Below are 55473 nucleotides of genomic sequence, written 5' to 3'. Positions count from 1 at the left end.
AATCCCGGCATGGTGCTGGATCTGGGTGTTCTGGAATCGATGCGCAGCGTCAACCGCTCGGCGCTGGAGCGGCGGGTCGGCACGCTGACCAAGCGTCGCTCGATCAAGGCCGACAACCAGGCGGCTTGGCTGCTGCGGTCGATTTCGCTGATGGATCTGACGACGCTCAACTCCAACGACACTGACGAGCGTGTGCGCCGGCTCTGCGCCAAGGCGCTGAACCCGCTGCGCCGCGACCTGACCGAGGCGCTGGGACTGGGTGAGGTGCTGCTCCGGCCGGCGGCGGTCTGCGTCTATCATCCGTTCGTGGCCACCGCCGTGGAAGTGGTGAAGGGGTCGGGTATCCATGTCGCTGCGGTGTCGACGGCCTTTCCGCATGGCCTGGCACCCCTGTCGACACGCCTTGCCGAGATCGAGGCGTCGGTATCGGACGGCGCCGACGAGATCGATGTCGTCATTCCGCGCGGACTGGTATTCGGTGCGAAGTGGCAGGAGCTCTATGACGAGATCAGGCAGATGCGTGCTGCCTGCGGCGAGGCGCATCTGAAGGTCATCCTGGGCACCGGCGATCTGGCGACTTTGCGCAATGTCACGCTGGCCTCGATGGTGGCGATGATGGCGGGTGCCGACTTCATCAAGACCTCGACCGGCAAGGAAAGCGTCAATGCGACGCTGCCCGTCGGCCTCGCCATGGTCAGGGCCATCCGCGCCTATCACGAGCAGACCGGCTACTTCATCGGCTTCAAGCCGGCCGGCGGCATCTCGACGGCAAAAGTCTCGCTCGACTGGCTGGTGCTGATGAAGGAAGAACTTGGCCGGCCCTGGCTCGAACCGGAGCTGTTCCGCTTCGGCGCCTCGAGCCTTTTGACCGACATCGAACGCCAGCTCGAACACCACATCAGCGGCCGCTACTCGGCCAACCACCGCCACGCCATGGCGTGAGACGATGGGCGCGAAAGCAATCGCCGTGGAGCTTCTTCGCACCCCCCTCTGGCCTGCCGGCCATCTCCGCCGCAAGGGGGGAGATTGGCAGCTTCGCCGCTCACACCTTTCCTCCAACCTCGATGATTGGCGGCGACGTCAGCGCAGGCTGATCTCCCCCCTTGCGGGGGAGATGGCCGCCCCTTTGACAAATATGGGGCCAGAGGGGGGTGCGAAGGATCGCCGACCTCGCAACGAATTGCTGGGAACATTCCAATGAACATTCTCGAACGATACCACGCCATGGATTATGCCCCAGCCCCCGAGGCCCGCTCAGAAGCCGATGCCTGGCTTGGGGCCCGCGATTTCTCGAAGGCGCTGTTCATCGCAGGCGACTGGCGCGCCGGCATTGACGGCAAGAGCTTCGACACATCCGATCCCTCAACCGGCAAGCTTCTGGCCAAGGTGTCGGACGCCTCTGCCGCCGACATCGAGACGGCGGTGGCCGCAGCCCGCAAGGCGCTGCCGAAGTGGAGTGCTGCCTCGGGTTATGAGCGCGCAAAAGTGCTTTATGCCATCGGCCGCGCCATGCAGCGCCACCAGCGCCTGTTTGCGGTGCTGGAAAGCCTCGACAACGGCAAGCCGATCCGCGAGAGCCGCGACATCGACGTGCCGCTGGCGATCCGCCACTTCATCCACCATGCCGGCTGGGCCCAGTCGCTGGACCGGGAATTCCCAGGCCGCAAGCCAGCCGGTGTCGTCGGCCAGATCATCCCGTGGAATTTTCCGCTGCTGATGCTGGCCTGGAAGATCGCACCGGCCCTTGCCACCGGCTGCACCGTTGTCCTGAAGCCGGCCGAGTTCACGCCGCTGACGGCAATCTTGTTTGCCGAGATCTGCGAACGCGCCGGTGTGCCCAAGGGCGTGGTCAATATCGTCCAGGGCGGACCCGAGGCAGGGGTGGCGATCGTCAACCATCCCGGCATCGACAAGATCGCGTTTACCGGCTCCTCGGAGGTCGGCAAGATCATCCGCAAGGCAACTGCGGGCTCTGGCAAGAAGCTGTCGCTGGAACTCGGCGGCAAGTCGGCCTTCATCGTCTTCGAAGACGCCGATCTCGACAGCGCCGTCGAGGGACTTGTCGACGGCATCTGGTTCAACCAGGGCCAGGTCTGCTGTGCCGGCTCGCGGCTTCTGGTGCAGGAGAGCGTAGCCGAAGCCTTCATCGCCAAGGTCAAGACACGGATGAGCCGGCTGCGGGTCGGATCTCCGCTCGACAAGAACACCGACATCGGCCCGCTGGTCGACAAGACCCAGCTCGACCGCGTCAGGCGCCTTGTCGAGGAAGGTGCAAGACAGGGTGCCGTCTGCTGGCAGCCCGACCAGGATGTGCCATCATCAGGCTATTATCACCTGCCGACGCTGGCGACGGGTGTTGCGCCCGCCAACATCCTTGCCCAGGAGGAGGTGTTCGGTCCGGTGCTCGCCACCATGAGCTTCCGCAACACCGAAGAGGCGGTCGAACTCGCCAACAACACCCGTTATGGCCTTGCCGCCTCGGTGTGGAGCGAAAACGTCAATCTTGCCTTGCATGTCGCCCCGCAGCTCAAGGCCGGCGTGGTCTGGATCAACGGCACCAACATGTTCGATGCTGCCTGCGGCTTCGGCGGCTACCGCGAGAGTGGCTTTGGCCGCGAGGGCGGGCGCGAGGGGCTGGAGGAATATCTGGCGCCGGGCGAGCCGCATGGCCCGGTCATCAAGCCGTCGGTAGCACCGAAGCAGGCCGCCCGCGACACCAGCGAGAACCAGGCCATCGACCGCACGGCAAAGCTGTTCATCGCAGGCAAGCAGGTGCGCCCCGACGGCAACTATTCGCTGCCGATTCTGACCTCCAAGGGCAAGCTCGCGGGCGAGGTCGGCTTGGGCAGCCGCAAGGACATCCGCGATGCGGTCTCGGCGGCGCGCGCCTGCAAGGCCTGGCCCGAAGCGACCGCCTATAACAGGGCCCAGGTGCTCTACTACCTCGCCGAGAACCTGTCGGGCCGTACGGAAGAGTTTGCTGCCCGCATCGCCGAACTGACCGGTGCTGCCCACAAGGCTGCCAAGTCAGAAGTCGAGGCCTCGATCGAGCGGCTGTTCTATTATGCCGGCATGGCCGACAAGTTCGAGGGCAGGGTGCACCAGCCGCCGGCGCGCACCGTCACGCTTGCCCTGCACGAGCCTGTCGGCGTCATCGGCATCGTTGCCCCTGACGAGGCGCCGCTGCTCGGCCTGATCTCGCTGCTCGCCCCGGCACTTGCCATGGGCAACACCACGGTCGTGGTGCCCTCGGCCGCCGCCCCGCTCGTGGCCACCGACCTCTACCAGGTACTCGAGTATTCAGACGTCCCTGCCGGTGCGATCAACATCGTCACCGGGCATACGGCGGAACTCACAGCCGTGCTTGCCAAGCATGACGACGTCGACGGCCTCTGGGTCGTCGCCGAGGCCGAGATCTGCGCCAAAGCGGAGGCTGAATCGACTGGCAATCTCAAGCGCGTCTGGACCGGGCACGGCCGCAGCCTCGACTGGCCGACCGCCCAGGGCGAAGCCTTCCTCCGCCGCGCCGTCGAGATCAAGAACGTCTGGGTCCCATACGGGGACTGAGGGGAATAGGGGAATAGGGGTTATCGCCTTCCCTTACTCCCTTACTCCCTTACTCCCTTACTCCCTTACTCCCTTGCTCCCTTGCTCCCTTGCTCCCTTGCTCCCTTGCTCCCTTGGCCCTCAGCTTATCTTCGTCAGCAGCTGCAGCAGGGTCTCTGCGTCCTTCGCCGACAGCGGCGACAACGTCTCCTCGGTGATCGTCCGCGCCCGCGGCAGAAGCTCGACAATGAGGCGGTGGCCCTCGTCGGTCAGCTTGACCATCAGGCGCCTTTTGTCGACCTCATGTTTGGCCAGCTGCACCAGCCCGCGTGCCGCGAGCCGGTCGATGACGCCCTTCACGGTCGCCGCATCCATGGCGATCAGGCCGCCCAGCTGGTTCTGCGAGGTTTCGCCGACGTCGCGCAGCTTGGCGAGCGCGGCGAACTGCGGTGGCGTCAGGTCGGCAATATGCGTCGCGAAGATCGCGACGTGACGCTGGTTGGCCTTGCGCAGGACAAAACCGATCTGTCCCTGGACCTGGTAGGTACCTTCGGTGGTTTCGGGGCTCATCGCAAGCCATCCCAGGCCTTGATGTCGGAGGCCTTCAATCCACCCATGCGGTCGTGAATGCGCGGCCCCGAGGTCATGACCAATGCAAAGACGATCTCGTCCGGTCGCGGCCCGTCGGGCACCCCCACTTCCATGGCATCGAAATGGCTGCGCACATAGGCGGCGTTGACATGGCCGATCGGCACGTCGAGCCGCGCGCCGAAAGCACCCAGCTTCTTGGCCGAGGGCACGATCGCCTTGGCTTCGCCAAGCCGCTCGCGCATGGCGTAACCGCCGGGCACATGCCACAGCGCGCCGTGTTCCAGTTCGCCGGCCGAGCCGACAATGGCGCCTTTGCCATAACCGTCGATGGCCTTCGCATCGCCGCCCAGCGCCGCGATCAGCCGGTCGGACAGCATCAGCCCGAGCGGTTTCAGATCCTCCATCGCGCTCTCAAGCTCTTCGACATAGCGGTCGGCGAACGGGTTCTTCACCACCGCAAGCGCTGCCGCTCGTCGTCGGGGGATATGCGCGGGTGGCCCTCCGTCGTGCAGGATTTCCTCGATCGTTACAGCGATCTTCCGGATCGGAAAGTCAGGCATGGACAGGTTCCCCCCTTGTCACACCATCGGTTACGGCAAGCTCATGCGTGCCGCTTATGCGGGTTCGGCCTCCTAGGTATAGAGCTGCAGTCTGGATTGACCCTTGCCGCCGCAAGGATTCGGCCACGGAAAATCCGGCGTCGAGCGCCGCCTCGATGTCGGCGGGGGCAAGCGGCGCGACGTCTGTCGTCACCAGCCGGTCGCCAAGGTCGCTGTCGGGCGCCAGGTCGCATGCTGGCCTGCGGTGGATGGCTGTGTGGCCGGGCAGGTCGACAGCGTTGGCGATCAGCGTCGCCGCAGCATCGGCCGCGGCCGCGTTTACCGCGAGCACCGTTACAGCGTCGGCGATGCCGAGCGAAAAGCTGCGGCCGCGCCAGCCGCTGGTGGCGATGCCGCGCACTGCGTCCTGCCAGTGGATCGTCAGCCTGTCGGCCAGGCCGTGGCCCGTGCCGGCAATCGCCACCGAGAATTCCTGGCCACGGGCGATGTGCAGGGCGATGTCACCGCCATTGTTGACATAGGCGCGCTCGATTGAACGCCCGGCGATCATCGCGGCCATCATCTCGTCGGCGACAGAACCTGCGACGGCGGCCATCGGTGTGATGAACTGCCCAGCCAAAGGCGCGACGGCGGCTTCCATGCGCCGCGCCGTTGGTCCGTCAAAGTCGCGGGGCCTTGACGATGCCGGGCGGCGCAGTTGGGCAAGCTCCTCGACCAGCTCGTCCAGGATGGTCTGGAAGCGTTCCGCCGCCTGTTCGTAAGCGGCGCGCACCTCGCCGGTCTCGCCAAATGCCTCGACGATCAGGTCGATGGGGCCATGATTGAAATGCAGGCGGTGCTTGTCGGGCAGCCAGGAGATTTCGGGTCCATTCATCGCGACCCGCCCGGCGCCGTCAGGCGCAACTGCGCCAGCGGTGGCCAGGGGTTGTCGGTCCCGGCCGCTTCCGTCGCCCGCTCGTTGAGATACTCGCCGCCGCGCGCCAGCACGTCGTCGATGCTCCTGATCTCGCCGTCATAGCCGCCCAGTGCCAGATAGTCGTCGCGCCGCAAGGTGAATTCGATTGGCGCCACCAGGGCCGGTGTCGGCACATAACCGAAAGCGTTGTCGGGCACCCTGAGGACGTCGACCATCAGCGTGATGCCGCCGCCCGGCCAGACATAGACAGGCGCGCCGCCCACCGTCACGTAGGTTCTCAGGCCTTGCACCGAACGTGTCAGGTTGACCGGGTTTTCCGTCACCCCGGCGCGCAGGCTGCCGCCGGCGCCGCCGACGAACAGCACGGTACACAAAGCCGGCTCACAATTGTCCTCGATCAGCCCAACCGACTTGCGCAAGCGGTCCGGGAACGGCTTCTTGACCGGCATCAATTCGTCGTTGAGCTCGTAATAGGCGAACTGCTCGCCCGTCGTCGAAACCATCAGCAGCGACAGGCCGGGCCGCGCGCCTTTCTTGGCATTCCATTCGCCGAGGATCTCGAGCGGGTCGGAGATGCTGGTTCCACCCCAGCCGAGGCCGGGCTCCGACACCTTGAAATAACGCCCCGGCGTCGAGCGGCGGCCGAGGATCTTAATGCCGGTCTCCTCCCAGCCAAGCACCTTGCCGGCCTGGTGCTCGGAGACGACGCCAGTGATGTGGTCGTCGACGACAACCACCTCGTCAACGAGCCCGCGCCATTGCGTGGCGAACATGCCTATGGTCGCCGAGCCACAGCCGACGCGCATGCGGTGTTCGGTCGTGCCATCGATGACCGGCGGCTTGCCGGCCTCGACCACGATGGCGGCGCCGCCGTCGATGCTCAGCTCGACGGGCTTCTTGTTGCAGAGGTCGAGCAGCACCGCGCAGGTCACCCGGCCTTCGCTCTTCGAGCCGCCGGTCAAATGGTGGACGCCACCGAGCGACAGCATCTGCGAGCCGTATTCGCCCGTCGTCACATGGCCGATGGCCTCGCCCTGGGCACGCACCGTCGCCGTCTCGGGGCCGAGATGGCGGTCGGTGTCGATCTTCACCTTGACGCCGCAATAGGAGAAGATGCCCTCGGTGACAACGGTGACTAGATCGACGCCTGCGAGCTGCTGGCTGACGATGAACGGTGCCGGCTTGTAGTCGGGATAGGTGGTGCCGGCACCGATGGCGGTAACGAAGCGCCGCCCGGTGTTGACCAGTTCGCCATCCCACGCCTCGCCGCTGAAAGGCACCACGGAATTGCCGCTTTCGACCGCGAAATCGAGCACGCGGACTGGGTCGGCGCGCACGATCATGCCGCCGAAATTGCCATAGCGGTCGCAGGCGCCGGTGTGCCCTTCGGCGATGTAGCACATCACGGGGCAGGCATCGCAGCGCAGCTTTTCGCCCGCCTGCCTGTCGCCGGCCGGGTGTGTCTCGAAACGCTCGGAAAGCTCGTTCATCGACGTGCCTCCTCGATTGCGGCCAGGATTCGCGACGGCGTTGCCGGCACCTTGGTGATCGCCACGCCGATGGCGTGGCGGATGGCGTTGAGGATGGCGGGCGCCGTCGGGATCAGCACATGCTCGCCCAAACCCTTGGCGCCAAAGGGTCCTTCCGGGTCCGGAACTTCCACCAGTATGGTTTCTATCGGCGGCACGTCACCGATCGTCGGGATCAGGTAGTCGTGCAGGTTCTCGGTACGGCCGGGAATGTACTCTTCCATCAGCGCCATGCCGATGCCCTGGGCGATGCCGCCCTCGATCTGGCCTTCGGCAAGCAGCGGGTTGATCGCCCGGCCGACATCATGCGCCGCGGTGATCTTGATCAGCTTCACGGTGCCAAGCCTCATGTCGACCTCAAGCTCGGCGATCTGCGCGCCATAGCCGTAGACGGCATAAGGTTTGCCTTGGCCCTTGGCATCGAGCGTCGTCGTCGGCGGGTCGTAGCTTTCCTCGGCGGCGAAGACAAGGCCGTCCTTGTCCACTTCGAGCAACGTCAGATCGATGCGCCGCCGCTCGCCGCCCTCATGCACCAGGAGCAGTCCGCCCGGCAAAAGCTGCAGCGACGCTTTGGCCGAGACATTGGCAAAGCGCAGGATGCCGTCTCGCAAGGCTTTCGCGGACTTTTCCGCCGCTTTTCCCGAGACATAGGTCTGGCGCGACGCCGAGGTCTTGCCCGCATCGGGTGTAACAGCCGTATCGGCACTTCGAAGCACGAAATCGCCGAGCGGCAGGCCCAGCGCGTCGGCGGCGATCTGGGCGATGACGGTGTTGGCGCCCTGGCCGATGTCGACCGCGCCCTGGTGCAGCACGACCTTGCCTTCGGGTGAGATGCCCAGCTTGATTGTCGAGGGGTTGGGCAAAGACGTGTTGCCGCAGCCATACCAGCACGAGGCGATTCCGACGCCGCGCTTGATCTTGCCGTTGGCCGCGTTGAAAGCGTCGGCTTCGGCCAGCGCGCGTGTCCAGCGCAGGCTCAGCGCCTCGAGGCAGTCGCCGATGCCGACACCGGTGTCGAGCCGCTGCCCGGTCACCGTTTCGGAGCCGTTTCGAAGAGCATTTTTCAAGCGTATTTGCAACCGGTCGAGGCCAAGCTTGTCGGCCAGTTGGTCGAGCAGCGTCTCTTGCATCAGGGTAGCCTGCGGCACGCCGAAACCACGGAACGCGCCCGACACCGGGCCATTGGTGTGGATGGCGCGAGCGATGGCGCGGTAATGCGGCGTGGCATAGGGCCCGGAGGCATGCACCGGCACGCGATTGGCGACGGTCGGGCCGAAGCTGGCATAGGCACCGGTGTTGAACTCGCCATCGAACACCATGCCGCGAATGGTGCCGTCGGCATTGGCGCCGATTGTTGCCTTCATCGCGGCCGGATGGCGCTTCGTCGTCGAGGCCATCGATTCGGTGCGGCTATAGGCAAGGGCTGCCGGGCGCCCTGTCTTCAGTGCCACCAGCCCTATGAGCGGTTGCAGCGAAACGTCGATCTTGGAGCCAAAGCCGCCGCCGGTCGCCGTCGGCAGGATACGCACTTTTTCCACCGCGAGACCAAGGATACGCGCCGTGTCGTCGCGATCCAGATGCGGTGCCTGAGTGCAGGCGGCGATCGTCAGCGTATCGCTGTCCATCAATGCATAGCCGGCTTCGGGTTCGATGTAGGCGTGCTCGACATAGGAGGTCTGCATGCTGCTGGAGACCACGCATGCGGCCTGCGCCAGGGCACTTTCCGGCTCGCCGCGCTCGACAAGGCCGCGCACCAGCAGGTTGTCGGGTCGGTTGGCATGGACCAGCACTGCGCCTTGCGCCTGGGAAGTGGCCGGCTCCAGTGCTGCCGGCAACTCGCGCCAGGTGATGGGGAAAGACGTCACATCCAGGTCGCGCGCCGCCCAGCCTTCGCAAGCGACAAGCGCCACCGCCTCGCCACGGAAACGTGTCTCGCTCTCGGCCAGTGCCGGCTGGTCGGCAAAAGGCGGGATAACGCCGAAGCTGTTGATGCCGGGGATGTCGCCGGCGGTGAAAACCGCAACGATGCCCGCATTGCCTGCGACGTAGGCGTCGAGGTCGCCGAACGAGAATGCGGCTCGGTGATGCGGCGAGCGGATCACCAGCACCGACAACGCATCGGCGGGAAATGAATCGCCGCCGAATCTTTCGCTGCCAATCACCTTCGGGATGCCGTCGAGCCTGATGGGCGAGGCGCCTACGGCCGAACCAGCCGGGGGCATGCGAAAATCAAGGGATGGTGGCAGCATAAAGTGCCATGCCTCCATCACCGCCTCGACGATCTTGCGATAGCCGGTGCAGCGGCACAGGACCCCGCCGAGCGCGTCCTGGACCTGTTGTTCGCTTGGGCGCGGCTCCCGTTCCAGCAACGCAGTTGCCGTCACAAGCAGTCCGGGCGTGCAGAAACCGCATTGCGCGGCGCCATGTGCCAGGAACGACGCCTGCAGCGCCGAGAGGTCGCTGCCCCGCAGCCCTTCCACGGTGCGGATCGAAGCGCCTTCGACCGAGGCCATCGGCAGCAGGCAGGCGCAGACGGGCTCGCCGCCGAGCAGCACGGTGCAGGCGCCGCAATCGCCGGCATCGCAGCCGACCTTGGTGCCCGTCAGCCTGAGGTCGTCGCGCAGTACCGACGACAGGCGCCGCATCGGCGCAGCGGACACCGACACGGAGGCGCCGTTGACAGTGAAGCTGATCGGCGCCCGGTCGGTTTTCATGCCGCCGTCCGTCTCTGCGAGCCATGCGTTGCAAGCAGAAGCGCCCGCGCCACGATTTCGCGCGCAGCACTTCGCCTGTATCCGGCACTGCCGCGCACATCGTCGATTGGTGACAATTCATCCAATCCGGCAGCTTGCACCGCGGCTTCGGCGACCTCCGGCCTATGCCCGACAAGTGCTGCTTCCAGCGCGTGCAGCCGTCGCGCCACGGCCGAGCACGACCCCACCGAAATCGCCGCGCTTGCGATCCGCGCGTCCGTACCGAGCACGACCCTGGCCGCCGCCATGGCGATCGAAATGACCAGATAGCGCCGCGCACCCAGTTTGACGAAGGCCGAGCCGCCGCCAGTGCTGGCCTTGGGAATGCGCAGCGCCGTCACCAGCTCGTCCTCGCGCAGCTTGGTTCGGCGGTTGCCTATGATGAACGCGCCAAGCGGCAAAATGCGCATCTCGTGGCGCGACCGCAGCTCGACCTCGGCGTCGAGGATCATCAGCGCCGGTACCCCATCGGCGGCCGGTGAGGCGTTGCATATGTTGCCGGCTATCGACGCGACGTGCTGAATCTGGATCGAGCCAATTTCGCGCGCCGCCTGCTTCAGCGCGTCGAAGGCCGGCGGCAGCGGCGCCTGGATGATCTCGGTCCAACTGGTGCGCGCACCAATGACGAAGTGATTGTCGCTTTCGGTGATGCCGCGCAGTGCGCCGATGTCATTGATATCGATTACATCGAAATAGAGAGGCCGGTTGCCAAGAGCGGGGTAAACGTCCGTCGCACCCGCCAACACTCGCCAAGAGCCCTCGCTGAGCAGCGCCAGCGCCTCGTCGAGTGACTTGGGTTTCGCGTAACGGGTCACGCAATGCCTCCCGGCTGTTGCCGGACATTTTCATTCGTACACAAGTGATAACCTGCCGCGATCTTTTGTCAAAGCCTGGCTTTACTTCGCCGGATCACTTGCCGGTGGGCGCATGGCGGCCAAGTTGAAGGTTGACGCCGGCCGCCATCTGGTCGAATTTCGGCGGCCCGCCAGCACGGCGGTATCAGAAACGAGTTGGGGACATCATGGCTACGGACGCGCTCGTCGTCGTCGATCTGCAAAACGACTTCTGCCCTGGCGGCGCGCTTGCCGTGAATGGGGGCGACGAGATCATCCCGCTTGTCAATGACCTGATCCGCCACAGCGAGCACGTGCTGCTTACCCAGGATTGGCATCCGGCCGGTCATTCGAGCTTCGCCTCGAGCCATCCCGGCAAGCAGCCTTTCGAAAGTGTCCGCATGTCCTATGGCCCCCAAACGCTGTGGCCGGATCACTGCATTCAGGGCAGCCGCGGCGCCGATTTCCATTCCGGCCTTGCCTGGTCCAAGGCCGAACTGGTTATCCGCAAGGGGTTTCGTCCGAACATTGACAGCTACTCGGCGTTTTTCGAGAACGACCGCTTCACGCCGACGGGCCTTGCCGGATACCTGCGCGAGCGCGACGTCGCCTCGATCACGCTTGTCGGCCTCGCCACCGATTTCTGCGTCGCCTATTCGGCGCTTGATGCGGTCAAGCATGGCTTCGCCACCACGGTGCGGCTCGATGCGTGCCGCGCGATCGATCTGGGCGGTTCCCTCGACTCGATGATCGGCAAGATGCGTGACGCCGGCGTCAAGCTGGTCTGATTTCCTGACTTTGGCAGCATCAGACGTTGCGGTCACCAATTCGAACACAATGCCCGGCGTAAACGCCGGTTCCGAGGGGACGGCATGAAGGGTTCGCGTATTGCGGCAGCGTCTCTGGCGCTGGCCTGCCTGCTGGCGAGTGCAAGCACCGCGCTGGCTGCCGAGCAGGGATTGCCCGGGGCGACGATGTCGTTGGTGTGGGCACTGCCGTTTGCGGGATTGCTGCTCTCCATCGCCACCGGGCCGCTGCTTTATCCGCACCTCTGGGAGCAGCACTACGGCAAGATCACAGCCGGCTGGGCGGCGCTGGTGGTGGTGCCGATGGCGCTGTCTTTCGGCTTCGACATCTCAGTCGAGGCCGTGCTGCACACGCTGCTGCTCGAATACATGTCCTTCATCATTCTTTTGTTTGCCCTTTTCACCATCTCGGGCGGCATCCTGGTGGCAGGCAACATCCAGGGCACGCCGCTCATCAATGCCGGCCTTCTGGTCATTGGCGCGTTGCTGGCCTCCGTCGTCGGCACCACCGGCGCGTCGATGATCATGATCCGGCCGGTGATCCGCGCCAACGACAACCGGCCGTTTAACGCCCATGTCATCGTCTTCTTCATCTTCCTGGTGTCCAACATCGGCGGCTCGCTGACGCCGCTCGGCGACCCACCGCTGTTCGTCGGCTTTCTGCGCGGCGTAGACTTCTTCTGGACCACCGTCCATCTCTGGCGCGAGGCGCTGTTGGTCGGCGGCATCGTGCTGGCCGCCTTCCTCGCCGTCGATTGGCACTTTCACCGGCGCGAGTCCGGGCAGCCCAAGGTCAAGGACCCGACACCACATTCGAAGGTGCGCATCCGCGGACTTGCCAATATCGCTTTGCTCGCCGGTGTCATCGCCGCGATCCTGATGTCGGCGTCATGGAAGCCCGGCGTCGCGTTCTCCGTCTACGGCGTCCATGTCGAACTTCAGAACCTCGTCCGTGACGCCATCATCCTGGCATTGGCCTTCGTGTCACTGGCGGTCACCCGCAAGGAATACCGCGCCGCCAACGGGTTTTCATGGGGTCCTATTCTCGAAGTGGCCAAGCTGTTTGCCGGCATCTTCGTTTGCATCGTGCCCGTCATCGCCATCCTGCGCGCCGGGCTAGATGGGGCTTTCGCGCCGCTGGTGGCGCTGGTCACCGGACCGGGCGGCGAGCCTGACAACCTCGCCTATTTCTGGCTGACGGGCGTGCTGTCGTCCTTCCTCGACAATGCGCCGACCTATCTCGTCTTCTTCGAGCTTGCCGGCGGAGACCCACAGGCGCTGATGACGACCTTTGCCACAACACTGGTGGCGATCTCGGCCGGCGCCGTGTTCATGGGCGCCAACACCTATATCGGCAATGCGCCGAACTTCATGGTCTACGCCATCGCCCGGGAAAGCGGGGTCAGGATGCCCGGCTTTTTCGGCTACATGCTGTGGTCGAGCGCGATGCTGATCCCGACCTTCCTGATCGCGGGGTTTGTGTTCTTCGCCTAACCCACGCCGACATAGCGCCTGACCAGCCCAGGATCCTCGCGCAGCCGCCCCACGTCCACCGTCTCGCGGTTGCGACCGTTCTCAATGAAGGCGACGCGATCGGCGACGGGCAGCACGGCGTCGACGCGCTGTTCGACGAGAATGGTCGAGACATCGCGCTCGCGCAGCCTGGCCACGGTTTCGCGGATATTGGCGATCATCGACGGCATCAGCCCTTCGGTCGGCTCGTCGAGCAGCAGGACCTCGGGTTCAACACACAGCGCGCGCGCCATGGCCAGCATCTGCTGCTCGCCGCCCGACAACGTGCCGGAACGCTGCTTCAGCCGGTCGCGCAACAGCGGGAACAGGTCGAGCACGCTGTCGCGCACCGCCTTGCCCCTCTTGCGGGTCATCAGGCCGATCTCGATGTTTTCGGCGACGGTCAGCTCGGCAAACAGCCGGCGCCCTTGCGGCACATAAGCCACACCCGCCTTTGGCACCTCGTGCGCAGGGAGCTCGGTCAGCACGCGTTCGCCCAGCCTGATCGAGCCCGCACGCGCCGGCACCAGCCCCATGATCGCCTTCAGCGTCGTGGTCTTGCCGGCGCCGTTACGGCCGAGCAGGCACAGCACCTCGCCCTTGCGCAGTTCGAGGTCGAGGCCGTGCAGCACCTGCACTTCGCCGTAAAAGCAGTCGAGGCCTGATATCGTCAGCGCCGCATTCATGCTTCGGCCTCCTGAGCGGTGCCAAGATAGGCTTCTTGCACGGCGGCGTTGGCGCGGATCTCGGCCGGGCTGCCTTCGGCGAGGATCCTGCCGGCATTGAACACGCTGATGCGACGGGCCAGCGCCATGACAACGGGCATGTTGTGCTCGATCAGCAGGATGGTGGCGTCACGGGCGATCTCGCGGGCCAGGGCGATGAAGTTCTCGATCTCGCCGTCCGACAGGCCCTGCGTCGGTTCGTCGAGAATGAGCAGACGCGGCCTGAGCGCCAGGCCCATGGCCACCTCGAGCAGCCGCTGGTGGCCATAGGCCAGAGTGCCGGCCTGCTCATGCGCGCGGCCAGCGAGGCCGACGCGCTCCAGCGCCTCCATCGCCCCTTGCCGCACCGCGCCGCGCGACCGGCCGTCGGTCAGTGTGCGCTGTACCGGCAGGGCGACGTTGTCGTAGGCGCTGAGATTGGCGAAGACGCTGGTGATCTGGAAGGTGTAGGCGATGCCGCGCCGGACCCGCAGATGCGCCGGCATGGCGGTGATATCCTCGCCGTCGAAGACGATACTGCCTGAGGTCGGTGCGTAGCGGCCGCAGACGAGGCTGACGAAAGTGGTCTTGCCGGCGCCGTTGGGGCCGATCACCGCCCTGATCTCGCCCGGCTCAAGCGAGAAGTCGACATTGTCGACGGCGCGCAGGCCGCCGAAATGACGCGACAGACCCTTGGTGGTCAGAAGCGCCGTCACGGCAGCCACCCGAGCCAGCGGTCGCGCAGCGTGCCGAGAACGCCCTTGCGGAACCAGAGCACCAACAGGATCAGCATTGCGCCGACAATAAGCATGTAGGCCGAGGTGTAGCTGCTGGTGATGTCGATCACGTAGTACATGAACAATGTGCCGAGCAGCGGCCCGAGTGTGGTCGCGGCACCGCCGAGCAGCACCCAGAGCAGTGGCAGGATCGAATATTGCACCGAGGCAAATGTCGAGCCGACATAGCCGAACAACAGGGCATAGGCCGCCCCGGCCGCGGCACAGATGACGCCCGAGGTGACGACTGCCGCCAGCTTGTTGGCGAAGGTGTCGTAGCCAAGCATCTTCGCGCGCTCTCCGTTTTCGCGGATCGCGACCAGCACACGGCCGTGGCGCGAGCGGACGATGGCGAGCGTGGCGAACAGGGCAGCGGCAAACAGCGCCACTGCCGAGAGATAGCGCGTCGCCGGGTTGGTCAGGTCGAGCGTGCCGGTTCCCAAAGTGATCTGCCGCGCCTGCTGCTGCAGCACCAGCCCCTCGTCGCCGCGCGTCCATGCGCCGAAATAGAGTGTTACGAGATAAAACACCTGGGCAAACATCATGGTCACGATCATGAAGGCGACACCCGAAGTCCGGAGCGCCAGCAGGCCGACAATCAGCGACACGAGGAAGCCCGCGCCGACGCCACCGGCAAAGGCCGACACCACGCCCCAGCCAAGATGATAGAGCGGCAGCCCGGCGCCATAGAGCCCGGCGGCGAAGAACATGGCGTGGCCGAGGCTCAAGAGCCCGACATAACCGAACAGAAGGTTGTAGCCCATGGCGAAGATGGCCAGCACCAGCACCCGCGCCAGAACGCCATGGTGGTATTCGGGCAGGATGTAGTTGAGCGCGACGAGCAGGGCGATGACCACTGCATGCAACGCGTAGACCCTGGCCGTCGCCCCGTCGCCGCTCATTTTGTCGCCGTTCCGAACAGGCCCTGCGGCCGGAACACCAGCACCATGGCGACGACGAGCGTGGCGATGATCTTGGCCAGGGTCGGCGAGAAGAACACCGAGATGATGCCGTCGGATACGCCGATGAGAAGGGCGGCAATGACGGTGCCGCGCAGCGAGCCCAGCCCGCCGATGATGACGACGATGAACGACAGCAACAGCGGGTCGAGACCCATCAAATAATGCGCCTGCTGGATCGGCACGATCAGCACGGCGGCGATTGCCGCGAGCATCGCGCCAAGCGCGAACACCGCGCCATAGACGCGTCCGACCGGGATGCCGAAGGCCTGAGCGGTCTCACGGTCGTATTGAGTCGCCCGCATGACAAGGCCGATCCTCGTGCGGGTCAGCACCAGCCAGGTGGCAAGCAGCAAAAGCGCCGATGCGGCGATGATCGACAGCTTGTAGCCGGAGTAGCCGAACCAGGGCAGCTGGATTCGGACGTTGAAGGGCGGCGTCACCGGCCGCGCCTCGGGGCCGTAGAAGGTCAGAGCCAGCTGCTGGATGATGTAGAGCAGGCCGATGGTGGCGACAATGGTGGCTTCCGGGTTGTAGTCGAGCCGGCGCAGGACAAGCCGCTCAGATATCCAGGCGATGAAGCCGACGATCAGCGGCGCCAGCACCAGGGCTGCGGCGAAGCCGAGAGCTGGGTGTCCACCAACGGCTGTGGTGATCGCCCATGCGAGCACGGCGCCGAGCATGAAGAATTCGCCATGCGCGACATTGACGATGCGCATCACGCCGAACACCAGCGACAGGCCAAGCGCTGTCAGCGCCAGCACTGCCGAGGTGACCAGGCCTTCGAGCGTGGCAAGCAGGAGATGCGGGAAGAAGGCCACTAGCCAACCCACCTGGGTTGCGCTTCGTCGCACCCCCCTCTGGCCTGCCGGCCATTTCCGCCACAAGGGGGGAGATCAGCTGACGCTGATATCTGCGCCAACCACGGACGGTGCAAGATGGCAGCGGCGACGGAGCTGCTTATCTCCCCCCTTGTGGGGGAAATGGCCGGCAGGCCAGAGGGGGGCAACGTCGAGCGCATTACAGGCCAGTCTATCGCCGTACCCTCACAACGGCTGCGTCGTGTAGTCCGCCTCCGGCTCGTACAGACCGTCCTCGATCGAGGTCCGGTGGACGACGTTGAGCTTGCCGCCTTCGACCTTGGAGATGTTCTGGTGGCCGAAGACCTGGTGGATCTTGCCGTTGAACGTCTTGTCGCCCTGCGGGTGTTCGGGACCTTCCTTGAACGCGGTCAGCGCCTCGGTCGCCTCGACAAGCTTGGCGCGGTCTTCGGGCCCCTTGTAGCCTGAATCCTCCATCGCCTTCTTGATGACGTAGAGCGTTTCCCAGCAGCCGAACATGTGGGCGGCGGTCGAGACGTCCTTGGCATCCGTCGTCGAGGCGCCGTTGTCGTCGATGCCGACGGCGGCGCGATACGCCTTCTGCGCCTCGCTGTCATTGGCTTGGGCGTAGCGCGGCGAGCCTTCCCAGAAATGGCTGCCGTCGAGGAATTCGAGGCCCGGGCTGTTGATGTCGACGGCCTCGAGCGAGTCGATGAAGCCGAACAGCTGCGGCTTGGTCGAGCCGTAGAATTCGCCGAGCTCCTTGACGAAGGTCAAGACGCCTGGCCCGACCATGACGTGGTACAGCACCTCGGTGTCGGCAGGGATCTGCGGCAGGTATTTGGTGAACGAGCTTTCGGTCGGTGGGATCGGGATCTGGGCGACGACCTCGCCGCCCTGCGCCTTGATGGCAGGGGTGAAATAGTCGCGATGATCGTAGCCGAAGGCATAATCCGGGTAGATCATCGTCACCTTCTTGCCGAGGTTGGCTGCGACCCAGGGTGCGACCGAGGTGACCTGGGCGCGCACGTCGGTGATGCCGGGCTGGAACACCCAGCGGTTCAGCTTGCCGGAGGCGACGTGATAGCCCTCGCTGACGACGTAATAGGGAATCTTGAGCTCGCCTGCGGTCGGCGCCGAGCCGACGACGACATGCGAGAACAGCGTGCCGAAGACGATGTCGGTCTTGTGCTGGCTGGCGAATTTCGCCACCACCTCGGCGCCGCGCTTGGGGTCGGTGCCATCATCCTCGACAATGATCTCGACCGGCCGGCCGTTGATGCCGCCGGCCTCGTTGATCAGCTTGACCGCGGCATTGGTCGTCTTTTCGTACCAGCGGCCATAGGCGGCGCCGATGCCGGTCTTGTGGGCCTGGAAGCCGATCTTGATCGGTGCGGAGGATTGCGCCTGCGAATAGCGCACGAAGCCCGGTGCCGCCATCAGGCCGGCGCCGGCAGCGATGCCTTTCAGCGCCGTGCGGCGGCTGAGGCGCGATTTTCCGAGGTCGAAGAAGCGATTGCTGTCAGTCATGCCCTGTCCCCTTGCCGTGTCTTTTGACCAACGATCGTGCGGATTGGCAGCCCTTCCGCCGAGGGCGAAAAATTGCATGTATACAAACTAGATCACCAATCCCGGGAGGTGGCAATAGTTGCTTCCCCAAGGTCAAAATCCACCTGCATTTGCACTATCCCGCCGTTGCTGTCGAGAGCAGCCAGAGGCCGAAAACGGTGTAGCCGATCATCAGCACGGTGAGCGGCAATTGGCTGAGCGAGGCGCTGGCCGCGCTCGGGTGCAGGCGCCAGGCAAACACATGGGCGACGAGCACCGCCAGCACATGCCCGCCGACGATCGCCGCCGCCTGGAGGTTCCACAGCAGCCAAGCCGAATGCGCGCCCATGGCGATGCCGGCCTCGACCGGCATGTGGGCTGTGCCGAGCAGGTTCCAGCCCAAGGCGAACGGATCCGACAGCGCCACCAGCGCGTATTGGCCGTTGACCAGAAGTGCCGTCAGATAGTGCGAGAAGTGATAGGCCAGCGCGATGGGAACGATCGACCAGACGAACAGGCCGGCGGCCTCGGGCAGCGGCGCGGCACTGCGGACCAGCCTTTCGCCCGCGACGACCGCGAGCAGTCCGACGCCGGCGAGTGCAACGAACATCGCCATCAGGCCGAAGCTGTTGGTGGCGACCAGCGCGGTGCGGCCGGGCAGTTCGAGCGGGTTGATGCTGTTGAGCCCGAGCCAGAAGAACGTCTTCGAAAAGCCGTCAAACGATACCGAAGCGAGGGTCGCGAGCAGGAACAGCGCCCCCGCGGGCGGCAGCGCTTCGGCTTGGTAAAGCTTGGCGCCCGGCCAGCACAGGGCAAGGCGCAGGCGGGACCGGTCCTTGCTTGCCTCGACGATGCCGAAGCGGCCGATCATGGCGAAGAAGGCCGAGAGGAATTCGCCCTGACGGCTCCAGCGCTCGAAGCCGAAGGCCAGCATGGCGGTGAAGGAGATGATCCAGTAGAGGCCGGCGGCCATGGCGAGGCGTGCCGGATCGTCCGGGGCGGGGTCGATCAGCTCGAACCAGGCGAAGGCGAAGAACAGAATGACTGCGGGCCAGTAGCCGAGCCATTCGGGAAGATGCAGTGGGGTCTTTTGCCGAGCCTTGGCACCCAGCGCTCCTGTGACCAAGCTATAAGGTCCGTACCATGGGTTGAGCCAAGACCAGAGATTGCCGCACAGGCCCTGGGCCAGCGTGAGCCCGACCCAGAGCAGTGTCCAGACCGTCAGGGGCAGCGGGTTGGACAGCGGGTCGCGCGAGCCGATGAAGCCCGCTGTGATCAACACTGCGAAGACGGCGAAGGCGGCGAGGCTCGCAGGCAACCGTAGATCAGGGATGGAGCCGAGCGGCAGGCGCTTGCGCCAGATGGACACCAACCGCGCCGGCGGCAGCAGTGCCAGTACCAGAAGACTCGCCGCCACCGCGAACGCTGCGCCGGCTATGTAATGCCCGGTCGGCAATAGCAGCACATGGCCACGGTCGGAGGCATGGGCGAAAGCGGGCGAGGTGTGCGATGCGGCGGCAGCGCATGCGGCAAGCACTGCTGCCGCTTTGCGTTGGATGGTTGTGGCTGTGTTGGTTCCGCGCATCACCTTGCCGGTGTGCCACATGGTCGGGGTCGCGGGAAGGGTGCGACTATCGACGGCGGATGGCGACAGGTGGTGACGCTCGCGCTTTGCGAGGCAACCCTTTAGCCTCGCGACCTTCGCACCTCCCTCTGGCCTGCCGGCCATCTCCCCCACAAGGAGGGAGATCACGTCTTCATCAGCCGCCCGGCCAACTACCAACGTTGCAAAGGCTCATCCATACAACGTTGCAGAATGAGCGCCGCCGGCAACGAGACTAATCTCTCTCCTTGTGGGGGAGATACCCGGCCGGGCAGAGCGGGGTGCGAAGGAATGAGAGGTTGAAGGAAACCCAAATTCAAGCCCCAAGCCACCCCTAAACCTTCACCAACTGCTCCACCCGGTCCTTCTCGCCGAAGATGCGCAGATAGCGGGCGATTTCTTGTCTGTCGCCGGTGGCCTTGGCGGGGTTGTCGGAGAGCTTGACCGCCGGGCGGCCATTGGCCTCGGTGACCTTGCAGACCAGCGAGATGGCGTTGAGGCGGTCGGTTTCCTTGGGCGCGCAGCCCTCGAAGTCGTTGGTGAGGTTGGTGCCCCAGCCAAAGGACATGCGCACCTTGCCCTCGAAGTGGCGGTAGGTCTCGATGATGGTGTCGACGTCGAGGCCGTCGGAGAAGATCAGCAGCTTCGAACGGGGGTCCTGGCCCTTCTTGCGCCACCAGTCGATGATGCGCTCGCCGCCTTCGATCGGCGGGGCGCTGTCGGGGCGGAAGCCGGTCCAGTCGGCGACCCAGTCGGGCGCGTCGCGCAGGAAGGCCGCCGTGCCGAAGGCATCGGGCAAGACGATCAAAAGGTTGCCGCCATAATAGCGCTGCCAGTCGCGCAGCACATTGTAGGGCGACTGCTTGAGCTCGGCCTCATCGTTGGCAAGTGCGGCATAGACCATCGGCAGCTCATGCGCGTTGGTGCCGAGCGCCTCGAGGTCAGTGTCCATGGCCAGCAGCACGTTAGAGGTGCCCGTAAAGGCCTCGCCGATGCCTTCCTTGAGCGCCTCGACACACCAGCGCTGCCACAGGAAGGAGTGGCGGCGGCGGGTGCCGAAATCGGAGATCTTGATCTCGGGCAGCATCTTCAGCCGCTCGGTCTTGTCCCACATCTTGGCCTTGGCGCGGGCGTAGAGCACGTCGAGCGCGAAGGGTCCGAAGGCCTTCATCGCCGAGCGCGAGCGCAGCTCGTTGATGATGGCAAGAGCCGGTATTTCCCACATCGAGGTCATCACCCAGGGACCGGCGAAGGTCAGCTCGTACTGGCCGTCGCGCTTTTCCAGATGGTAGGGGGGCAGCTGGAAGTTCTCGAGCCAGGCCAGGAACTCCGGCTCGAAGATCTGCTTGCGGCCGTAGAAATTATTACCGCCGAGCCAGATCATCTCCTTCTTGGTGAAGCGCAAGGTGCGGGCATGGTCGAGCTGCTCTCGCAGCTCGCCCTCGTCGATCTCCTCGGCCAGCTTGACCGAGGTGGCGCGGTTAATCAGCGAAAAGGTGGCGTCGACCTTGGGGTGCATGCCCCAGATCATCTGCAGCATCAGGAGCTTGTAGAAATCCGTGTCGAGCAGCGAGCGGACGATCGGATCGAGCTTCCAGGTGTGGTTGTACACCCGCCGTGCAATGTCGGTCCTGGCCATGCCGCTTCAGTCCTCCTTGGCGCATCCGCCCGCCGTCCGGCGCGCGCCGCATTCCTCGTTCTAGCATTGGGATATAGCGCCGGGGCGATCAAGCTTAAGAGGCGAAAAAAGCAGCGCTGGACCTATCGTTGCATCGTCCAATCAAGTTTGCCGCTGGACAGGTTCCGCTTTTCTTCGAATCGCGGAACCTCTCTATCTCTTTGTTTCTACGCAATTCCGGACGGAAAACCGCTGCACACTTCTGCTGGAATTGCTTTTAGCCGGCGGCGGCCGCCTTCTGGCCGCGCCGCTTGCGAATGCTGATCTGGCCGGTGACGGCCTGCTCGGTGCGGGCGGGAAGTTCCTCGCGCTCGGCGAATAGCCAGTCGATGAAGGATTGAACGATGGGTGCTGAGCGCACCTCGTTGCGGCAGACGACATAGAAGGCATCGACTGCCGGCACCGACAGGTTGAAGGGCGTGACCAACTGGCCGCGGGCGAGCAGGCTCGATGCCGTCACCGTGTCGCCCAGCGCCAGACCATGGCCGTGCACGGCGGCTTCCGTGGTCAGGCTGGCGCCGGCCATGCGATGCTGCTGAACCGGCTTGACGTCGAGCGCGTCGGCTGCAGCAAGCCAGGTGTGCCACTCGCGACCGTCATCGGCATGGAGCAGCACGTGGTCGGCGAGGTCCCGGACACTGCGGATCGGCCGGTTGTTGATCAAGGTTGGGCTGACGACGGGAAACAGCTCCAGCGTCGACCACTTCTTCAACCAGCAATCGGTCCAGCTGCCGTTGCCGTAGAGGACGCAGACGTCGACGTCGGGCGAATGGATGTCGCGCGGGTCGTTTGAGGCGTTGAGGCTGAGGCTTATGCCGGGATAACGCGTGGTGAAGCCGCCAATGCGCGGCACCAACCACAGCGACAGCAACGCTGGAACGCAAGAGACAGTGAGCTTGCCCGAACTGGTCGGCCGGGTCATGCGCGCGGTGGCGGACGCAATGCTCTCGAAGGCGCCGGTGACGGCGGGCAGAAGCTCGGCGCCTTGCGGGGTGAGTTTCAGCCGCGAGCCGGCGCGTTCCAAGAGTTTGACCTTGAGCGTCGCCTCGAGCGCCCGGATCTGGTGGCTGATGGCGCCATGGGTGACGTTGAGCTCGCCTGCTGCCTTGGTCAGCGAGCCATGGCGGGCGGTCGCCTCGAAGGCGCGCAGCGGGTTGAGCGGAGGCAGGCGGCGGGACATGAAAACTCCGCGCGAAGGATGAGGTATTGTGAGAAAATCTCACAGCGATAAGCTTAACATTATCAATTGCTATTTCAACGGCGCTGCCGGAAACTCGCTCCACAACAACCAAAAAGCATGCGGGGACACGAGATATCAGGCCGGACGCCGGGAGCGGGCGGCCGCAGGCGATCGCCCCGCTTTGCCGTCTTGGACCACAGGAGGATAGCATGGGTTTCGACGTCAAAAAGCTCGACGAGCTGCGCAAGAAGTATGGCGAAGGCCATGGCGGCGATCTGTTCGACCCGAAGTTCCGCCGCGTCGCCGACAAGATCTTCAACAAGGCCGGCACCCGGCTTGCGCCCTATTCGGGCATCCCGACCTTCCTGACTGCGCCCTATCTCCAGGTCGACAACGACAACCCCGATTTCGGCGACCTGCAGGTGGCGATGATCGGCGTGCCGATGGATCTCGGCGTGACCAACCGTCCGGGTTCGCGCTTCGGCCCGCGCGCGCTGCGCACCATCGAGCGCATCGGCCCCTACAACCATGTGCTCGACTGCGCCCCGGTGCAGGAGCTGCGCGTGGCCGATATCGGCGACGTGCCGTTCCGCAGCCGCTACCGGCTCGAGCTCAGCCATGAGGACATAGAGCGTCGCATCGGCCAGATCGTCGACGCCGGCGTGGTACCGCTGTCGGTCGGCGGCGACCATTCGATCACCCACCCGATTCTCAAGGCTGTCGGCAAGAACCGCCCGGTCGGCATGATCCACATCGACGCCCATTGCGACACCGGCGGCGCCTACGACCTGACCAAGTTCCACCATGGCGGCCCGTTCCGCAACGCCGTGCTCGACGGTGTGCTCGACCCGAGCCGCGTCATCCAGATCGGCATCCGCGGCTCGGCCGAATATCTCTGGGAGTTTTCCTATGAATCCGGCATGACGATTGTGCATGCCGAGGAGATCACCGGCCTGGGCATCCCCGCGGTCATCGAGAAGGCAAAGAAGATCGTCGGTGATGGCCCGACCTACTTGTCCTTCGACATTGACAGCCTCGACCCGTCCTTCGCGCCCGGTACCGGTACGCCCGAGGTCGGCGGCCTGACGACGCGCGAGGTGCTGGAGATCATCCGTGGCCTCAAGGGCCTGAACCTTGTCGGCGGTGACGTCGTCGAGGTGGCGCCGCAATACGACTCGACCACCAACACTGCCCATGCCGGCGCCCAGGTGCTGTTCGAGATCCTCAGCCTGATGCTGTTCAGCCCCTTCGTCACCGGCAAGAAGGACTGACCGGACAGATCAATACTGGCCGCCGTGACTGGAAGCGGCGGCCGGGCGGCAACGACCGCAACCGACAAATCAATCAATCCAGAGGGAACCGAAACATGAACATCAAGACCGCACTGCATCAGACAGTCGCCGCCCTCATCGTCGCGGGCAGCATCATCTTCGGCCTGCAGCAGGCCAATGCCGACGCGCTGGAAGACATTGCCAAGGCCGGCCAGATCAATGTCGGCGTCTTTGCCGACTTTCCGCCTTTCTCTTCCGCCAGCGCCGACATGAGCCTCAAGGGCTACGACATGGACGTCGCCCAGGCGATCGCCGACGCCCTCAAGGTCAAGCTCAACCCGGTGCCGGTGACCGGCCAGAACCGCATCCCCTACCTCACCGACAAGCGCGTCGACCTTCTGATGAGCGTCGGCTACTCCAAGGAACGCGAAGAGGTCATCGATTTCGCAGCGGCCTACGCGCCTTACTACATCGCCGTGATCGGCCCGGCCGAACTCAAGGTGGCGGGCAAGGAAGACCTTGGCGACAAGTCGATCGCCGTCAACCGCGGCACGCTCGAGGACACCTCGCTAACCGAGGCCGCCCCGGCTTCCGCCGACATCAAGCGCTTCGACAACTACAACGCCGTCATCCAGGCCTTCATCTCGGGCCAGACCCAGCTGATGGTGGTGGGCAACGACGTTGGCGCCCAGGTGCTGGCGCGCCAGGAGGCGCTTAAGCCGGAGCAGAAGTTCCAGCTCTTGACCTCGCCGTCGCATATCGGCCTCAACAAGAACGAGGAAGGCCTGAAGAAGGTCATCAACGACACGGTCGCGGCGATGCTCACCGACGGCCGGCTGTCGAAGTCGTCCGAGGCCTGGCTCAAGGTTCCGCTCAACCCCGAGAACCTCAAGGACTGAGCCGTGAGCTACAGCCTCGACTTCGGCTGGCTTGAAGGGGCCGTGGGCGCGATCGCCCGCGGCGCCGCCATGACGGTGTTGCTGATCGTCGTGACGACGATCGCCGGCACAGTCATTTCCATCGCTGCCGCCGCCGGTCGTCGCAACGGGCCGAAATGGCTCCAGCGGGCCATCACCTGCTATGTCGAGGTGATCAGGAACACGCCGTTCCTGGTACAGCTGTTCTTCATCTTCTTCGGCCTGCCCAGCCTCGGCATACGGCTCGACCCGATCGTCGCCGCCATCCTGGCGATGACGCTCAACATGGCAGCCTACACCACCGAGATCGTCGGCGCCGGCCTCGACGCGGTGCCGAGGGGCCAGCGCGAGGCGGCCGCTGCTTTGGGCTTGCGGCCACGCCAGGTCTTCGTCAAGATCGTGTTGCCGCAGGCACTGAAGGTCATCTTCCCCGCGCTGACGAGCCAGATCGTGATCATGATGCTCGAGTCTTCGGTCGTGTCGCAGATCGCAGTGAGTGAACTCACCTACGAGGCCGACATGCTGCAGGCGCGGACATTCCGTCCCTTCGAAACCTATTTCGTCGTGGCGATGATCTATCTCGGCTTGTCGATCTTGTTGCGCCGCCTGCTCGTCGGCATAGGGCGCCGCACGCTTTCGGCAGGTGTATCATGATCGAGTTCACCTTCTGGGACATTGCGCGCAACCTGATCTTCGCCACACGGTGGACCGTGTTGCTGTCGATCGCGGCGTTCGCCGGCGGCGGCATTGTCGGCGTCGCCATCCTGTTGTTGCGCATCTCCAAGGCCAAATGGGCACGGCGCTTCGCCAGCGGCTATATCGCCTTGTTCCAGGGTACGCCCTTGCTGATGCAGCTGTTCCTGATGTTCTTCGGCCTGCCGATGCTGGGCTTCCGGATCGAGCCATGGACGGCGGCGGTGCTCGGCCTGACCTTCTTTGCCAGCGCCTATCTCGCCGAAATCTGGCGCAGCGGCGTCGATGCCTTGCCGCGCGGCCAGTGGGATGCCGGCGCCAGCCTCGGCCTGCACTACCTGCAGGAACTGCGCCTGATCATCCTGCCGCAGGCCTTCGCCATCACCCGGGCCCCGGTTGTCGGTTTCCTCGTCCAGCTGATCAAGGCAACTGCACTGACCTCGATCATCGGCTTTGAGGAACTGCTCCGGACCTCGAACGCCATCAACAACGCGACGTTCGAACCCTTCACCGTCTATGGGCTGGTGGCGCTGATCTTCTTCGTGCTGTGCTACCCCCTGACCCAGTATGCCCGTTCATTGGAGGCCCGTGCCGCAGCACACTGAACCGCCCATCACAATAACGACAGGGAACAGCTGGCACAAAGCCAGCGCCAAATGAGGAGAACTGAGATGACCAAGATCCTGAACCATCCGATCAGCCGGCGCGCCGTGCTGGGCGCGGGCGTCGCTTCGGCAAGCCTTCTGGCGATGCCGTCGATCCTCAAAGCCCAGGACAAGTCGATCAAGATCGGCGTCTATGGCGGCTACTTCAAGAAGTCGTTCGACGAGCACATCTTCCCCGAATTCACCAAGGCGACCGGCATCGCGGTCGAATCCGTCGCCGAGCCGACCGGCGAAGCCTGGCTGGTGCAGCTGGAGCAGGCGGCCAAGGCAGGCCAGGCGCCGGCCGACCTGTCGATGATGTCGCAGACTTCGATGCTCAAGGGCCAGTCGACCGAGCTGTGGGCACCGCTCGACCTCGCCAAGATCAAGAACAGCTCGAACCTGATCGAGCATTTCATCAACAAATATCCTGATGGACGCGTCGCCGGCATCGGTGCTGTTGCCTGGTACATCACGCTGGTCACCAACACCAACGTCTTCCCGACCGCGCCCGACAGCTGGGCTGCGTTCTGGGATCCGGCCAATGCCGACAAGCTCGGCCTGCTGGCGCTCGCCTCCAACTCCTTCCTGCTCGAGGTGACGGCGACCACTTTCATGGGCGGCACCAAGGCGCTCGACACCGAGGAAGGCATCCAGAAGGCGCTGGAGAAGCTCGCCGAGGTCAAGCCGAATGTCCGCCTGTGGTATCGCGACGAGGCGCAGTTCGAACAGGCGCTGAAGTCGGGCGAGATTCCGATGGGGCAGTATTACCACGACGTCACCGGCCTCGCCGCCGCCGAGGGCCAGCCCGTGCGCTCGACCTTTCCCAAGGAAGGCGGCATCCAGGATTCCGGCTCGTGGGTGCTGTCGCGCGCCTCGAAGAAGACAGAAGAGGCGCATGCCTTCATCGACCATATGTGCCAGCCGGCGGTACAGGCGCTGATGTCGCGCAAGGTCGGCACCGCACCGACGGTCAAGCGCGAGCTGACCGACCTGACGGCGGAACAGTTCGCCGGCGTGTCGTCCGACATCCCGCCGATCATCCCGCGCTACGATCTCTACACCACCAAGGCCGACTGGATTAACCAGAAGTGGACCGAACTGATCGTCGGCTGATCTGCCTTTTTCCTTCTCCCCGCTCGCGGGGAGAAGGTGGCCCGCAGGGCAGGATGAGGGGCAGAGCCGGCGCGGCAAGGCTCGCACCGCCCCTCATCTGTCTGCCGGCATCTTCTCCCCCGTGAACGGGGAGAAGCAACGGTTTCCGCAACGCCGCTCCAACATTTCAAGGCCCCCTCATGTCCGGACTCGTGCTTAAGGACATCACCAAGTCATTCGGCAACTTCACCGCTGTCGATACGGCCAACCTGTCGGTGCCGCATGGCAAGTTCGTCTGCCTGCTCGGCCCGTCCGGCTGCGGCAAGACAACGCTTCTGCGCATGATCGCCGGCCTCGAGGACCCCTCGAGCGGCGCGATCCTGCTCGACGGAACCGACATCACACCGGTGCCGACGCACAAGCGCAATCTCGGCATGGTGTTCCAGTCGCTGGCGTTGTTTCCGCATCTGACCGTCGGCGACAACATCGCTTATCCCTTGCGCATTCGCGGGGCGTCACGCGAAGAGCAGAAGAAGCGCTCCGACGAGCTGTTGAAGCTCATTCATCTGCCCGGTTTCGCCGACCGTCCAGTCGCCAAGCTGTCGGGTGGCCAGCGCCAGCGTGTTGCCATTGCCCGCGCGCTGGCACTGTCGCCGAAGCTGTTCCTCCTCGACGAGCCGCTGTCGGCGCTCGATGCCAAGCTGCGCGAGGCGATGCAGGTCGAATTGCGCCAGCTGCAGCAGCGCTTGGGCATCACCACCTTCGTCGTCACCCACGACCAGCGCGAGGCGATGACCATGGCCGACCTCGTCGTCGTCATGGGCAACGGCAAGATCCTGCAGGCCGCACCGCCGATCGATATCTACCGCAAGCCGGCCGATGCCTTCGTCGCCGACTTTATCGGCATGACCAACCTGCTCGACGCGGAAGTTGATCGCGCCGGCCGGGTCTCGGTGCTCGGCCAGGCCATTGCAGGCCTCACGATACCTGAAGGCCTGACCAAAGCCTCGGTATCGATCCGCCCCGAGGACGTTCATCTCGGCTCCGTCGGCGGCGACGCCATATCAGGCACGGTGACCTTCGTCCGCGATCTCGGCGGCACCATCGAGACCTTCGTTGAAACAGGCGGCAAGACAATCATCGCAGTGGCGACGCCACGCGAGCGGCCCGACGTCAAGGCCGGCCAGCAGGTCGGCGTGACATTGCCGGCGCAGTCTTGCGTGGTGCTGAAATCATGAAACGCGAGGCGCCGAAATCGCTTGCCGATTACAGCCCGCTGTTCTTTCCCGGGCTGATGCTGATCGTCTTTTTCGTCGTGCCGTTCTCGACGATGATCGCCGTCAGCTTCTTCCAGCGCGATCCCTCCGGCTTCTATACGCCGGATTTCGTCTTCTCCAACTATGCCCGTTTCCTCAGTCTGTTCTTCGGCAAGGTGCTGGGCTTTTCCTTGGTGCTGGCGGTGATGGTGGCGATCTGCTGCGTGGTCATAGCCTTTCCCTTCACCTATCTGCTCACCAAGCGGCCGCGAAAGGTGCAGACGATCTGGCTGGTCTGCCTGCTGTCGGTGCTGTCGCTGTCGGAAGTCATCATCGGCTTTGCCTGGTCGACGCTGTTTACACGAACCGCCGGCATCACCAATCTGTTTGTGGCGATCGGCTTGATGAAGGAGCCGGTGGCGCTGACGCCGAGCTTCTGGGCGGTGCTGACCGGTATGGTCTACCAGGCGCTGCCTTATACGATCCTGGTGCTCTATCCCGCCTTGGTGCGGCTTGACCCGACGCTGCTGGAGGCGGCGCGGACACTCGGCGCCTCGCCGGTCAGGGCGTTCATGAACGTCGTGGTGCCGGCGTTGCGCAACACCATCGTCGCCACACTGATCATGGTCTTCGTCTTCGCGCTCGGCTCCTATCTGTTGCCGCAGATCCTCGGCCGGCCGTCGCACTGGACACTGTCGGTGCTGATCACCGACCAGGCCATCTACCAGTCCAACATGCCGTTTGCCGCGGCGATGGCGGTGTTTTTGGTGCTGATGTCGCTGGCGCTTGTCGGCTTGACGCTGCTGGTCGGACGCAGGGAGAACGCGCTGTGATACAGACTTTCCTTCGCCGGCTCTATTTCGTCGCCGTTGCCCTGTTCCTGGCGGCCCCGTTGATCGTCGTTGCCGGCGTCTCGGTCAACGAAAAGCAGGACCTGGCCTTTCCGCCGAAAGGCTTTTCATTGGCCTGGTACGCACAGATCTTTGTCGATCCGGAATGGCGCAAGGCGCTGTTTGCCTCGCTGTCGCTGGCGGTCACTGCGGCGGCTCTCGCTGTCGCCATAGCGCTTCCGCTGGCATGGTTCCTGTGGCGGCGCATAGCGCCATGGGCCAACGTGTTCCAGATCCTCGGGCTGGCCCCGTTCATACTGCCGCCTGTCATCACCGCACTCGGCATGCTCACCTTCTGGGCGACGTCAGGCTTCTACGGCCAACCTTGGACGGCTGTCATCAGCCACGCGATCTTCTTCGTCACCCTGCCGCTGGTGACGCTGTCGCTCGGCTTCGCCTCCATCGATCGTTCGCTGGTCGAGGCAGCGGCGACGATGGGCGCCGACGACCGCACGGTGCTGAAGACGGTGGTGCTGCCGCTGATCCGCCCTTATCTCGTCTCGGGCTATGCCTTCGCCTTCGTGCTGTCGCTCAACGAGTACATCGTCGCCTACATGACCATCGGCTTCACGCTGGAAACACTGCCGATCAAGATCTTCAATGCCCTGCGTTACGGCTATACGCCGACCATGGCCTCGGTGTCGGTGTTCTTCGTCGCGGTGGCGGCGCTGGTGTTCGGCCTGATCGCCAAATTCGGTGACATCAGGCGGCTCTTGGGTGCGATGTCCTCGGAGACCTGACGCGCCTGCGACAAGTCGGGCGGCACCTTCGAACGGTGTCGCCTGAGTGACAATTGTCAGCCACCCGGTTGTCGCGCCCGGTGGCTGCCGCTCCTAGCATCGCAATCATGCCGACCAAAACCCCCGGCGGCCATGCGGGAGCGAAGCGCCATGTGCGGATTTGTGTGCCTCTGGAACCTCGATGACGAGGAACTGGCCTCGCGGATGATCCGCAAGATGGAGCACCGCGGGCCGGACGCACTGGAGGTGCTGCGGCCAAGGAACATCCCGGTGGTCATGGCGCACGCCCGGTTGGCCATTATCGGCCCCGACAACGGGGCCCAGCCGATCTACCAGGGCGACGACATCCTGGTCGTCAACGGCGAGATCTACAATCATAGCGATCTCAGGGCGATCCTCGGCGAGAGCGCCTTCCAGACCCGCAGCGACAGCGAGACCGTGCTGCATCTTTTCCGCAAGAACGCGCTGCGCTGGGTGTCGCGGCTGGACGGCATGTTCGCCTTCGTGCTGGCGACCCCGGATCGCATCATTGCCGCGCGCGACCCGCTCGGCATCAAGCCGCTCTATGTCGCCCATATCGGCGAGGGGCTGGCGTTTGCATCCGAGCTCAAGGCCTTCGACGGCGTAGATGTCGCAAAGATCGAAGCGCTCGAACCTGGCGTCATGTTCGACAGCCAGGCCGGCATGCGGCGCTGGTACCGCATACCGCAAGGTGCGGCCGACCCGGAGCCCGGTATCGACGAGGAGCTGACCTGGCGCGAGCTCAGGCTGGTGCTGGAAGAGGCGGTCGCCAAGTGGATGGTCGCCGACGTCGAGGTCGGGTCGTTCCTGTCGGGCGGGCTGGACAGCTCGATCATCGCGGCAATCGCCGCAAGGCAGTCGCCGAAGCGGCTGAAGACATTTTCCGTCGGCCTCGCCGGCAGCCCCGATCTGATCGCGGCGCGGCGGGTCGCCGGCTATCTCGGCACCGAGCATTTCGAGCATGCGTTTACGCCGGAAGAGGTTGCCGACGTGCTGCCGCATGTCATCTATCATCTCGAAAGTGCTGATATCGACCTGGTGCGTTCGGCGGTGCCGACGCATTTCGCCGCCAGGCTGGCGCGGCGGCACGTCAAGGCGGTGCTGACGGGCGAAGGCGCCGACGAGCTGTTTGCCGGCTATAGCTATCACCACGCCTATATCGACCGGCCGCGCGAGCTGGCAGACGAGCTGACGCGCTCGCTGGGCACGATGCACAACATCAATCTGCAGCGCGTCGACCGCGTCACCATGGCCGAGAGCCTGGAGGCGCGCACGCCGTTCCTCGACCGCGAGCTGATCGATTTCGCCCAGAGCATTCCGGCGACGCTGAAGCTCAGGCGCACCGATCCGGCTTCACCCGAAAGCACCGGACCGACGACGGAGAAATGGATCCTGCGCAAGGCCTGCGCCGACTTGCTGCCGCATGATCTCGTCTGGCGCAAGAAGGCGCAGTTCGACGAGGGGTCGGGAGCTGTGACGGCACTTGGCGAGGCACTGCAGGCAATGACCGGCTCGGCCACGCCGCTCGACCGCGCCGCCGAGGGCGCGGTCTATGAGAGCCTTCTGCGGCAGAGCTACAGCGATCCCGATCGCATCATCAATGCGGCCGGCAAATGGGTCGCCAACCGGGTGTCGGTGGCGGTTGCCTAGACGGGTGCTGCGAAGCGCCCGTCAGATCACCGGCTTGTGCATCAGGCCGAGATGGTCGCGCCGGAGCCAGCGCCATAACAGCAGCACCGACACCACGGCGAGGCCGGAGAACAGGCCGATCCAAATGCCGCGGCCCTCGAAGCCGAAGTGGAAGGCAAGCAGCACGCCAAGCGGCAGGCCGATGCCCCAATAGCCGATCGCAGCGAGGATCATCGGCACCTTCGTATCCTGCAGCCCGCGCAGTTGGCCTGCCGATACCGCCTGGGCGCCGTCGACGACCTGGAACAGGGCCGCGAAGACCAGGAAGCTGACCGCGAGGCCGACCACCTGCGCGTTGGCCGGGTCGCCGACGTCGATGAAGGCCGAGATCAGCAAATGCGGCCAGAACACCATCACCAGCGCCATCAGAGCCATGAAGCCGACGCCAAGCACATAGGCCGTCCAGCCGGCACGCGTGATGCCGTCGCGGTCCCTGGCGCCGTAAGCCAGCCCGACGCGCACAGTGACGGCCTGGCCGAGACCGAGCGGGATCATGAAGGTGACCGAGCAGATCTGCAGCGCGATGGCGTGTGCTGCGAGCGAGGACGAGCTGATAAGCCCCATCAGGAATGCCGCGGCGTTGAAGATAGTCACCTCGAAGGCAAGGATGCCGGAGATCGGCAAGCCGAGTTTGAGCAGCGCCCTGAAGCGCGGCCAGTCGGCGCGCCAGAAGCGACCGAACAGGTGGTAGCGGCGGAACTTCTTCTCCATCATGACGACGGCCGCCATGCCGACGAACATCATGCCGCTGGCGATGCTGGTGGCAAGGCCGGAGCCGGCGATGCCCATCTCGGGGAAGCCCCATTTGCCGAACACCAGAAGCCAGTTGCCGAGCGCGTTGGCCGCCACCGCGATCGCCATGATGACCAGCGCCCAGCCGGGCCGCTCCAGCGCCGAGATGAACGAGCGCAGCACGATGTAGCCGAAGAACGGCAAGGCCGCCCATTGCAGGTGATGGACGTAGATACCGGCCTGCTCGGCGAGTTTGGGCTCCTGGCCCATCGCCAGAAGTATCTCCTCGGCGTACCACAACAGGGCCCAGATCGGGATCGAGATGAGCACGGCGATCCACAGGCCCTGGCGCACGGTGCGGCGGACGTCGCGCACCGAATGGCGCTTGCGGCCAAGCTCGGCCGCCATCATCGGCGAGGTCGCATACATCAGGCCGAGGCCGAAGATCAGTGGTGCGAAATAGAGGTTGGAGCCGAGTGCGCCGGCGGCCAGCGCATCGGGACCCAGCCGGCCGAGGATCATCACGTCGGTCGCCGTCATCGCCGTCTGGGCGAGATTGGTGAGGATCATCGGCCAGGCAAGCGCCAGCATGGCGCGAAGTTCGTCGCGCCAAGGAGTGGCCGGTGATTGCGCGCCGGTTGCGATCGCAGACATGGTTTTTCGTCTTTCGGTGGCGATATCGCGGCTCATTTGGCGTCGATATCGCGAGTTTTGACGACGGAATCCGCCCTTTTGGCGCGTCGTGGCGCCGTTTGTGACCGAAAGTGCCAGTTGTGGCAAGCTGTCACCAAGACCAAGGATTATGCCAGCAGAGGTGGGCAGGCTGTGCTGTCAGTCGCCTGTCGCATCCGTCGGGCAATTGAGCTCGGCCATGATCCATTCGCGGAAAGCCCGGATCTTGGGCACGTTGCGGCGTCCCTCGGGATAGACCAGCCAGTAGTCGCCGCCATGGGCAGTGAGTTCGAACGGCTGGATCAGCCGGCCCTCGGCCAGTTCCGCGGTGAACAGCGCCGTGGTCAGGACCGTCACGCCCTGGCCGGCTATGGCGGCATTGGCCTCGGCGGCCTGCGAACCCAGGCTGGTATCGGGCATCCTGTCGAGTGCGTCCGCCGGCACATTGGCCTTTGCGAACCAGTCCTTCCACCAGATGTCGGCGGGGTTGAGGATCCTGAGCTTGAGCAGGTCAGCCGGCTCCTTGATCCCGCCGATGCTTTCGGCAAGGCGCGGGCTGAGCATGGGCGAAAATTGCGAGCGCAGCAAAAAATGGGTGGCAAGCCCGGGCCATTTGCCTGAGCCGGAGCGGATGCCGATATCCATCTCCTCGCGCGAGAAATCGACGAGGTAGCTCGAGGTGTCGAGGCGGACGGCGATGTTGGGGTGGCGCAGCTGGAACGAGCCGATGCGGGGGGCCAGCCAGTTCGACGCGAAGGTGTGGACCGTCGAAATGCCGAGCGTGCCGCCGGAGCCGGCGCGCGCCACCTGATAGGCCTCGCTCAACAGCCCAAATGCCTCTGTCACCATAGGCACCATGCGGCTGCCGACCTCGGTCAGCACCACCTGGCGCGGTTTGCGCAGGAACAGCGGTGCGCCGACGCGCTCCTCGAGCAGCTTGATCTGGTAGCTGACGGCGGCCTGGGTCATGCCGAGCTCGGCCGCGGCCTTGGTGAAACTGCCCTGGCGGGCAGCGGCTTCGAACACCCTGATCGCGGTCAAAGGCGGCAGCTGAAGCGGCATTTCCCGCACTCCCATACATAAGGCCATTTAATGGGTTGTGATCGACGTTCAATTGGAAAAGTCAATCATTCCAGACCAATATCTAGGTCAAGACATCAGCAAATTTCAAGCATCTCTAAAGGATGACGATCATGGCCACGGCACAGGCAAGCCTTTTCCATTGCGAGCAGATCGGCTGGACCTCACGTCTGGCTGCAGCCTTCGGGCTGCGTTCGAGAAAACGCGTGCTGGACTTCCGTGACCTGCCGGACCACCTCCAGCGCGACGTCGGCTACATCGACGGCAAGGACCCTTGCGGCCGGCGGGTTTGAGCCTCCGCACGCGCATGTGTTCCCCGCTGTCATATCAACGGTTCATTTCCGCCGCCAAAGCTCCTATGAGCAATGGGGTGAACAGGGACCGGTCATATGACGCCGAAGGCAGTGTATTGGGACATGGACGGCACGCTGATCGACAGCGAGCCGCTGCACGAGGAATCGCTTGTTTCGGCGCTGCGCAGCGTCGGCATCGAGCCGCCGGCCGACCTGCACGCGCGTGTCGTCGGCCAGGCGGCGCGGCCGGTCTATGAGGTGCTGCGCGACCAGTTCGGCCTCGCCCTAGACTTCGACGACTGGATTGCCCTCAAATACGATCACTATCTGGGCCGCGCGCCGGACCTGCTTCCGCGCGAGGGCGCGATGGAGATTTTTCGCGATCTGAAGGCAAGGGGTGTGGTCCAGGCGATCGTCTCCAATTCAGACCGCTTAGTGGTCGAGGCCAATTTGCAGGCCGTCGGCGTGCACGAGCCGACGATGAAGACGATCAGCCGCAACGACGTGCGTCTCGGCAAGCCCGATCCCGAACCCTATCTGCGCGCTGCCTACCTCACCGGCATCGACCTGGCCGACACGGCTGTCATGGAAGACAGCGTCACCGGCGCCATGGCCGGCGTTGCCGCCGGCATGCGCACCATCTTCTGGCCGCAGGACAAGATCGATGGCCCGGCTGGCGCCTTGGTGGCGCATAGCGCTGAAGAGGTCAGGGCGCTGCTTGGGCTGGACTAGCTACTAGTTCCGGTACATCGGCTCCTGCTCGTCGAGGATCGCCTTGAGCTCGGCGAGGTGGCGCTCGGCCTGGCCGGGATAGTCTTCCTGCTCGAGCGCGGCCTTTTCGGCGATCTCGTCGGATAGCGTGCGCAGCGGCCGGCCGGTCCACAGCGCCTTGATGTAAGTTTCGCAGGCGCGCTCGAAATAATAGAGCCGGTTGAAGGTATCGGCGACGCTGTCGCCGATGACCATGACGCCGTGATTGCCCATGATCATCACCTTGATCTTGGGGTCGGCCAGCAACTGCGAGCAGCGTTCGCCTTCTTCCTCGAAGGCGAGCCCGCCATAATGGCCATCGATGACATGGCGGCGGAAGAAGATCGCGGTGTTCTGGTCGATCGGCGGCAAGGTGGAATCGGCAAGCGAGGCCAGCACGGTGGCGTGGATCGAATGGACATGCATGACGCAGCGCGCGTGCGCGCAGTTGCGATGGACCGCGCCATGCAGGCCCCATGCGGTCGGGTCGGGCGCGTTGGGGCCTGACATCGTCTGGGGGTCGTTGGCGTCGATCAACAGCAGGTCGCTCGCCTTGATGCGCGAGAAATGCACCTGGTTGGGGTTCATCAGGAACTTCGAGCCCTCGTCGTTGACGGCAAGCGAGAAATGGTTGGCCACAGCTTCGTGCATATTGAGTCGCGCCGTCCAGCGGAAGGCGCAGGCGAGGTCGACGCGCTCTTCGTAGAACGGCAGATTGGTCTGCTTGAGCTGGGTGACGGGCATTTGTTCCTCCCTCGCAATTTGCTGGCGTATCGTACCTTCGCAAGGTCGTTGCCGGCTTCGGAGCGATGCGGTGGCAGGAAGAATGCCGCGTCATGACTGGCGCGGCAACATCGGCTCATGCTGATTTCAGCTGGTCCAGCCTCAGCCCGCCATTCTCGACGATGAAGTCGATGACCGCTTCCAGCCCCTTGCCGCGCGACAGATCGGTGAAGCCGAACGGACGCTTGCCGCGCTGGCGGGCGGCGTCGCCTTCCATGACCTCGAGATTGACGTTCACATAAGGCGCAAGGTCGCTCTTGTTGATGACCAGGAAGTCGGAACGGGTGATGCCGGGGCCGCCCTTGCGCGGGATCTCTTCGCCCTGGCAGACCGAGATGACGTAAAGCGTGATGTCGGCGAGGTCGGGCGAGAAGGTCGCGGCCAGATTGTCGCCGCCGGATTCGATGAAGACGATGTCAAGGTCGGGGAATTTCCTGTTCATCTCAGCGATCGCCTGCAGATTGATCGAGGCGTCCTCGCGGATGGCCGTGTGCGGGCAGCCGCCCGTCTCCACGCCCATGATGCGCTCTTCAGGCAGCGCCTGCAGGCGGGCGAGCAGCAGTGCGTCTTCCTTGGTGTAGATGTCGTTGGTGACGACCGCGATGGAAAACTCGTCGCGCAGCGCCTTGCACAGCTTCTCGGTCAGCGTCGTCTTACCCGAGCCGACCGGGCCGCCGATGCCGATACGAAGCGGGCCGTTTTTCGAGGTCATGACTGGAATCCGTTGAAGGCGAGGATGACGAAACCCGTGCCGATGACGAGGCACAGTGGCGAATAATACTGCCTGTCGAGCCGAGCGAACGGCATCTCGGGCGAGAGCCTGCGCCATGCCGGCGTGAAGCCGGCAATGCCACGGCCGATAAACACCAGCGCGACCATCAGCGCCGACGCTGCCAGGCCAGGCTTGGGAAAGGGCGTGGCGAAGACACCGACAAGCGCCAGCGGCCACAGCGTCACCACGATGAGACAAGCGGTGACGGCGAAGCAGGCAAAGGGCGTGGGCATGGTCCTGATGCCGCGAGCCCCGACGACAGCGCGGGCGCAGGAGGCCTGGTCCGTACCGGGCCAGACGCCGCCGAGGCCCCAATAGGCGTGGATTGCGGCGATCAGATAGAGCACGAAGGCCAGGGCGAAGGCGAGAACGATCATGAGCGGAACAGTCTCGAATGTTGGGTCTCGTGGCGCATCGCCATGATGTCGGAGGTTAGGGCAGCGGACCCCAGATCGTCGAGGGTCGATACTGCCGCACGTGCGCCCACACGGAGCGCCACAGGCTCGAAGCCGGCAATGATGCTGGTTGCAGCCGTCTGGCCAATGACGCTTAGCCGGATTGCCGCCTGAACGAGGTTGGTGGAGAAAGCCTGCAGCCAGGCGGCCAGCGCATCTTCCAGCGTTATGCCATGGGCGCCGGTGACGGCGCCGACGGCGACGCAATAGGGGCACTCGGCCGGAAGCCGCGCGACGACAGGATGCGGCCAAGCAGCGGCGGCGCTGAGGAAGGCCTCGCCCTGCAGCATCGATTCCATGTGGCGCTCGCGCGAGCCGGCCAATGCTTCGGCGAGTTCCGCCACCTCGCGCAGGTCGCCGTCGGCAGCGGCGCGGCGCCAGCTTTCTGCGAACAGCACCGCGTCGTTCCAGCCCGAGCCGATCTCGGCGAGCGCAGTCAGCCATGCTGCGAGGTCGTCGCGGCTGCCGATCAGATTATCATGTGCGGCCCGTTCGAGGCCGTGGCTGTAGGAAAATCCGCCGACCGGGAAGGTCGGCGACAGCCAGGCCATCAGCCGCAACAGCGAGGCATTGCCGCGCTCAGTCATGGTGGTGATGATGGTGGCCGCCATGGTCGTGGTGATGAGCATGGTCGTGCTCATGATCATGCTCGGGGTGGTCATGACCATGATTGTGGCTTCGTTCGTGATGATGGGCGTGACCGTGGGAATGACCATGATCATGCGCGTGGCTGTGATCGTTGCCATGGCCGGAATAGGCGCCGCGCACAGGCTCGAAGGGGGCCACGATGTCGATCACCTCGGCACCCAGACCCTCCAACATCGTCTTGATGACATGATCGCGCAGGATGAGGATGCGATCAGCCGATATGGCAGCGGCGAGATGGCGGTTGCCGATGTGCCAGGCGAGCTGCGTCAGGTGGGCGGCGTCGCGGGCGCGGATGTCGTAGAGCTCCTCCTCGGCGGCGACGATGCCTGCCGTGCGGCCGTCTTCCAGCAGCAGGAGGTCGCCGGTTTCGAGAACGATCGGCTCGGGCAGGTCGACAAGCACGCGTTCGCCCTGAGACAGCCCGATGGCGCGGCGCCTGATGTGGCGCTCGTCATGGGCGAGGACGGCGACGTCGAAGGGCTGCGCGCCGGTGGCGGCATCGGCATGGGTGATCTTGGTTGCGCGCAGCATGAGGCGTTTGTTCCTGTGGCGTGATGGTTGAGCGCCGGTCGTTCAGACGATGGTGTCGAACAGCCGCCAGATCCACGATATCTGATACAGCAAAGTGGCTGTCACGAAAGCCAGATGATATCGCCTGCTCGCTGTGGCGATGGCGATGAGGCAAAGTGCCACCAGGATCGGCGTGCGGATCAGGTACTCGCCACCGAAATGGGCGAAATGCGCCTCGCCCTTGACCAGCGTGTCGATGACGTCGAGTAGATAAGTCAGCGCCAGCAGCCCGAAAAACCAGGCGCGGCGCGAATAGAAGAAATCCTCGTAGCTTTTGTAGTCCTGCATTGAGTCGGGGAAGAGCAGCGCGCACAGCAGGAACAGCGCGATGGCGTAGCCGAGGATGAACAGGTAGGTGCCGAAGGTCCAGCTGTCGATGGCGTAAAGGCCGAACTCCCACCACCAGAAATGCACCAGCGTCAGAAGCAGCGACGCCACCCAGGCGAGGTGCACCGGGTAGAGCCTGTACTGGTCGGGATGCTGGACGATGCGGGCGACGCCCGACAGGAGCCGCGCCATGCCCAGGCCGATGATCATGCCCATGACGATGCGGATATGCGGGAAGACCTCGGCCGGGATATCGGGCGTCATGGGACGCTCCTGGGATGGTCGAATGCGGACATTGTCGGTTCCGGGAAAGTTTTCACGGCGAGGGTTGGAGGGAGCATCGTGCGCCGAATCAGCTGTCCAGCCAATAGACGTTGCCGTGAGCACGCCGTGTGCGAGACACAAAAAAACCCCGGCGCGCTTTCGCGGCCGGGGTTTGTATCAAGCGAGGACGGCGAAGCTTATGCGGCTTCGGCGACGTCGTCGTTCTTCAGCGCTTCAAGAATGTTCTGCGGCGAGGAGACGCCATAGGGGTCGCTGTCGCAATTGTCGGCGAAGCCTTCTTCCTCGAACCACTTTTCGATGCGGCCGTTGTTGATGACGGCGGCGTAGCGCCAGGAGCGCATGCCGAAGCCGACATTGTCCTTGGCGACCAGCATGCCCATCTTGCGGGTGAACTCGCCTGAGCCATCGGGGATCAGCTTGACCTTGTCGAGGTTCTGCGACTTGCCCCAGGCGTTCATGACGAAGGCGTCGTTGACCGAGACGCAGTAGATCTCGTCGATGCCTTCGGCCTGGAATTCGCCATGCAGCTTCTCGAAGTCGGGCAACTGATAGGTCGAGCAGGTCGGCGTGAAGGCGCCCGGCAGCGAGAACAGCACGACGCGTTTGCCGCCGAAATAGTCGGCCGAGGACTTGTCTTCCCAACGGAAGGGGTTCGGGCCGCCGACGGCCTCGTCGCGCACGCGCGTGCGGAAGGTGACAGCCGGAACTTTCTTGCCGATCATTTGAAACTCCATTTCCAAGATAGCGGGACCCCCGATCTTGGGCTCGGGGAATCCTGCCGAATTTTTAGCTAGCGCGGGCTCAATACCAATTGGCCGGAGGCGGTTCCAGCGCAACCGACGTGGCATCAGGTCGCGGGCGATTCCCCGGCGGCGGACGCGGTCAGGGAAGGTGGATCGTGGCGTCCATATAGATCACCGCCTGGCCGATCAGATAGACCCGGTCGGCCGCGACTTCGCAGCCGAGCACACCGCCGCGGGACGACAGCTGGCGTGCTGAAAGGCTCGTTTTGCCGAGTTTTGCAGCCCAGTAGGGAGCAAGCGTGGCATGCGTCGAGCCGGTAACCGGATCCTCCGGAATGCCGGCGCCGGGGGCGAAGTAGCGCGAGACGAAGTCGCAATCATTGCCGCGCGCTGTGATGCACAGGCCGAACGATCCGAGTTCGGCGATGCGCGGCAGGTCGGGCCGGTAGGCAAGCAGCGCAGCCTCGGAGGCCAGCTCGACGAAGTAGTTCTCGCGGTTGCGGAACAACTGCACCCAGCGGTCATCGCGCAGGCCGTTGACCAGCGCATCGCCTGATATGGCGAAGTCGGGGTCGAAGCGCGGGATGTCCATGCGATAGCCGTCGCCCTGCGGTGTGACGAGAAGATCGCCGACCTCGCGGGTGGAGAAACGCATGGTGCGCTCGACACCCTTGCGCAAATGCAGCGCGCAGGCCGAGGCCAGCGTGGCGTGACCGCAGAACGGCACCTCGTCGGTGGGCGTGAACCAGCGGATGTCCCAGCCATCGTGGCTTGGCTTGAGGAACGCCGTCTCGGCGAGGTTGTTCTCCAGGGCGATGCCCTGGAGCACCTGGTCGGGCAGCCAGTCCGCGAGGAACACGACGGCAGCCGAATTGCCCGAAAAAACGTTGTCGGTGAAGGCGTCCACCTGGATCATTTCGAGCTTCATCGCGGCCTCCTCATCGCAAGCCTGAAGCTAGAACAGGAAGTAGCGCTGCGCCATGGGCAGCACCGTCGCCGGCTCGCATGTGAGTAGCTCGCCGTCGGCACGGACCTCATAGGTTTCGGGGTCGACGTCGATTTCAGGCATGGCATCATTGAGGATCATCGAGCGCTTGCCGATGCCGCCGCGGGTGTTTTCGACCGCCACCATCTCTTTGGCCACGCCGATGCGGTCGCGCAGGCCGCCCTCCAGCCCGGCCTTCGAGACGAAGGTGATCGAGCTGTGGGTCAGCGCCTTGCCATAGGCGCCGAACATCGGCCTGAAATGGCTCGGCTGCGGCGTCGGGATCGAGCCGTTGGGATCGCCCATCGGCGCGGTGGCGATCCAGCCGCCGAGCAGGACCATATCGGGCTTCACGCCGAAGAAGGCCGGATTCCACAACACCAGGTCGGCGCGCTTGCCGACCTCGATCGAGCCGATCTCGCGCGACATGCCATGCGCGATCGCCGGATTGATGGTGTATTTGGCGATGTAGCGGCGGGCACGGAAATTGTCGTTGTTGCCTTTTTCCCCGGGCAGCGATCCGCGCTGGCGCTTCATCTTGTCGGCGGTCTGCCAGGTCCGGATGATCATCTCGCCGACGCGGCCCATGGCCTGGCTGTCGGATGAGATCACCGAAAACGCACCGAGGTCGTGCAGGATGTCTTCCGCCGCGATGGTCTCCTTGCGGATGCGGCTTTCGGCGAAGGCGATGTCTTCGGGGATCGACGGCGACAAATGATGGCAGACCATCAGCATGTCGAGATGCTCTGATATGGTGTTGACCGTGTAGGGTCGCGTCGGGTTGGTCGAGGCCGGGATGACGTTCGGGTACTGGCAGACCTTGATGATGTCAGGCGCGTGGCCGCCGCCGGCACCTTCGGTGTGGAAAGAGTGGATGGTGCGGCCCTTGAAGGCGCCGACGGTGTCCTCGACGAAACCGCCTTCGTTGAGCGTGTCGGTGTGGATCGTCACCTGGACGTCATGGGCGTCGGCGACCGACAGGCAGGTGTCGATGGCCGCCGGCGTCGTGCCCCAGTCTTCGTGCAGCTTGAGCCCGCAGGCGCCGGCCAGCACCATCTCCTCCAGCGCGCCCGGCAGCGAGGCGTTGCCCTTGCCGAAGACACCGATGTTCATCGGCAGGCCGTCGAAGGCCTGGATGATGCGGGCGATGTTCCATGGTCCCGGCGAACAGGTAGTGGCGAGCGTGCCATGCGCCGGGCCGGTGCCGCCGCCGACCATGCAGGTGACGCCGGAGTTCAGTGCTTCGTCGACCTGCTGCGGCGAGATGAAATGGATGTGGGTGTCGATGCCGCCGGCGGTCAGGATCTTGCCTTCGCCGGCAATGACCTCGGTGCCCGGTCCGATGATGATGGTGACGCCGGGCTGGGTGTCTGGGTTGCCTGATTTGCCGATGGCGGCGATGCGCCCGTCCCTGAGGCCGACATCGGCCTTGTAGATGCTGGTGTGGTCGAGGATCACGGCATTGGTGATGACGCAGTCGACGGCACCCTGGGCGCGGCTCAGCTGGCTCTGGCCCATGCCGTCGCGGATGACCTTGCCGCCGCCGAACTTCACTTCCTCGCCATAACATGTGAAGTCGTTCTCGACCTCGATGAACAGCTCGGTGTCGGCGAGCCGGACCTTGTCGCCGACGGTAGGGCCGAACATCTTGGCATAGGAGGCGCGGGAGATTTGTGCCGGCATCAGAGTTTACCCATCACCTTCTTCTGGAAACCATAGACCTCGCGCTTGCCGCCATAGGGCACCAGCGTGACGTCGCGCTCCTGGCCGGGCTCGAAGCGCACGGCGGTGCCGGCGGCGATGTCGAGCCGCATGCCGCGTGCCTGTTCGCGGTCGAATTTCAGGCCGCCATTGGTCTCGTAGAAATGAAAGTGGCTGCCGACCTGGATCGGCCGGTCGCCCGTATTGGCGACCTTGAGCGTTACCGTCGGCTGGCCCTTGTTGAGCTCGATCGAACCTTCGGCCGTAATGATTTCACCGGGGATCATGCTCTTATGCTCCTAGCGCCAGCCAGAGGCCGCCGAGGGCCGTGGCAGCGCCGGCGATGCGGGTGACGAGGCGGCCGGTGTCGCCGCCGAAGGCGCGACCGATGCCGAGGCCGAGACCAACGCCGGTGGCATGCAGCAGTGCCGTCGACAGCGCAAAGCCGATGCCGAAGCTCAGCGCGCCGGCCGAGCCGAGTTCGCCGCCATGGGCGTGGCCGTGGAAGAAGGCGAAGACGCCGACCACCAACATGCCGGCCCATGCCGGCACCTTGAGCGCGATCGCGGCAAGCAGGCCGATCACCACGACGGATGCGAGGATGACCGGTTCGACGAAGGGCAGGGGCGCTCCGGCGATGGCAGCCGCGAAGCCAACGGCCATGGTGGCGACGAACGCCGCGGGCACCAGCCACAGGGCGCGGCCGCCGAGCAGGGCAGCCCACAGGCCGACGGCCACCATGGCGAGGATGTGGTCCATGCCGAACAGCGGATGCGACACGCCGGCGAGCAGCGAGCCGTGCTCATCCGGATTGAGGTGGGCGAAGGCGGGCGCGACCGACAAAGACATCAAGGAGAGGGCGACAGCGAGACGCTTGAGCATCGTTGATAACCTTTCGTTCAGGGCAATCAGGCGGCGGATTTCGACGCGCAGCCTTCGGCTTTCAGCACGCGCCTGGTCGAAGCAGGATATTTCGCAAGCATGGCCGCGGGCCGGATCGGCCGAGCCGAAAAGTTGCCGCCGCAATTGGGGCAGCTGCCCGAGAGCACACCTTCCGCGCAGTCGCTGCAGAAGGTGCATTCGAAGGTGCAGATGACGGCGTTCTTCGCCTCGGGCGGCAGGTCGCGGTCGCAGCATTCGCAATTGGGACGCAGTTCGAGCATGGCGGCCTCAGCGGATCGGTTCGTGGACTGTGACGAGCTTGGTGCCGTCGGGAAACGTGGCTTCGACCTGGACGTCGTGGATCATCTCGGCAATGCCATCCATGACCTGGGCGCGGGTGATGACATGAGCGCCTGCTTCCATCAGCTCGGCGACCGAGCGACCGTCGCGGGCGCCCTCGACGATGAAGTCGGAAATCAGTGCCACCGCTTCGGGATGGTTGAGCTTGACGCCGCGCTCCAGACGCCGGCGCGCGACCATTGCCGCCATGGCGATCAGAAGCTTGTCCTTTTCCCTTGGCGTCAGGTTCATTCGCGCACCGAAATTCTTAGAGTGACCACAATCTGGGCAGTCCTGCCCGTCCATTGAGCAGGGCGACCAGCGGCATGAGTCGTTTCCGTAGCGTGTAGCCGTCCCCGGCGTAAAGCCTCGCAAGAAGCTTGCCAGTTTGCCCGACCGTCCAGAAGCTGGCGCCACCGTCGTCGCCGACGATTTGCCGCGCCGGCTCGAGCAGCTGTTCGCCGCGTTCGGAGACGAGCAGCAATGTTGCAACGGCGATGCGCCCGTCGCCCGAGGCCGGCCGGTTGAGTGTTTTGCCGATGTCGGGACCGACGGAAAAATCTTCGGCGTGGATAAGCCGGCCCTCGCGCCTGATGCGCCAGCGGTCACGGAAGGTGCCGTTTTCGACGCGCTCGCCCATGGCGGAGCGGCCGAACACGGTCGCCTCGACGATCAGCGCCTCGGCGCCCGCGGCGAGATCGGCGTCGAGCGTGCGTGAAAAGGCGGCGCGGTCGTAACTGATCGTTTCCTGCGGCAGCCAGCCGAGGAAGCCGCCGGCGCCTACCGACAGGCGAACATCGACCTCGGCGTGTCCGGCAAGCGCGCGGTAGACCTTCTCGCAGGCTTGGGTCGTGAGGACGGCGCGCGCGGCCGCACCGACCGAAACCTCCCAGTCGAGCCTGTCACCGCCGGTCAGCCCGCCGGCCATGTTGATCAGCACCGCTTCGAGCGGATCGGCGCTGGTCTCGGGCAGCCTGATCTTGGCCGCGCCATCCTGGTAGAGGCGGGCGAGACGGCTGCGGCCGGCGCGGTGCTCGACCTCGATGCGGGCCCGCGCCTTCACGCGCTGCGTGGAAATTGCCGCTGCGTCAGCCTGGGCGGACAAGGATGTGCCTGATGTCATGATGCCCGGAGGGTAACGGCAATGGGGGATTTGTCGATATACAAGCTTGTTGCCTCCTCGCGTTTCGCTTTCTATACAGGGACGCCTTTTTGGCTCAATTCGGGGGCGGTATCGTCTGATAATGTCAGGTTCTGGCCCGGCGCAGGGCTGCCGGCACGGACATGACAAGTTAGAGAGTTCTGGGGAAGGGTATTTATGGCCGACCAGTTGGCAACGGACATCATCGCCAAGATCAAGGCGCATGCCGAGGAAGGTGGCGAAGAGATCACGCTCGGCACCGAGCTGACGGCGCTTGGCATCCACTCGCTCGAACTCACCGAGATCATCTTCGACCTCGAGGAAGAGTACGATATCGAGATCGAGATGAATACCGTCGACGCCTGGAGCAACCTCAAGAATGTCGGCGACATGGTCGAAGCCGTTCGCGCCCTGATTGCAAAATCTGCCTGAGATGAAGCGTCCCCGCATCGTCATCACCGGTATCGGCGGGCTGTGCGGGCTCGGCACCGATGCACCCGCCATCTGGGATGCCATGCGCGCCGGCCGTTCGGCCATCGGGCCGCTGACCAATGGCGAGCTGCATGAGCTGAAGATCCGCATCGGCGCCGAGATCAAGCAACTGCCCGAGCACGGCATCGACCGCAAGCAGCTCGTTTCCATGGACCGCTTCAGCCTTCTCGCCGTGATCGCGGCCAAGGAAGCGTTGCGCCAGTCCGGCCTGGTGGTGAACGAAAACAACACGCATCGTGTCGGCACGATCGTCGGCGTCGGCGTCTGCGGCTGGGAAGCGATCGAGGAGAATTACCGCGCCATCCTGCTCGAAGGCCGGAACCGCGCCGCCATCTTCACCGTGCCGAAGGTCATGCCGGGTGCCGCCGCCGGCCAGGTCAGCATGAACCTTGGCCTGCGCGGGCCGGTGTTCGGCGTCACCTCCGCCTGCTCGTCGTCCAACCACGCATTCGCAACCGCAATGGACCAGCTGTTGCTCGGCCGCGCTGACGCGATCGTCGCCGGCGGTACCGATGCGCCGCTGGTGTGGGGCGTGATCAAGGGCTGGGAAGCGCTGCGCGTCGTTGCACCCGACACGTGCCGTCCGTTCTCCGCCGACCGGCAAGGGCTGGTTCTCGGCGAGGGCGCCGGCATGGTCGTGCTCGAAACCTATGACCACGCCGTTGCCCGCGGCGCGACGATCCTGGCCGAACTTGCCGGAACCGGCATGTCTGGCGACGCCTCCGACATCGTGGCGCCGACCGTCGAAGGCCCGACATCGGCGATGCGCGCCTGCCTGGCGGATGCCGGATTGGCCCCTGAGGACGTCGATTACATCAACGCCCATGGCACCGGCACCAAGGCCAACGACCAGATCGAAACGGCGGCCATCCGTCGGGTCTTCGGCGCCCATGCCGACAAGCTGTCGGTGTCGTCGACCAAGTCGATGCATGCCCATTGCCTCGGCGCCTCGGGTGCGCTCGAAATGATCGCCTGCGTCAATGCCGTGCGCGAAGGCATCGTGCCGCCGACTGCGAATTATCGCGAGGCGGACGCCGATTGCGATCTCGACGTGACGCCGAACGTGGCGAAGAAGCGCGACGTGCGTGTGGCGATCAGCAACGGGTTTGCCTTTGGCGGCACCAATGCCGTGGTGGCGGTCAAGGCAGTCTGACCGCCGTCTCCGGTCTCATCTGTCATTTTGACAAAACAGGCGCGCTGTATATTGATGCGGCGTGTCTGCATGACTAACTCTTGGCGGCCCCCACCATTCTGGCCAGCGCGCTTCACGCCGGCCCATCCCACGAGGAACCGTCGATGAGCGATCTCACTCCATTTCCGATTGCTGCCCGCTGGCCGGCACAGCACCCCGACCGCATCCAGCTCTATTCCTTCCCGACGCCGAACGGCGTGAAGGTATCGATCGCACTCGAAGAGCTCGACCTGCCCTACGAGGCGCACGCCATCAATATCGGCAAGAACGAGAGCTGGACGCCCGAGTTCCTGTCGCTCAACCCGAACGGCAAGATCCCGGCGATCCTCGATCCCAACGGCCCCGGCGGCAAGCCGCTGGCGCTGTTCGAGTCGGGCGCGATCCTGCTCTATCTTGCCGAGAAGACCGGCCGCCTGATCCCCGCCGACCGCGCCCGCCATTACGAGACCATCCAGTGGGTGTTCTTCCAGATGGCGTCTGTCGGCCCGATGTTCGGCCAGCTCGGCTTCTTCCACAAATTTGCCGGCCGCGAGATCGCGGACAAGCGCCCGCTCGAGCGCTATCGCGACGAGTCGCGCCGCCTGCTCGGCGTGCTCGACAAGCGGCTCGAAGGCCGCAAGTGGATCATGGACGACGACTACACCATCGCCGACATTTCGATGCTCGGCTGGGTGCGCAACCTGATCGGCTTCTACGACGCCGGTGACCTTGTCGGCTTCAAGAGCTTCGAGAATGTCGGGGCATGGCTGGAGCGGGGCCTGGCCCGCCCGGCGGTGCAGGCAGGCCTGAACATTCCAGCACGCGGCTAGTCAGCCCGAAGATCGAAAGAAAGCGCCGCGCGTCCTCGTGACACGCGGCGCTTCTGATGACTGCGGACCGTCAAAGCGGCCCGGTACGTCCGATCACCAGGTCGGCTTCGCGCCTGGCGGCGAGCACCCGGTCGATGTTGGGCATGTCGTTGCTGTCGATCCAGTTACGCGCATCGGCGTCCGAGCGGCCATGCTCGCGCCAGCGCTCGACCAGCCGCCGCTCCAGCTCCTCGCGTGGCACGTCGACGAAGATGGTAAAATCGAACAATTGGTGCAGCCGCTGCCACGGCTCTTCGTCGAGCAGCAGATAGTTGCCCTCGACGAGAATGAACTTGACGTCGGCCGAGACGATCTCGGCTGCCGCCCGCGACAGCTCGATGCTGCGATCGAATACCGGGATGGCGATGTCGGGTTCGGCGGCGCGCAGGCGCTTGAGCAGCACTTCGAAGCCGGCGAAATCGAAGGTTTCGGGCGCGCCCTTGCGCTCGCTCAGGCCACGACTGGCCAGCACCGCGTCGTCGAAGTGAAAGCCGTCCATCGCCACCACTGCGGCCGAGCCTTCGGGCAGCACGTCGCGCAGCGCCGCCGACAGCGTCGACTTACCCGATCCGGGCGGGCCGGCGATGCCGATCACGAAGCGCTCGGCATGGTGGGCGCGCTTGAACAGGGTTGCGGCGATGTGGGCGATTTCGGACATGGATCTCCCCAATGGTTTCGATGACATTCTGCCGCCGCACCCGTCAAAAATGAGGCGGCGGCTGCGTCACTTCAAGATCGGCTGGCCGATCCGCAGAAAGGTTTCGTCGAACGGTGCTTCGCGCCGGCTGCCATCGGCGAAGGTCAGGCGCAGACGGCCCGGCAGGGCTTCGACCTGCAACGGCGCTTCGCCGCCATCCCAAGGCATGGCACCGACAATCTGGCGGAAGGCGACGCGACTGCCGAGTGCGAAGGCCGTCTCTATGCCTTCCTGCTTCAGCCAGTTATCGCCGAGGGATGCGGCATGGCCGATCGCCGATCGCCCGTCCTCGATGCCGAGCACGCCGTGCCGGCCGTTCCACGGCGCGTAGTAGCGGCCGCCATTGCTGATCCACAGCATGGTGACGGGCAGTTCGGCCGGGTTCTTCAGCACCAGCACGACGTCGGCCTCAGCCGTGCGCGCCACTGCCGTCCAGCCCATGCCGCCATGATCGGCCTCGACGAGGGTGACGAAATCCTCGTGCCGGCGCGTCGCACTGTAGCAGGTGAGGTCGGTTTGGCTGCCATCCGCTGTCGGGAAGCGGGTGAGGTTGGCGCTGCGGGCGGGATAGGCGAGCAGATGGGCGCCGCGCGCCGGGTCGGGCTCGGTCACATCGGGCGGTGTCGCTGCCAGCCGCTTCGGCGAAAAGGCGAGGCGGCCGCCAGCGGCCATCTCGGTGATCGGATGGTGGGCGACCGATATGGAACCCGCACCGCCGGTGAACGAATGCTCCTGGTAGAGGAACGGGTGGTCGTCGCGCAGGATGAGCGTCTTGTCGACGGTGGCGCCCATCACCTTGTGCCGCAGCCGGAAGCTGACGCGGCGTCCGCCTGATATGGTTTCGTCGGCGAGCAAATCCCATGCGCTGTTGGCCGGCCAGCCATGCAGCGGTGCCGCTTCCACGTCGCTGCGCGAAAACGGCGCGCACAGGAAATCACCCGACAGCCTGGCGACGCCTTCGGGCAGGCCTTCAGGCAAGTCGTCGTGGTCGATCCAGGGCGCGCGGTGCAGCGGCTTCAGCGTGCGTCCGCCGCTTGTGATGGCGAAATCGGCGATGTGGCCAACGGCAAGGTCGAGCGCGGCTGATATGCCCTCGGCCTGGAAACCATGCTCACTCATGCCAAATCACCTCGCTATGTCAGCCAACAGAGCCGATTTGGCATCCTTCGCGCAAGCCGGCGGGTGTAACCAATATTCAACACCACCGGCGCAACATGCATCTGCTGCGCCAGGCGAAATGGACGGAATGGCGTGCGTTCTGTAATTTTCGGCTGTCGTTGCCGGCCGGCATGTGACAAATCCCAATCTTGGGCCCAATTTTGGCGATCACCGACAGGTTCTTTTCTTGTTAGCCCAGACCCACTCTTTCTTGCCGCCTTTAAGACTTCCCCGGTCTCTGTGGTCTGGGCTGTGGCGCACTATCGTGGCGCTGCTTGCCGTGATCACGCTTGTCACCGGCTGCGCCACTTCGGAGACGCTGAATGTCGCGCCGCAAGCCGCTGCGCCCGACAAGTTTGCGGCCATCGTCGTCGACGCCTCCAACGGGCGCACGCTATACCAGGCCTATGCGACGGCGCCGCGTTATCCCGCTTCGCTGACCAAAATGATGACGCTGTATCTGACCTTCGAAGCGATGCAGCAGGGTCGCGTCGCCAAGACGACGTTCATTCCGGTGTCGGAGAATGCGCGCTCGCAGCCGCCGTCCAAGCTCGGCTTCAAGCGTGGCGAGCAGATCGAGCTCGATGCGGCAATCCGGGCGCTGGCGACCAAGTCGGCCAATGACGTTGCCGTGGCCGTCGGTGAATATCTCGGCGGTTCGGAAGAAGGTTTTGCCCGACAGATGACGGCGAAGGCGCGTCAGCTTGGCATGACCAGTACCGTCTTCCGCAACGCCTCGGGCCTGCCCGATGCGCAGCAGCGGACGACGGCGCGCGACATGGCCGTGCTCGGCATGGCGCTGCGCAAGCACTTCCCGCAACATTATTACTACTTTTCGGCCACCGACTTCAATTTCCGCGGCAAGCGTATCCGCGGCCACAACGACCTGCTCGGCCGGGTCAACGGCGTCGACGGCATCAAGACCGGCTACATCAGGGCCTCCGGCTTCAACATTGTCACCTCCGTGCAGGCCGACGGCCGCAAGCTGGTGATCGTCGTCATGGGTGGCGAGACGGCGCGCAAGCGCAACGCCCAGGTCGAGGAGATGATCGTGCGCTACATGCCGCAGGCTGCCGGCGGCAGCCTGGCGTCGCAGATGTTCACCCCGGCGCCGGCGGCTACCGCATTGGCAGCACCCTTGCCGGCACCCGCTGCCCCCGGCATGCCTATGCCGGTCGACACGTCAACGACCATCCAGCAGGGCGACGCGCCCGTGCCGATGGGCGAAATCCAGTAGCCAGACGGGTTGGTGCCGCGCGGCTCAGGCCGGCGCGGTGTACTGATCGTCAGTGACGTGCTCGAGCCAGTCGACGGCACGGCCGTCGAGTGCCTCCTGCAGCGCGATGTGGGTCATGGCCGTTGCCGCGGAGGCACCGTGCCAGTGCTTTTCGCCGGGCGCGAACCATACCACGTCGCCGGTTCTGATCTCCTCGACCTTGCCGCCCCAGACCTGGGCCCAGCCGAGGCCTGAGGTTATGACCAGCGTCTGGCCGAGCGGATGGGTGTGCCAGGCCGTGCGCGCGCCCGGCTCGAAGGTGACGGTGACGGCGCGCAGCCGCGCCGGCGCCGGCGCCTCGATGACCGGATCCTGGCGCACCGCGCCGGTGAAATAGTCGGGCGAGGGCGTCGCCGAAGGCCGCGAACCGCTGCGTTTAATGTCCATCTTTTTGTCTCCTGTGGTCTTGCCTGCCCGGTCTCTTCGGAGCGCGGAGCCTCATTTCCGTTGCTACGCTATTCCGGACGGAAAACCACTGCACGCTTTTCCTGGAGTATTGTTCCAGCAAGCATTGCGGACGGGATTACTCACGCATTTTGCGGACGGGAATGCCGCGTTGATGGACGTCGCCACGCATGTCTCCGACAAGGTCAGGCAGCAGTCGCACCGTTTGGCCGCGGCAGTCGGCCCGGCCCCAGACCGATCGAAGCATCGAAGCGGCCTCAGTCCGGTAGGGCGACGATCGCCCGCCCGCTGGTCAGGTCGGCGATCTTCCGCACGATCGTTTCGACGTCGGCCTCGGGCAGCGCCACCTTCAATTCGGCACCGGTCGCGGTGAAGGTCTCGGCAACGATGCGCACGCCCGACTGGGCCGCGAGCCTTGCCTGGACGATCGCCAGATCGGCGAAGCCGCAGGTGATTTTCGCTTCGACCGAGATGACGATCTCGGTCTTGGCGGCCGCCCGCAGGCAGGCGGCCGCAGTGCCGCCATAGGCTCGCACCAGCCCGCCGCTACCCAACAGGATGCCGCCGAACCAGCGCGTGACGACGACGGCGACATTGTCGAGGTGCTGGCCGTCGAGCGCCGCAAGGATCGGTTTGCCGGCCGTGCCGCTCGGCTCGCCATCATCGCTGAAGCGATAGCTCTGGCCGATGCGCCAGGCCCAGCAATTGTGGTTGGCCCCGGCATCGGAATGGGCAGCAACAAACGCCTTCGCCGCCACCTCGTCCGCCACCGGCCCAGCAGCAGCCAGGAAGCGGCTCTTCTTGATGTCCTGGGCGAAGGTTTCGGGTTGAGCGAGCGTGAACATGTCTGGTGGCGTTAGACAACGCCGGGCGGGTGGCCGTCAATTGCGCCGTGCGAGCGGAAGGGCGCGTTAGGCTGTCCGAAGGCGGAGGCAGTGGTGATGCTGCGATTTGCAGGTGCCGGGCATAGCGATTTGCCACTACCCCCCGTTGCCGCCCGCCGCGGCATCGGTTATGAACGCGCGTCGTCCGGTGCGCCGGGCGTGGTTCGCGGCCTGCCGCGGACGAGCACCCGTAGCTCAGCTGGATAGAGCGCTGCCCTCCGAAGGCAGAGGTCACAGGTTCGAATCCTGTCGGGTGCGCCATTTTAAACATAAATATCAGACAGTTAGTCGATGCCGATTTTAACGAGCGTCCTAGCGGCTTTTGCGCGGAAGCACTACGGAAGCACAAGAGACCGTACGAATTTCAACGCACCCTCCTGTGGATAAATGCCAACGAAGTCTGCTCGACGATAGGGCGGCGACTGATGGCCGCCCATTTCGAGGCGAATAGGATGCATCGGCTCATGAGATTGATGTGGTTGATGATGGTAGCGTTAGAGCGCTACTGCCTTTCTCTCCACTCGTCGCAGCGCCATTCTGACTTCGCTGCATGGGTTGAGCAAAGGGTTCCGGAGTCTATCCCGGAAGGGCCACAGTCACAGAGACGATGAGGGGAGACGGTCGGCACCACCGCCGCTCTCTCGGTGCTGATGAACCCGGACTTGGTCTAATCCTCCATCAATTGCAGAAGCCGACGCTCGCGCTTACCTTGCGGATCATCTGCGCCACCTGAGGCAAGGCGCGCACGATCGCCCCCTTGTTCGTGCCGATGAAGACTTCCTGCAGGGGGAGAATCGTATGCGTTTTCAGAACCTGTATCATACCCAGCCGGATCTGCTCTTGAAGTAGGCGCGTTGGCAGAATGCTGATGCCGGTCCCCGATTCCACCAGCCTAAGGATGGTGCCGAGGCTGTTGCAAACATTTAGGCGCAGTCCGCCACCGGCCGTCGCGGCGAGCGCTCCGATGGTCAGCGAATGGAGGTTCGACGGTGCCGGCGTGGCGAAGATGCGTTGGCGCAGCAGCTCCCCATCCGAGACGGTTGTCTGCGGCAGCTGGAGCTTCTGGCTCGCGATCCAGTCGACGCTCTGACGCCCGAGAAGCTCGAGCGCGACATTGTCGTGTGATGGAGGCGTCGAGAGCACTGCGATATCCAGCAGCCCTTCCGAGAGCTGGTCGGCCAACCTATGGCTGGTATCCACCGTGGCGGCGATGCGAGTGCCGGAAAAGCGGTTGTCGAGTTCGTCGAGCAGGGCGGGCAGGCAGACGGCGGCGAAGCTGTCGATGACGCCGACCCTGAGCGTCGGCAGGCCGGTGTTGCGGGTCTTGATGTTGGATTCAATGTCCCGCGCGATCGCGATCATCGATTCCGCATAGTGCTTCAGAGCCTCGCCTTCGCTGGTGAGGAGGAGCTGGCGCTTCTGGCGCACGAACAGCGACACGCCGAGCTGCTCCTCCAGCTCGCGGATGCGGTAGGAGATCGTTGGCTGGGTGACGTTGAGCTTCTCCGCCGCCGCACTGAAGCTGCGCAACTGCGAAACCCAGTAGAAAGATTCAAGGGCGGAGAAGCTGAGGGTCATCGCTCATGCATAGAAGTTTTCTATCGATGACGACAAATATCCCAATTAGATTTTGATTTCAACACCGCCTAGGCTCATCTCATCCACATCAGAAACGCGGTGAGACAATGTACAAGACCATTTCACGGGAGCACATTCTCGAGGACCTTCCGGAGATCGCGGACATCCGCTCCGACGAACTGAGGGAAAAGGTAGTGGACGCGTGGGTTTTCGCCCTGGAGCGCTCGTCCTTCGATCGGGTCATCGACATTCCGGGCGAGGGCAGCCCGAAAGTATTTGCGCTGAAGCGCGGCACGCAGGACGCGCATCTGCGAGGCGTCACGCGCCTCGCGCTAGCGATCTACGACGAGTTCGACAAGACCTATCCCGAGGCCAAGGTCGACCGCGACATCATTCTCGCCGGCGGGCTCTGCCACGATATCGGCAAGACCTGGGAGTTCGATCCGATCAACCTGAGGCGCTGGCGCGAGCGCGGCGACCGCTACGGCGAACCGTCCTTCCGCCATTCCGCATATGGCACCCATGTCTGCTTGTCGGTCGGCCTGCCGGAAGAAATCGGCCATATCTGCATGGGGCACTCGCTCGAAGGCGCGCATATCGGCCATAGCACGGAATGCTACATCATCCGTCAGGCCGATCATGCCTGGTGGCATGTCGCGGCGGCTCTCGATCTCTGCCATCCGGAAACGATCGGTTTCGCCGGCCCGAACTTGCGGGTCCGACCGATCGGCATGCAGTAGGAAGCCGAAAAGGAACCGCCCGAGGGGAAAGCCGAGGTTTGAGATGGACTACACGTTCCAGTTCGGCCCATTGCTGAACTACCTGCCGCAAATCGTCAGCGGGCTGTGGCTGACGGTCGGCCTGTCCTTCGTCGGCATATTCGGCGGCATCGCGCTCGGGATTTTCTGCGCGGTGATGTCGACCTCGTCCTCGCCGTTTCCGCGCTTCCTCGTTCGCCTCTATGTCGAGGTGGTGCGCAACACGCCGCTGCTGGTGCAGATCTTCGTCATCTTCTTCGGATTGCCGAACATCGGGGTTCGGCTGACGCCGCTCACCTCCGTCTTCATTGCCCTGGTGCTGAACAATGGCGGTTATGTCGCGGAGATCGTGCGCGGCGGCATCGAGGCCACCCACCGCAGCCAGGTGGAGGCGGGGGAAAGCCTCGGCCTCACCTATTTCCAGACGCTGCGCTTCGTGATCCTGCCACCTGCACTGGAAAAGGTATTCACGCCGGTCGTCTCGCAATGCGTGCTCCTGATGCTGTCGACCAGCCTCGTCTCGGTGATCGGCGTCGAGGACCTGACGGGGGCCGCGATGATCGCAAGCTCTGAGACGTTCCGTACGATGGAAATCTACCTGGTCGTCGCCGTGGTCTATGTCGCCCTAAATTTCGCCTTCCGCGCCGTGCTGAACCTTGCCGGCCTCATGGTCTTCACGCGGCTCCGCCGCCGCCTGCTCGGGAGGGCATGAGATGCGCACGTTCGGCTCCCCCGAATTCCTCTTCATTGTCTATGCACTGCGCTGGACGCTGTCGCTGACCGTCCTCGCCTTCGTCGGCGGCGGCATCATGGGCATCGTGCTGGCGCTGCTGCGCATCGCTCGCAGCCGGACGTTGCGCACGATCACGAGCTTCTACATGCAGGTGATCCAGGGCCTGCCGCTGCTGGTGTTGCTGTTCCTGTGCTACTATGCGCCGTCGCTTTTCGGCATCGAGATCGCGGCGCTGACGGCGGCGGCCATTGCGCTCACCATCAATTCCAGTGCCTTCCTCGGCGCCATTTGGGAAAGCGCGCTGAGGGCTATCCCCAAGGCGCAGTGGGAAAGCGCCGATGCGCTGGCGCTGACGCCCTACAAGACGCTGCGCTTCGTCATCGCGCCCCAGGCGATCCGTCTCGCCCTGCCGTCCACCGTCGGCTTCCTGGTGCAGATCATCAAGCAGACGTCGCTCGCTTCGATCATCGGCTTCATCGAGATCACCCGCGCCGGGCAGCTCGTCAGCAATGCCACATTCGAACCGCTCAAAGCCTTTTTGAGCGTCGCCGCCCTCTATTTTGCCGTCTGCTTCCCGCTCACCCAGTTCAGCCTCTGGCTTGAGCGGCGTACGGCCCGCCGGGGCGCGGGAACCTGATCACCCAACGGCCCGCAGAAGGCTGTCCTACCAACCGGAACTCTAGAACTGTGAGGATGACCATGCGCCTGAAATCCCTTCTCCTGCCCCTCGTCGGGCTTCTTGCACTCACCGTCGGCGCCGCAA

General features: G+C 64.5%; 58 protein-coding genes and 1 tRNA gene (2 of these 59 running past the window's edge). 24 read left to right on the top strand and 35 right to left on the bottom strand.

All coding sequences use genetic code 11. From position 1 onward, the window contains the following. Window positions 1-942, top strand: the 3' portion of a protein-coding gene (gene deoC, locus H5P29_RS02790) for a deoxyribose-phosphate aldolase (RefSeq protein ID WP_154385899.1). The gene continues 105 nt to the left of window position 1, outside the view; 942 of the gene's 1047 nt are visible here — the last part of the coding sequence; its start codon lies off the left edge, out of view; the stop codon is at window positions 940-942. Between the two features lie 255 nt (window positions 943-1197). Continuing rightward, window positions 1198-3567 carry an aldehyde dehydrogenase family protein gene (locus H5P29_RS02785; RefSeq protein WP_185910232.1) on the top strand — a complete coding sequence of 790 codons (2370 nt, stop codon included), beginning with the start codon at window positions 1198-1200 and terminating at the stop codon, window positions 3565-3567. Between the two features lie 120 nt (window positions 3568-3687). Here the strand turns inward: H5P29_RS02785 and H5P29_RS02780 are convergent, their stop codons facing one another. Genes H5P29_RS02780 through H5P29_RS02755 form a run of 6 tightly spaced genes read right to left on the bottom strand, consistent with a single transcriptional unit; the run spans window position 3688 to window position 10710 of the window. Beyond that, the gene (locus H5P29_RS02780; RefSeq protein ID WP_067955239.1) at window positions 3688-4116 is read right to left on the bottom strand and encodes a MarR family winged helix-turn-helix transcriptional regulator; all 429 of its coding nucleotides are present in this window, start codon (window positions 4114-4116) and stop codon (window positions 3688-3690) included. Then, entirely contained in the window at window positions 4113-4697 is a 585-nt protein-coding gene (locus H5P29_RS02775; protein ID WP_067955236.1) for an amino acid synthesis family protein, read from the bottom strand. The genes H5P29_RS02780 and H5P29_RS02775 overlap by 4 nt, the downstream gene beginning before the upstream one ends. Beyond that, the gene (locus H5P29_RS02770; protein WP_067955234.1) at window positions 4690-5571 is read right to left on the bottom strand and encodes a UPF0280 family protein; all 882 of its coding nucleotides are present in this window, start codon (window positions 5569-5571) and stop codon (window positions 4690-4692) included. The genes H5P29_RS02775 and H5P29_RS02770 overlap by 8 nt, the downstream gene beginning before the upstream one ends. Then, window positions 5568-7103, bottom strand: a complete 1536-nt coding sequence (locus H5P29_RS02765; RefSeq protein WP_154385741.1) for a 6-hydroxynicotinate reductase — start codon at window positions 7101-7103, stop codon at window positions 5568-5570. Before H5P29_RS02765 ends, H5P29_RS02770 begins: the two co-directional genes overlap by 4 nt. After that, entirely contained in the window at window positions 7100-9856 is a 2757-nt protein-coding gene (locus tag H5P29_RS02760; RefSeq protein ID WP_154385742.1) for a molybdopterin-dependent oxidoreductase, read from the bottom strand. The genes H5P29_RS02765 and H5P29_RS02760 overlap by 4 nt, the downstream gene beginning before the upstream one ends. Next, window positions 9853-10710 carry a xanthine dehydrogenase family protein subunit M gene (locus H5P29_RS02755; RefSeq protein WP_185910231.1) on the bottom strand — a complete coding sequence of 286 codons (858 nt, stop codon included), beginning with the start codon at window positions 10708-10710 and terminating at the stop codon, window positions 9853-9855. The genes H5P29_RS02760 and H5P29_RS02755 overlap by 4 nt, the downstream gene beginning before the upstream one ends. A gap of 206 nt (window positions 10711-10916) precedes the next feature. Here H5P29_RS02755 and pncA point away from each other — a divergent pair, with 206 nt between their 5' ends. Beyond that, window positions 10917-11516: a bifunctional nicotinamidase/pyrazinamidase gene (pncA, locus tag H5P29_RS02750; RefSeq protein WP_067955228.1), complete on the top strand. Its 600-nt coding sequence runs from the start codon at window positions 10917-10919 to the stop codon at window positions 11514-11516. An 84-nt stretch (window positions 11517-11600) separates the two neighbouring features. Next, window positions 11601-13028, top strand: coding sequence for a sodium:proton antiporter (locus tag H5P29_RS02745; RefSeq protein WP_154385743.1), 1428 nt, complete (start codon window positions 11601-11603; stop codon window positions 13026-13028). Here the strand turns inward: H5P29_RS02745 and H5P29_RS02740 are convergent. The 8 genes from H5P29_RS02740 to gcvA form a co-directional block, all read right to left on the bottom strand. Further along, entirely contained in the window at window positions 13025-13732 is a 708-nt protein-coding gene (locus H5P29_RS02740) for an ABC transporter ATP-binding protein (RefSeq protein ID WP_154385744.1), read from the bottom strand. The genes H5P29_RS02745 and H5P29_RS02740 overlap by 4 nt on opposite strands. Further along, window positions 13729-14466, bottom strand: a complete 738-nt coding sequence (locus tag H5P29_RS02735) for an ABC transporter ATP-binding protein (RefSeq protein WP_067965817.1) — start codon at window positions 14464-14466, stop codon at window positions 13729-13731. The genes H5P29_RS02740 and H5P29_RS02735 overlap by 4 nt, the downstream gene beginning before the upstream one ends. Next, window positions 14463-15428 (bottom strand): branched-chain amino acid ABC transporter permease, encoded by a 966-nt coding sequence (locus H5P29_RS02730; protein ID WP_154385745.1) that lies wholly within the window; start codon window positions 15426-15428, stop codon window positions 14463-14465. Before H5P29_RS02730 ends, H5P29_RS02735 begins: the two co-directional genes overlap by 4 nt. Then, window positions 15425-16306 carry a branched-chain amino acid ABC transporter permease gene (locus H5P29_RS02725; RefSeq protein WP_067955222.1) on the bottom strand — a complete coding sequence of 294 codons (882 nt, stop codon included), beginning with the start codon at window positions 16304-16306 and terminating at the stop codon, window positions 15425-15427. Before H5P29_RS02725 ends, H5P29_RS02730 begins: the two co-directional genes overlap by 4 nt. A 225-nt stretch (window positions 16307-16531) precedes the next feature. Then, window positions 16532-17836 (bottom strand): ABC transporter substrate-binding protein, encoded by a 1305-nt coding sequence (locus H5P29_RS02720; protein ID WP_154385746.1) that lies wholly within the window; start codon window positions 17834-17836, stop codon window positions 16532-16534. 154 nt (window positions 17837-17990) lie between these two features. Then, window positions 17991-19460 (bottom strand): hypothetical protein, encoded by a 1470-nt coding sequence (locus tag H5P29_RS02715; protein WP_371818601.1) that lies wholly within the window; start codon window positions 19458-19460, stop codon window positions 17991-17993. Between the two features lie 331 nt (window positions 19461-19791). Beyond that, window positions 19792-21096: a nicotinate phosphoribosyltransferase gene (gene pncB, locus H5P29_RS02710; protein WP_067955220.1), complete on the bottom strand. Its 1305-nt coding sequence runs from the start codon at window positions 21094-21096 to the stop codon at window positions 19792-19794. 256 nt (window positions 21097-21352) lie between these two features. Further along, window positions 21353-22315: a transcriptional regulator GcvA gene (gene gcvA, locus H5P29_RS02705; RefSeq protein ID WP_067955218.1), complete on the bottom strand. Its 963-nt coding sequence runs from the start codon at window positions 22313-22315 to the stop codon at window positions 21353-21355. Window positions 22316-22524: 209 nt separating this feature from the next. Here gcvA and speB point away from each other — a divergent pair, with 209 nt between their 5' ends. From speB to asnB, 9 genes are all read left to right on the top strand, one after another. Further along, entirely contained in the window at window positions 22525-23586 is a 1062-nt protein-coding gene (gene speB, locus H5P29_RS02700) for an agmatinase (RefSeq protein WP_154385747.1), read from the top strand. A gap of 95 nt (window positions 23587-23681) precedes the next feature. Then, window positions 23682-24485, top strand: coding sequence for a transporter substrate-binding domain-containing protein (locus H5P29_RS02695; protein ID WP_154385748.1), 804 nt, complete (start codon window positions 23682-23684; stop codon window positions 24483-24485). Window positions 24486-24488: 3 nt separating this feature from the next. Continuing rightward, entirely contained in the window at window positions 24489-25157 is a 669-nt protein-coding gene (locus tag H5P29_RS02690) for an amino acid ABC transporter permease (protein WP_067955212.1), read from the top strand. Further along, complete coding sequence (locus H5P29_RS02685; RefSeq protein ID WP_067955210.1) at window positions 25154-25801, top strand: amino acid ABC transporter permease; 648 nt, start codon at window positions 25154-25156, stop codon at window positions 25799-25801. Before H5P29_RS02690 ends, H5P29_RS02685 begins: the two co-directional genes overlap by 4 nt. 66 nt (window positions 25802-25867) lie before the next feature. Beyond that, window positions 25868-26956 (top strand): PotD/PotF family extracellular solute-binding protein, encoded by a 1089-nt coding sequence (locus H5P29_RS02680; RefSeq protein WP_154385749.1) that lies wholly within the window; start codon window positions 25868-25870, stop codon window positions 26954-26956. Between the two features lie 179 nt (window positions 26957-27135). Beyond that, a complete protein-coding gene (locus tag H5P29_RS02675; protein ID WP_154385750.1) occupies window positions 27136-28173 on the top strand; it encodes an ABC transporter ATP-binding protein in 1038 nt (345 codons plus the stop codon). Beyond that, window positions 28170-29024 (top strand): ABC transporter permease, encoded by an 855-nt coding sequence (locus tag H5P29_RS02670; RefSeq protein WP_154385751.1) that lies wholly within the window; start codon window positions 28170-28172, stop codon window positions 29022-29024. Before H5P29_RS02675 ends, H5P29_RS02670 begins: the two co-directional genes overlap by 4 nt. After that, window positions 29024-29821 (top strand): ABC transporter permease, encoded by a 798-nt coding sequence (locus H5P29_RS02665; protein WP_185910376.1) that lies wholly within the window; start codon window positions 29024-29026, stop codon window positions 29819-29821. The genes H5P29_RS02670 and H5P29_RS02665 overlap by 1 nt, the downstream gene beginning before the upstream one ends. A gap of 150 nt (window positions 29822-29971) precedes the next feature. Beyond that, window positions 29972-31492 carry an asparagine synthase (glutamine-hydrolyzing) gene (gene asnB, locus H5P29_RS02660; RefSeq protein ID WP_154385752.1) on the top strand — a complete coding sequence of 507 codons (1521 nt, stop codon included), beginning with the start codon at window positions 29972-29974 and terminating at the stop codon, window positions 31490-31492. A 21-nt stretch (window positions 31493-31513) separates the two neighbouring features. Here the strand turns inward: asnB and H5P29_RS02655 are convergent, their stop codons facing one another. Both H5P29_RS02655 and H5P29_RS02650 read right to left on the bottom strand, forming a co-directional pair. Beyond that, the gene (locus tag H5P29_RS02655; protein WP_067955203.1) at window positions 31514-32917 is read right to left on the bottom strand and encodes an MATE family efflux transporter; all 1404 of its coding nucleotides are present in this window, start codon (window positions 32915-32917) and stop codon (window positions 31514-31516) included. 177 nt (window positions 32918-33094) lie between these two features. Next, window positions 33095-33997, bottom strand: a complete 903-nt coding sequence (locus H5P29_RS02650) for a LysR substrate-binding domain-containing protein (RefSeq protein ID WP_154385753.1) — start codon at window positions 33995-33997, stop codon at window positions 33095-33097. Between the two features lie 131 nt (window positions 33998-34128). Between H5P29_RS02650 and H5P29_RS02645 the strand changes: the two genes are divergently transcribed. Further along, window positions 34129-34308, top strand: coding sequence for a hypothetical protein (locus H5P29_RS02645; protein WP_154385754.1), 180 nt, complete (start codon window positions 34129-34131; stop codon window positions 34306-34308). 96 nt (window positions 34309-34404) lie between these two features. After that, a complete protein-coding gene (locus H5P29_RS02640; RefSeq protein WP_154385755.1) occupies window positions 34405-35040 on the top strand; it encodes an HAD family phosphatase in 636 nt (211 codons plus the stop codon). 3 nt (window positions 35041-35043) lie between these two features. Here H5P29_RS02640 and H5P29_RS02635 read toward each other — a convergent pair whose 3' ends face one another. The 14 genes from H5P29_RS02635 to H5P29_RS02570 form a co-directional block, all read right to left on the bottom strand. Then, window positions 35044-35802, bottom strand: coding sequence for a class II aldolase and adducin N-terminal domain-containing protein (locus H5P29_RS02635; protein ID WP_154385756.1), 759 nt, complete (start codon window positions 35800-35802; stop codon window positions 35044-35046). Window positions 35803-35917: 115 nt separating this feature from the next. Then, window positions 35918-36553, bottom strand: a complete 636-nt coding sequence (gene ureG / locus H5P29_RS02630) for an urease accessory protein UreG (protein ID WP_067955196.1) — start codon at window positions 36551-36553, stop codon at window positions 35918-35920. Further along, on the bottom strand, window positions 36550-36990 hold the full coding sequence (locus H5P29_RS02625; RefSeq protein WP_154385757.1) for a DUF3995 domain-containing protein: 441 nt from the start codon (window positions 36988-36990) through the stop codon (window positions 36550-36552). The genes ureG and H5P29_RS02625 overlap by 4 nt, the downstream gene beginning before the upstream one ends. After that, window positions 36987-37709 (bottom strand): urease accessory protein UreF, encoded by a 723-nt coding sequence (locus tag H5P29_RS02620; protein ID WP_154385758.1) that lies wholly within the window; start codon window positions 37707-37709, stop codon window positions 36987-36989. Before H5P29_RS02620 ends, H5P29_RS02625 begins: the two co-directional genes overlap by 4 nt. Beyond that, window positions 37648-38247 (bottom strand): urease accessory protein UreE, encoded by a 600-nt coding sequence (locus H5P29_RS02615; protein ID WP_154385759.1) that lies wholly within the window; start codon window positions 38245-38247, stop codon window positions 37648-37650. Before H5P29_RS02615 ends, H5P29_RS02620 begins: the two co-directional genes overlap by 62 nt. Before the next feature lie 42 nt (window positions 38248-38289). Then, on the bottom strand, window positions 38290-38877 hold the full coding sequence (locus H5P29_RS02610; protein WP_067955190.1) for a hypothetical protein: 588 nt from the start codon (window positions 38875-38877) through the stop codon (window positions 38290-38292). A gap of 197 nt (window positions 38878-39074) precedes the next feature. Continuing rightward, window positions 39075-39620: a peroxiredoxin gene (locus H5P29_RS02605; protein WP_067955188.1), complete on the bottom strand. Its 546-nt coding sequence runs from the start codon at window positions 39618-39620 to the stop codon at window positions 39075-39077. 160 nt (window positions 39621-39780) lie between these two features. Then, the gene (locus tag H5P29_RS02600) at window positions 39781-40569 is read right to left on the bottom strand and encodes a PhzF family phenazine biosynthesis protein (RefSeq protein WP_154385760.1); all 789 of its coding nucleotides are present in this window, start codon (window positions 40567-40569) and stop codon (window positions 39781-39783) included. Between the two features lie 27 nt (window positions 40570-40596). Beyond that, a complete protein-coding gene (gene ureC / locus H5P29_RS02595; protein ID WP_154385761.1) occupies window positions 40597-42309 on the bottom strand; it encodes an urease subunit alpha in 1713 nt (570 codons plus the stop codon). Beyond that, the gene (locus tag H5P29_RS02590; RefSeq protein ID WP_067955182.1) at window positions 42309-42614 is read right to left on the bottom strand and encodes an urease subunit beta; all 306 of its coding nucleotides are present in this window, start codon (window positions 42612-42614) and stop codon (window positions 42309-42311) included. Before H5P29_RS02590 ends, ureC begins: the two co-directional genes overlap by 1 nt. A gap of 4 nt (window positions 42615-42618) precedes the next feature. Then, window positions 42619-43209: a HupE/UreJ family protein gene (locus tag H5P29_RS02585; protein ID WP_067955180.1), complete on the bottom strand. Its 591-nt coding sequence runs from the start codon at window positions 43207-43209 to the stop codon at window positions 42619-42621. 26 nt (window positions 43210-43235) lie between these two features. Further along, complete coding sequence (locus H5P29_RS02580; protein ID WP_067955178.1) at window positions 43236-43490, bottom strand: DUF1272 domain-containing protein; 255 nt, start codon at window positions 43488-43490, stop codon at window positions 43236-43238. A 7-nt stretch (window positions 43491-43497) separates the two neighbouring features. Continuing rightward, window positions 43498-43800, bottom strand: a complete 303-nt coding sequence (locus H5P29_RS02575) for an urease subunit gamma (RefSeq protein WP_115729710.1) — start codon at window positions 43798-43800, stop codon at window positions 43498-43500. Between the two features lie 16 nt (window positions 43801-43816). Next, window positions 43817-44671, bottom strand: coding sequence for an urease accessory protein UreD (locus H5P29_RS02570; protein WP_154385762.1), 855 nt, complete (start codon window positions 44669-44671; stop codon window positions 43817-43819). Between the two features lie 195 nt (window positions 44672-44866). Between H5P29_RS02570 and H5P29_RS02565 the strand changes: the two genes are divergently transcribed. From H5P29_RS02565 to H5P29_RS02555, 3 genes are all read left to right on the top strand, one after another. After that, complete coding sequence (locus tag H5P29_RS02565) at window positions 44867-45121, top strand: acyl carrier protein (protein ID WP_067955172.1); 255 nt, start codon at window positions 44867-44869, stop codon at window positions 45119-45121. A 1-nt stretch (window position 45122) separates the two neighbouring features. Next, window positions 45123-46334: a beta-ketoacyl synthase gene (locus tag H5P29_RS02560; RefSeq protein WP_154385763.1), complete on the top strand. Its 1212-nt coding sequence runs from the start codon at window positions 45123-45125 to the stop codon at window positions 46332-46334. A gap of 143 nt (window positions 46335-46477) precedes the next feature. Continuing rightward, window positions 46478-47182, top strand: coding sequence for a glutathione S-transferase N-terminal domain-containing protein (locus H5P29_RS02555; RefSeq protein ID WP_154385764.1), 705 nt, complete (start codon window positions 46478-46480; stop codon window positions 47180-47182). Window positions 47183-47252: 70 nt separating this feature from the next. Here the strand turns inward: H5P29_RS02555 and H5P29_RS02550 are convergent, their stop codons facing one another. Both H5P29_RS02550 and H5P29_RS02545 read right to left on the bottom strand, forming a co-directional pair. Next, entirely contained in the window at window positions 47253-47879 is a 627-nt protein-coding gene (locus tag H5P29_RS02550; protein WP_067955166.1) for a nucleoside triphosphate hydrolase, read from the bottom strand. Window positions 47880-47945: 66 nt separating this feature from the next. Continuing rightward, the gene (locus H5P29_RS02545) at window positions 47946-49037 is read right to left on the bottom strand and encodes a hypothetical protein (protein ID WP_154385765.1); all 1092 of its coding nucleotides are present in this window, start codon (window positions 49035-49037) and stop codon (window positions 47946-47948) included. A 304-nt stretch (window positions 49038-49341) separates the two neighbouring features. Between H5P29_RS02545 and H5P29_RS02540 the strand changes: the two genes are divergently transcribed. After that, window positions 49342-50313, top strand: a complete 972-nt coding sequence (locus H5P29_RS02540) for a D-alanyl-D-alanine carboxypeptidase family protein (protein WP_348640619.1) — start codon at window positions 49342-49344, stop codon at window positions 50311-50313. A gap of 24 nt (window positions 50314-50337) precedes the next feature. On the opposite strand, the gene H5P29_RS02535 is transcribed toward H5P29_RS02540, so the two are convergent. Beyond that, complete coding sequence (locus tag H5P29_RS02535; RefSeq protein ID WP_067955162.1) at window positions 50338-50739, bottom strand: cupin domain-containing protein; 402 nt, start codon at window positions 50737-50739, stop codon at window positions 50338-50340. 275 nt (window positions 50740-51014) lie between these two features. Next, window positions 51015-51602, bottom strand: a complete 588-nt coding sequence (locus H5P29_RS02530) for a YigZ family protein (RefSeq protein WP_067955160.1) — start codon at window positions 51600-51602, stop codon at window positions 51015-51017. 223 nt (window positions 51603-51825) lie between these two features. Between H5P29_RS02530 and H5P29_RS02525 the strand changes: the two genes are divergently transcribed. Continuing rightward, window positions 51826-51902: transfer RNA gene (locus tag H5P29_RS02525), tRNA-Arg, on the top strand. A gap of 417 nt (window positions 51903-52319) precedes the next feature. On the opposite strand, the gene H5P29_RS02520 is transcribed toward H5P29_RS02525, so the two are convergent. Further along, window positions 52320-53219, bottom strand: coding sequence for a LysR family transcriptional regulator (locus H5P29_RS02520; protein ID WP_154385766.1), 900 nt, complete (start codon window positions 53217-53219; stop codon window positions 52320-52322). Between the two features lie 107 nt (window positions 53220-53326). Between H5P29_RS02520 and H5P29_RS02515 the strand changes: the two genes are divergently transcribed. From H5P29_RS02515 to H5P29_RS02500, 4 genes are all read left to right on the top strand, one after another. After that, a complete protein-coding gene (locus H5P29_RS02515; RefSeq protein ID WP_154385767.1) occupies window positions 53327-53959 on the top strand; it encodes an HD domain-containing protein in 633 nt (210 codons plus the stop codon). Window positions 53960-54002: 43 nt separating this feature from the next. Beyond that, window positions 54003-54689 (top strand): amino acid ABC transporter permease, encoded by a 687-nt coding sequence (locus tag H5P29_RS02510; RefSeq protein ID WP_154385768.1) that lies wholly within the window; start codon window positions 54003-54005, stop codon window positions 54687-54689. A gap of 1 nt (window position 54690) precedes the next feature. Further along, a complete protein-coding gene (locus H5P29_RS02505) occupies window positions 54691-55347 on the top strand; it encodes an amino acid ABC transporter permease (RefSeq protein ID WP_154385769.1) in 657 nt (218 codons plus the stop codon). Window positions 55348-55409: 62 nt separating this feature from the next. After that, window positions 55410-55473, top strand: the beginning of a protein-coding gene (locus H5P29_RS02500; RefSeq protein WP_246340898.1) for a transporter substrate-binding domain-containing protein. The gene runs 728 nt beyond the window's last position; 64 of the gene's 792 nt are visible here — the first part of the coding sequence; it begins with the start codon at window positions 55410-55412; the stop codon falls past the right edge of the window.

Source organism: Aminobacter sp. MDW-2, assembly GCF_014250155.1.
Taxonomy (GTDB): domain Bacteria; phylum Pseudomonadota; class Alphaproteobacteria; order Rhizobiales; family Rhizobiaceae; genus Aminobacter; species Aminobacter ciceronei.
The sequence above is the reverse complement of the archived record's forward strand: the minus strand, read 5'-3'. Positions and strand labels throughout refer to the sequence as shown.

Coding starts and splice junctions, on each gene's coding strand:
- ureC (WP_154385761.1), bottom strand. CDS start 42,309: ATGCCGGCACAAATCTCCCGCGCCTCCTATGCCAAGATGTTCGGCCCT.
- H5P29_RS02605 (WP_067955188.1), bottom strand. CDS start 39,620: ATGATCGGCAAGAAAGTTCCGGCTGTCACCTTCCGCACGCGCGTGCGC.
- H5P29_RS02685 (WP_067955210.1), top strand. CDS start 25,154: ATGATCGAGTTCACCTTCTGGGACATTGCGCGCAACCTGATCTTCGCC.
- H5P29_RS02585 (WP_067955180.1), bottom strand. CDS start 43,209: ATGCTCAAGCGTCTCGCTGTCGCCCTCTCCTTGATGTCTTTGTCGGTC.
- H5P29_RS02785 (WP_185910232.1), top strand. CDS start 1,198: ATGAACATTCTCGAACGATACCACGCCATGGATTATGCCCCAGCCCCC.
- H5P29_RS02745 (WP_154385743.1), top strand. CDS start 11,601: ATGAAGGGTTCGCGTATTGCGGCAGCGTCTCTGGCGCTGGCCTGCCTG.
- H5P29_RS02675 (WP_154385750.1), top strand. CDS start 27,136: ATGTCCGGACTCGTGCTTAAGGACATCACCAAGTCATTCGGCAACTTC.
- H5P29_RS02720 (WP_154385746.1), bottom strand. CDS start 17,836: ATGACTGACAGCAATCGCTTCTTCGACCTCGGAAAATCGCGCCTCAGC.
- pncA (WP_067955228.1), top strand. CDS start 10,917: ATGGCTACGGACGCGCTCGTCGTCGTCGATCTGCAAAACGACTTCTGC.
- H5P29_RS02600 (WP_154385760.1), bottom strand. CDS start 40,569: ATGAAGCTCGAAATGATCCAGGTGGACGCCTTCACCGACAACGTTTTT.
- H5P29_RS02560 (WP_154385763.1), top strand. CDS start 45,123: ATGAAGCGTCCCCGCATCGTCATCACCGGTATCGGCGGGCTGTGCGGG.
- H5P29_RS02580 (WP_067955178.1), bottom strand. CDS start 43,490: ATGCTCGAACTGCGTCCCAATTGCGAATGCTGCGACCGCGACCTGCCG.
- H5P29_RS02740 (WP_154385744.1), bottom strand. CDS start 13,732: ATGAATGCGGCGCTGACGATATCAGGCCTCGACTGCTTTTACGGCGAA.
- H5P29_RS02760 (WP_154385742.1), bottom strand. CDS start 9,856: ATGAAAACCGACCGGGCGCCGATCAGCTTCACTGTCAACGGCGCCTCC.
- ureG (WP_067955196.1), bottom strand. CDS start 36,553: ATGACCTCGAAAAACGGCCCGCTTCGTATCGGCATCGGCGGCCCGGTC.
- H5P29_RS02510 (WP_154385768.1), top strand. CDS start 54,003: ATGGACTACACGTTCCAGTTCGGCCCATTGCTGAACTACCTGCCGCAA.
- H5P29_RS02670 (WP_154385751.1), top strand. CDS start 28,170: ATGAAACGCGAGGCGCCGAAATCGCTTGCCGATTACAGCCCGCTGTTC.
- H5P29_RS02570 (WP_154385762.1), bottom strand. CDS start 44,671: ATGACATCAGGCACATCCTTGTCCGCCCAGGCTGACGCAGCGGCAATT.
- H5P29_RS02505 (WP_154385769.1), top strand. CDS start 54,691: ATGCGCACGTTCGGCTCCCCCGAATTCCTCTTCATTGTCTATGCACTG.
- H5P29_RS02515 (WP_154385767.1), top strand. CDS start 53,327: ATGTACAAGACCATTTCACGGGAGCACATTCTCGAGGACCTTCCGGAG.
- H5P29_RS02590 (WP_067955182.1), bottom strand. CDS start 42,614: ATGATCCCCGGTGAAATCATTACGGCCGAAGGTTCGATCGAGCTCAAC.
- asnB (WP_154385752.1), top strand. CDS start 29,972: ATGTGCGGATTTGTGTGCCTCTGGAACCTCGATGACGAGGAACTGGCC.
- H5P29_RS02545 (WP_154385765.1), bottom strand. CDS start 49,037: ATGAGTGAGCATGGTTTCCAGGCCGAGGGCATATCAGCCGCGCTCGAC.
- H5P29_RS02575 (WP_115729710.1), bottom strand. CDS start 43,800: ATGAACCTGACGCCAAGGGAAAAGGACAAGCTTCTGATCGCCATGGCG.
- H5P29_RS02655 (WP_067955203.1), bottom strand. CDS start 32,917: ATGTCTGCGATCGCAACCGGCGCGCAATCACCGGCCACTCCTTGGCGC.
- H5P29_RS02770 (WP_067955234.1), bottom strand. CDS start 5,571: ATGAATGGACCCGAAATCTCCTGGCTGCCCGACAAGCACCGCCTGCAT.
- H5P29_RS02635 (WP_154385756.1), bottom strand. CDS start 35,802: ATGCCCGTCACCCAGCTCAAGCAGACCAATCTGCCGTTCTACGAAGAG.
- H5P29_RS02520 (WP_154385766.1), bottom strand. CDS start 53,219: ATGACCCTCAGCTTCTCCGCCCTTGAATCTTTCTACTGGGTTTCGCAG.
- H5P29_RS02530 (WP_067955160.1), bottom strand. CDS start 51,602: ATGTTCACGCTCGCTCAACCCGAAACCTTCGCCCAGGACATCAAGAAG.
- H5P29_RS02715 (WP_371818601.1), bottom strand. CDS start 19,460: ATGTGGCACACCGGCAAGGTGATGCGCGGAACCAACACAGCCACAACC.
- gcvA (WP_067955218.1), bottom strand. CDS start 22,315: ATGTCCCGCCGCCTGCCTCCGCTCAACCCGCTGCGCGCCTTCGAGGCG.
- H5P29_RS02695 (WP_154385748.1), top strand. CDS start 23,682: ATGAACATCAAGACCGCACTGCATCAGACAGTCGCCGCCCTCATCGTC.
- H5P29_RS02765 (WP_154385741.1), bottom strand. CDS start 7,103: ATGAACGAGCTTTCCGAGCGTTTCGAGACACACCCGGCCGGCGACAGG.
- H5P29_RS02565 (WP_067955172.1), top strand. CDS start 44,867: ATGGCCGACCAGTTGGCAACGGACATCATCGCCAAGATCAAGGCGCAT.
- H5P29_RS02780 (WP_067955239.1), bottom strand. CDS start 4,116: ATGAGCCCCGAAACCACCGAAGGTACCTACCAGGTCCAGGGACAGATC.
- speB (WP_154385747.1), top strand. CDS start 22,525: ATGGGTTTCGACGTCAAAAAGCTCGACGAGCTGCGCAAGAAGTATGGC.
- H5P29_RS02610 (WP_067955190.1), bottom strand. CDS start 38,877: ATGACGCCCGATATCCCGGCCGAGGTCTTCCCGCATATCCGCATCGTC.
- pncB (WP_067955220.1), bottom strand. CDS start 21,096: ATGGCCAGGACCGACATTGCACGGCGGGTGTACAACCACACCTGGAAG.
- H5P29_RS02625 (WP_154385757.1), bottom strand. CDS start 36,990: ATGATCGTTCTCGCCTTCGCCCTGGCCTTCGTGCTCTATCTGATCGCC.
- H5P29_RS02615 (WP_154385759.1), bottom strand. CDS start 38,247: ATGCTGCGCGCAACCAAGATCACCCATGCCGATGCCGCCACCGGCGCG.
- H5P29_RS02650 (WP_154385753.1), bottom strand. CDS start 33,997: ATGCCGCTTCAGCTGCCGCCTTTGACCGCGATCAGGGTGTTCGAAGCC.
- H5P29_RS02645 (WP_154385754.1), top strand. CDS start 34,129: ATGGCCACGGCACAGGCAAGCCTTTTCCATTGCGAGCAGATCGGCTGG.
- H5P29_RS02555 (WP_154385764.1), top strand. CDS start 46,478: ATGAGCGATCTCACTCCATTTCCGATTGCTGCCCGCTGGCCGGCACAG.
- H5P29_RS02775 (WP_067955236.1), bottom strand. CDS start 4,697: ATGCCTGACTTTCCGATCCGGAAGATCGCTGTAACGATCGAGGAAATC.
- H5P29_RS02680 (WP_154385749.1), top strand. CDS start 25,868: ATGACCAAGATCCTGAACCATCCGATCAGCCGGCGCGCCGTGCTGGGC.
- H5P29_RS02730 (WP_154385745.1), bottom strand. CDS start 15,428: ATGAGCGGCGACGGGGCGACGGCCAGGGTCTACGCGTTGCATGCAGTG.
- H5P29_RS02620 (WP_154385758.1), bottom strand. CDS start 37,709: ATGAGCACGACCATGCTCATCACCACGACCATGGCGGCCACCATCATC.
- H5P29_RS02550 (WP_067955166.1), bottom strand. CDS start 47,879: ATGTCCGAAATCGCCCACATCGCCGCAACCCTGTTCAAGCGCGCCCAC.
- H5P29_RS02640 (WP_154385755.1), top strand. CDS start 34,405: ATGACGCCGAAGGCAGTGTATTGGGACATGGACGGCACGCTGATCGAC.
- H5P29_RS02535 (WP_067955162.1), bottom strand. CDS start 50,739: ATGGACATTAAACGCAGCGGTTCGCGGCCTTCGGCGACGCCCTCGCCC.